Raw genomic sequence first — 57,671 nt, forward strand, 5'->3', positions numbered from 1 at the left:
CCGACATAGACGGTCATGGTTGCGTCGTCAGTCAGCACCGAACGCAACAGATCGGAATTGCCGTCATCAAGCGCCAAAGTATAGGTGGTGAGCGTTTCGCGGATCGCCTCCCGATCGGCGAGTTGCGAGGCGCGCACCGGCTTGCGATCGGGCGATACCGCGACGATCCCGGACTGCGTCATCCAGCCGGGTACGGGCCGCAGCATGTCGTCGGGGGCGCTGGTTTGAGCGACGGCGATGCCTGAAAGGGCAAGGCCAGTGGCCATGGCGATCGCGAAAAACCTGTGCATTTCGATATGCTCCTCTCATGATGTTCCGATTATATTTTCAAGCCGGACCGTGGTCTTTCCCTTCATGCGGTCCGGGCGATGGCTGCGTTCACGAAGCGCCGCACCGAGGCGGCAAACAGTTCCGGGGTTTGGACAGCCATGAAATGTCCGCTTTCCAGCGCTTCGAACTGTCCCTGCGGGATCATGTCCGCCACGGCGCATGCCATCGCAACCGGACGCGACGTATCAAACGTGCCGGCAAGGACGAGCGTTTCGCAGGCAATGGACGGGTAAATGCTGCGGGGGTCGATTTCATTGAGCATGGAGATCAAATGGCCATAGGCGGCGGCATCATTGCAGGTCCAACGGGCACGATATTGTTCGAACCGCGCCGGATCGAGCGCGCGCAGGCATTCTGGATAAAGGCCGACCAGATAGCTGTCGCGAATGGCGCGCAAACCCATGCTGGCGATGCGTTCGCCCATTGCCGCAAGCTGCGCCTTGCGGCCCTCGTCCATCGGTTCCGACCGCGGGCTGGTGATGACCAGGCTGGCGACCCGTTCATGCTGTTGCCGACAAAAGACCGCGGCGATGTCGCCGCCCAGCGCGCAGCCTGCGACGTGGATCGGGCAGGGCAGGGCGAGATGATCGACCAGCGCCGCGAGATCGTCGACCGCCGTAGCAAGGGTGAAATTATTTGATGGTTCGGAATGGCCGAACCCGCGCTGGTCGTATCGCACCACGCGAAATCCTGTTGCCAGATCGGCCGCGACCTCGTCGAAACTTTCGATACAGCCGCCCGCTTCGTGGACGAGCAGAACGACGGGGCCACCATCGCCATCAACGCGATAGCGCAGGCAGCTTCCGTTGACCTCAGCCCAAGGCATCGCCCATTCCTTCCCGGCATATCGCAACCGCGCTGGAATAGACTATTAAACCATAATATTAACTTTTTCAACATGAAGCGCGCCTGCGCGTCGCTTGGTCAGGCCTATCGCCAATCCATGCCTGGTCTTTTCAAACCCGTTCCACCGCCAGAGCAAGGCCGTTGCCCACGCCCACGCACAAAGTTGCCAGCCCCCGCCTGCCGCCGCTCTTTTCAAGCTGATGCACCAGCGTCATGACAATCCGTGCGCCCGACATGCCCAGTGGATGCCCCAGCGCGATCGCGCCGCCATTGGCATTGACGTGCGCCGCGTCATCTTCCAGCCCCAGTTCGCGCAAGGTCGCGAGCGATTGGCTGGCAAAGGCCTCGTTCAGTTCGATGGCGTCGAAATCGCCGATGGAAAGGTCCAGTTTCGCCATGAGCTTGCGTGTGGCGGGCACCGGGCCAATGCCCATGATACGCGGTTCCACCCCGGCAGAGGCCATGCCCAGAATGCGGGCGCGCGGCGTCAGGCCATGGGCTTTGCACGCCGCTTCGCTCGCGACGATCATCGCCGCCGCGCCGTCATTGATCCCTGATGCGTTGCCAGCGGTTACGGTTCCCGCAGGACCAAACAGGCCCTTGAGTTTGCCCAGCGCGTCCAGCGTGGTTTGCGGACGGATATGTTCGTCGGTATCGACGATCGCCGTCTCGCCCCGCCTCGCGCCTGGAACCGTGACGGGAATAATCTCCTCGGCGAAATAGCCACCTGCCTGCGCCGCTGCCGCGCGCTGCTGGCTGCGGAGAGCAAAGGCGTCCTGGTCCTCGCGCGAAATGCGATAATCCTCGGCCACATTTTCGCCGGTGCGCGGCATGGTTTCCGTGCCATAGGCCGCATCCAGTGCAGGGTTGACGAAGCGCCAGCCCATCGTGCTGTCCTCCAGCATCTGTCCGCGTCCAAAAGCGCTGTCTGATTTTCCCATCACATAGGGCGCGCGGGTCATATTCTCTACCCCGCCTGCAATTGTGAGGTCCATCTCGCCCAGGCGGACAGCCCGCGCCGCCTGCCCCACGGCTTCCAGTCCTGAAGCGCACAGGCGGTTCAGCGTCACGCCCGGTACGCTCGTCGGCAGTCCGGCAAGCAGCAGCGACATGCGCGCCACATTGCGATTGTCCTCGCCCGATTGGTTGGCGCAGCCATAAAATATTTCTTCGATCGCTGCGGGATCGAGCGAAGGGTTGCGCGCGACAAGGGCCTTCATCGGTAACGCGCCCAGATCGTCAGCGCGGATATTGGCAAGGCCGCCATTGTAGCGGCCGACAGGGGTGCGCACCGCATCGCAGACAAAGGCATCGGTCATGGCAATCTCCGGTAAAACTGTTTCAGGCAGAAGTCAGCGTAACGCCGGTCAGTTCGCGGAGATGGTCGATGCTCAATCCATCCACCATATCCACCACGCGCGCGCCATCGGGGCCAAGGTCGAACACGGCAAGGTCGGTATAAAGCCGGGAAACGCAGGCCAGTCCGGTCAGCGGATAGGTGCAGGCGTCCACCAGCTTGCTTTCGCCGGTCTTGGTGAGCAACTCCATCATCACATAGGTATTTTTCGCCCCGATCGCGAGATCCATCGCGCCGCCGACGGCCGGGATGGCATCGCTCTGACCCGTGTGCCAGTTGGCGAGATCACCCTTGGTTGAAACCTGGAAAGCGCCCAGCACACAGATGTCGATATGGCCGCCGCGCATCATCGCGAAACTGTCTGCATGATGAAAATAGGCGCCGCCCGCCCGCAATGTCACCGCCTGCTTTCCGGCGTTGATCAGATCCCAGTCTTCTTCGCCGGCAGCGGGTGAAGGCCCCATGCCTAGCAGGCCGTTTTCCGATTGCAGCAATGTCTCGCGCTCATGCGGTAAATAGTTCGCCACTTTCGTCGGCAGGCCGATGCCCAGATTGACATAGGCACCTTGCCTTATGTCGCGGGCGACGCGCCGGGCCATGTCGTCGCGGCTTAGTCTTTGCATTTCATGCGCTCCCTTCAGCCGTTGCCGGGCTGTGTTGGGCCGGCATCGACCTGCACCACGCGCTGGACAAAAATGCCGGGTGTCACCACATGCTCAGGGTCGATTTCGCCCAGTTTTACAAACTCCTGCACCTGGACGATCGTGGTCGTTGCGGCCATCGCCATGATCGGGCCGAAATTACGCGCGGTCTTGCGATAGGTCAGGTTGCCCCAGCGATCGCCCTGCTGCGCCTTTATCAGGGCGAAATCGGCGTGAAGGGGATATTCCAGCACATAGTGTCGACCGCCGATCTCGCGCGTTTCCTTGCCCTGCGCCAGCAGCGTACCATAGCCTGTCGGCGTAAAGATCGCCCCCAGTCCCGCGCCCGCTGCGTCGATGCGCGCGGCAAGATTGCCTTGCGGGACCAACTCCAGTTCCAGCGTTCCAGCGCGATAGGCTGCATCGAAATGATAGGAATCCGATTGGCGCGGAAAGGAGCAGATGATTTTTCGCACCCGGCCTTCGCGGATCAGCGCGGCGATACCCGCCTCGGCATTGCCCGCATTGTTGCTGATGATCGTCAAATCCCGCGCCGCATGATCGATCAGGGCATCGATCAGCGCATCGGGCGTGCCCGCCGTTCCAAAGCCGCCAATCATGATCGACGCACCGTCGCTGATATCAGCAACCGCCGCAGCGACACTGGGTATCTGCTTGTCAATCATCGACTGTCCTTCCGGCGGGGTAGGGATGCGAGCCAATATTGACTGCGCCAATCGATATGAGTCAACCGATATTCGGTTTATCATCCGATTATCGGTTATATATAGGGTGATATGCTGTCGCTCGCTGGCGATCCGCTCGATCTGACCGTCGATCCAGCGATGTTTGATCCTGGCAACGTCTGTCGAATAGATGGATCATGTGCCGTATAATAGGCCCATAGCGGACGGGTCGTAGCGGTCAGCGCTTGGGAAGCCGTCATTCACCAACCGCAACGGGAATTGCACCAGGGCGACGGTTATCTTCGTCCTTCGGCCAGCCTATCATCGCCGTGGCATTTTTGGGGCAGCCAGGAACGTATCAGCCATCGCCGACCTCTTCGTCTTGGATAAATGCTGCAGCGCCTACGGCCGTATTTGTTAGAGAGGTGGCAAGCTACCCAATGCACTTGCGCCCTCTCCTATTCCCCTTCCAATGTAGGATTTCCTCTGATCTATCCTCTTTGATGGACCAGTCTGCCCCGCGCCTCCAGCCGCAAAAAGCCGCCCGCTGTGCCCCACCTGTCGCGTTACCGTCGCGCAAGTGGCGCGTCACGGTGCCTTTCTCGACGCGCCGGTGGGGCTTTGCGGGTATGTGGCATGGGCGTCAGGCTGGCTATTGCCACAAAAAGACGAGGAAAAGGGGGGCCTGCAACGGTGTGAACTTTACCGCTGTGACCCTGCCGATCGCATTTGGACGGCTGGATATTTTATGCGCGCATCGACTCCAGCGCCTTGCCGACGGCCAATATGCCTTCGGGGGCCGCGGCAAAGCCCATATGGGTGCAATCGACTTCGATTGCCTTGTCGCGCTCACCACCGCGACCCTTGGCGCATTCAGGCAGGATCACGCCGTCGCGCTGCGACCACAGCGCAACCGTCGGAACCGGCGGTTTGATTTCGCGGGTGCAGGGGAAGGGGGGCTTGTCGACCGGAAAACCCGATACGAGCTGATAGAGACGCCAGGCATGGTTGGCGCGCGGGTCGCCGGAAAAGGGCGTGCCCAGCGTCACCACGCCGCCGACCTTATGCGTGGCATATTTGGCATATTCGCGCGCATACAGGCCGCCGAGGCTCCATCCGACAAGCGTCACCGGGCCGCCGCCTGCGCGCCGAATGGCATCGACGCGGCGGTCGATCTGGTCGAGGCTGTCAGGCTTCGGGCCATAATTGCGGCCCATTGCCCAATCATGCGCGGCATAGCCCGCCGCCGCCAATATCTGGCGCATGGCATCCATCCGCCGTTCCGAGGCCAGCAAGCCGGGGATCAACAGGACCGAACGGCCATCGCCCTTGATTTGCTGCGCCAGCGAGTCGGCCTGCGCTTGGGTGCGAGCGAGGTCGCGGGGGAGCGACAGATTGCCGAGCAGATGCGACAAAGGCGGCCGCGACGGGGCGGCTGGCCCTGGCGCAAAACGATCTTTCCAAAAACTGCTGACGGCTTGAACATGAGGTGGCACGAAAACAAAAATCCCAAGCCCGATCGGGCAAAGATGACGTTATCGTGACAAACACCGCGTCCGTCCATTGGTTTCGTCCTATGCGACGAACGGTTCGTCGCTGAAAGGCTAGGGTGTGGGTAGGGTCGGGCTGAGTGGGGCAGGGTCCACAGGACGCAAGGGCCGTGGTTCCAGGATCGCGGCGGTTTCGATGAGATCGAGCGCGCGGCGCGCCTCCAGATAGCGGCGGGCGAATTGCAGCCAGCGATCAGCAGCGGCACGACCGGGCATCCGCTCCACTTCGGCCAGCGCCGCGCTGACTCGGCCGCCGTCGAGATAGCGAACAGCGCGCTCCAGCGCAGCCTGGGGTCGGGGGGAAGGTGCCGATGCCCTGCGAATCGTCACCAGTTCGCGGGCTTCATGGGCAATGGCGTCCCACCAGTCGCTTTCTGCCGGCGGCGTGATCAATCGATCGCTGAGGTCCGTGAGGCCGACGCGCAGATCGGCCAGGGTTACAGGCTCGCGCGCGGCATTGATGATGGTGGCGACGGCGCGCGGCTGCGCCTGGCCGAAACGGGAGCGCAACTGCGCCTCGATATAGCCGAGCGGCGCGCCATTATCGAGCGCACGACGCGCGGCGAAGGCGATCAGCAGCCCTTCGGCGCGGGCGGCATTGCCCGAAGCGGCCTGCGCCTCGACCGTGATGCGGGTAAGCCGTTCGTCGAGCGCGACCACACGGGCGTCAAGCATCTGGGCGCTGCTCGCGGTCAGCGCGCCGGGCGTGACGGTCGGGGACGGGGTGCCGACCTGCGGCACGACGGCGACGGGCTGGGCCGGTTGCGGGTTCCAGCGCTTTTGAAGCTGGGGCCAGACCCAGGCGGTCAGCGCGACGCCGATCAGGAAGGCGAGCAGCATCAAGGTCACCAGCGGCATGGTGCTGCGCCGACGGGCAGGGGGCGGGGTTACGGGGATACTCCTATCGCCGTCCGCGTCGTGCATGCTGACCCTTTCGCCTGTCATCGTCCCGTCATTCGCACAAAGAAAGGGCGAGGGCCAGCATGTCGTCATCGACCGGCTTGTGCGGCGCGGAAAGGCTGGCCCAACCGCTACTACAAGCGGCCAGCGCGGTATGGCTGATCGCCACGATATGCAGTTCGCTCCGCTGGTCGAGCGGGATGCGTTCGGCCAGCCGCTCGCCCGCACGCGGCGAATGAACGAGCAGGATGGTGCCGGGGATAGCATCGTGCAGCAGCGCCGGGTCGGGCGGCAGGCTCGCCATCGTATAGACCGCGATCCGGGTGACGCGGAGCGGCCCGGCCTCCATCGGCGCGACCGTGGTGCCCGCCAGATGGAGGACGGCCCGATGATCATCCGCCGCGATCCGGGCGGCAATCGCACTGGCGTCACCCTCGCCACAGGTCACCTCGGCAAAGCCTGCGTCGTGCAAAGCCGCCGCCGTCGCCGTGCCGACAGCATAGGTCGGGAGCGCGCGATATTCGCCCAGTCGCGGTCCGGCCAGCCGCACCGTATTGGCGCTGGTCAGCAACAGCGCGTCGAATCCGTCAGCGGGGGGAGCGGCCCAGTCGAGCGGCAATGGCGCAAACAGCGGATGGCGCAACACCTCGAAACCGAGGCGCGCGGCCTTGTCCGCCGTCCTGCCCACCGCCGGTTCGGGGCGCAGGATCAAAAGCCGCCTCACCCTTCGAACAAGGCCCGTAGCGCCGGGCTGGCCTGCTCCAGCAAGGCGCGGCCGATCGCCTGCGCCACCACATCGTCACCGCGCGCCAGCCATGTTTCCTGGGCCACCGTTTCCTGCCCATCGGGGCTGATGATCTCGGCGCGCAGATATAGCCCGTCACCATCCACCACCGCCAGCGCCGCTATCGGCGAATGGCAGGTGCCACCCAGCGCCTTCAACACCGCGCGTTCGGCGGCGACGGCATCGGTCGTGTCGATGTCGCTGATCACGGCCAGCGCTTCATACAGCGGCGCATTGTCGGCCAGCGCCTCGATCCCCACCGCGCCCTGCGACGGGGCGGGCAACATCGTGTCGATCGGGATGGTCACGCCGACATCGCTCTGGTCGAGCCGATCGAGGCCCGCCGCCGCCAGCAGCGTGGCATGGACTTCCCCCGCCGCCAGCTTGGCGAGCCGGGTGGCGACATTGCCGCGGAACAGGGTGATGGTGGCGTCAGGGCGCAGCCGCATGACCTGCGCGGCGCGGCGCGGCGAACTGGTGCCGACGACCGGGTTGGCGGGCAGCGCGTCGAAACTTTCTACCCCCACCAGCTTGTCCCGCACATCGGCGCGCGGCAGCATCGCCGCGATCTGGAAGATGGCGGGGCGGATCGTTTCGACATCCTTCATGCTGTGGACCGCGAAGTCGATCTCCTGCGCGACCAATGCCCGTTCCAGTTCCTTGGTCCACAGCGCCTTGCCGCCGATATCGGCGAGCGCCCGGTCCTGGATACGGTCGCCGCTGGTCTGGACGGTGACGATCTCGATCGCGTCCGGTGCCCAGCCATGGGCGGTGATAAGCGCATGAGCGGTCATGTGCGCCTGGGCCAGCGCAAGCGGGGAGCCTCTGGTGCCAAGGCGCAACGGTCGATCGGACAAATACATATGCGGCTTGCTCTAATGACCACGGGCTTTAGATGGAAGCGGCAATGACAATCATCCTTGGCCTGGAATCGAGCTGCGATGAAACCGCAGCGGCGCTGGTGACGGCCGACGGGCGGATATTGGCCCATCGCCTGGCCACGCAGGAGGAGGCGCATCGCCCCTATGGCGGCGTCGTACCCGAAATCGCGGCGCGCGCGCATGTCGAGGCGCTCACGCCCCTGATCGCGGCGGCGCTGGCGGATGCGGAAATGACCTTGGCCGATGTCGATGTGATCGCCGCGACCGCCGGGCCGGGCCTGATCGGCGGGGTGATGGTGGGCCTCGTCACCGGCAAGGCGTTGGCTCATGCGGCGGGCAAGCCCCTGATCGCGGTCAATCATCTGGAGGGTCATGCACTCTCGCCGCGCCTCGCTGATCCGACGCTGCAATTCCCCTATATGCTGCTGCTGGTATCGGGCGGCCATTGCCAGATTTTGCTCGTGCGCGGGCCGGGCGATTATGCGCGGCTGGCGACGACCATCGACGATGCGGCGGGCGAGGCGTTTGACAAGACCGCCAAGCTGTTGGGGCTGGGCTATCCCGGCGGGCCGCTGGTCGAAAAGGCGGCGGCGCAGGGCAATGCCAAGGCGGTGCCGCTGCCCCGGCCGCTGGTCGGCACCGCCGAACCGCATTTTTCCTTCGCGGGCCTTAAAAGCGCGGTGATGCGCGCGGTCCAGTCCGGGCACTATTCGACGCAGGATATCGCCGCGAGCTTTCAGCACGCGGTGATCGACTGCCTGATCGACCGCACCCGCCGCGCGCTGGGGGCTGGCGAGCCTGTGACGGCGCTGGTCGTCGCCGGGGGCGTCGCCGCCAATCAGGCGATTCGCGGTGCGCTCGAAGCACTGGCGGCGGAGTATGACCTGCCCTTCGTCGCGCCGCCGCTCTGGCTTTGCACCGACAATGCGGCAATGATCGCCTGGGCCGGAGCAGAGCGCTATGCGGTGGGGCTGGTCGACGATCTGACTTTCCCCGCCCGGCCGCGCTGGCCGCTCGACCCGGCAGCGGAAAAGGCGCGCGGAGCGGGAGTGAAAGCATGAAGGCGGGGGTCATCGGAGCGGGTGCCTGGGGCACGGCGCTGGCGCAATTGCTGGCCGCCGATGGACAGGCGGTGCGGCTATGGGCGCTGGAGGCCGAGGTGGTCGACGCGGTCAATGGGTCGCAGGAAAATCCGCTCTATCTGCCGGGCATCCCGCTCTCGCCATCGATCGCCGCGACCGGCGCGATGGCGGATATGGCGGATTGCGATCTGCTGCTGGTGGTCAGCCCCGCCCAGCATCTGCGCAGCGTCGTGGCGCAGGCACCTGCGGGCGTCCCGCTGCTACTCTGTTCCAAGGGGATAGAGGCGGGCACCAGCCTGCTGATGTCGGAGGTCGCGCAACAGGCGCAGCCCCAATCGCCCATCGCCGTCCTGTCCGGCCCGACCTTTGCGCATGAAGTGGCGCGCGGCTTGCCGACAGCGATCACGCTGGCGTGCGAGGACCGGGCGCTGGGCGAACGGCTGGCGGCGCGGATCGCCCGACCGGCCTTCCGCCCTTATCTGTCCGACGATGTGATCGGCGCGGAGATTGGCGGCGCGGTCAAGAATGTGCTGGCGATCGCCTGCGGCGTGGCCGAGGGCGCGGGGCTCGGTCTCAATGCGCGGGCGGCGCTGATCAGTCGCGGTTTTGCCGAAATGACGCGCTTTGGCCTCGCGCGCGGGGCGCGGGCGGAGACGCTGGGCGGCCTGTCGGGGCTGGGCGATCTTGTCCTGACCTGCTCGTCCACCAATTCGCGCAATTTCTCGCTGGGCAAGGGGCTGGGCGAGGGGCAGGCGGCCGCCGACCTGCTCGCCAACCGCCGCACCGTGGCCGAAGGCGCGTTCACCGCGCCGGTGCTGCGCGCTGCGGCGCTGGCGGCGGGGGTCGAAATGCCGGTGGTGGATGCGGTGTGCGCGTTGCTGGCGGATGCCGTGCCGCTCGCCCAGGTCATCGACGCGCTGCTCGCGCGTCCGTTGCGTCCCGAATAGCCGCCGCGCCGCAGCATCCATTTGTCTACAGATAATCCCACGGGTCCGTCGGCCGCTGCGGTTGCGCAGAGCGATAAGGACGATATCGCCGCCCTGGCCAAGGGCGGGCGGACCAATATTTTCGGCTTCCTGCTGCGGCTCGCCGCGCGCCTGCCCTTCCTGTTCATCGCCGGGCGTGTCTATGGCGCCGAGGCGCTGGGCCGTTTCGCTTATGCGGTGCTGGTGGTGGAATTCGTCGCGCAACTCGCCACGCTGGGGCTGAAACGCGGGCTGGCAGGCGCGCTCAGCCAGACCGAACGGCCGCATAACCATGTCGTGACTGACGCGATGGTGCTGACGCTGACCGCCTCGCTGCTTGGCGCGGCGCTGCTGCTCGTCTTTCCGCAAGCGATGTTCCCCAATAGCGGCATCAATGGCCTCGACCGGCTGCTGGCGCTGATCGTCATTGCGGTTGCCGGGTCGGACGTGGCGCTGGCGGCCTGCGCCTATCGCTTCGATGTCGGCGCAACGGTGCGGGCGCGGGCGATCATCGAACCCTGGACGATCAGCATCGCGGTCTTCGCCTTTTCCTTCTATTCCCGGCGGGACGGCCTGATCATGGCCTATGCCATGGCGATGACCGCGGCGTTGATCGCGTCGCTGATCCCGATGGTGCGTCATTATGGCTTGCCAACGGGCTGGCGGCCGAATTTTCCGCGACTGTGGCGGATGGCCCGGCGCAACCTGCCGCTGGCGGCGGCTGATGGCGTCGAATGGGGGTCGCGGCGGCTGGACATGGCGATATTGGGCCTGTTCGTCAGCCCCGCGGTGATCGGCGTCTATTATGTCGCGCAGCAGGTCGCGTCGCTGCCGCAAAAGCTCAAGACCAGTTTCGACCCGATATTGGGGCCAGTGATCACCCGCAACCTGGCCGAAAACAACCTTGTCGGCATTGCGCGGCAGGTGAGCCAGGTGGGTTTCTGGATCATTGCGGCGCAGGCGGGGATTGCGCTCGCGCTCGCCATTCCGGGCGAAGCGGTGATGGGGCTGGTCGGTCCCAATTTCGTCGCGGGCACCGGGGCGCTGGGCTTCCTGCTGCTCGCCGAAGTCATTGCGGCGACGGCGGTCGTCAGCGAATCGGCGCTGGTCTATATTGCCCGGCATCGCAATCTGATGATCTCGCTGGGCATGATCGGGTGCCAGGCAGCGTTCAGTTTCGCGCTGATCCTGGGCGCGCGCGCGATAGAATTGCCGCCGATGTGGCTGGCAGCGGCACCGGCGCTGGCGCTGTGCCTGTCGCTGGGCATCGGGGCGTTCGTCAAGGCACGGTTGCTCTCGCGCTTGCTGGGTGCGCCGATCAATGCCTGGCGCTGGTCGCTGCTGAGCGCGGCGGCGGTTGCCAGCCTGGTCGGCGCGGGCTTCGTCGCTTTGCCGCCGCGGCTCGAATGGGTCGAACTGGCGGTCGGGGTGTGGGCAATCCTAGGGGCTTATGGCTTCGTTATCTGGCGCTGGGGCTTTGGCTCCGAAGACCGGGCGCTGTTTCGCAAGAAGAAGATGAATTGAACGGACGGAGGGGCAATACCCCTCCGTTTTTCTGTTCGGTCAGGCGAAGAGCTTGTCGCGGATGATGCCGAGATCGGCTTCGGGGCGGGCGCCCCAGTGGGAGATGATTTCGGCCGCGGCGGCGGCACCCAGCGCCAGGCAGTCTTCGACACCGCGCCCGTCGATATGGGCGGCGAGGAAGCCCGCTGCGAACAGGTCGCCCGCGCCGGTGGTGTCGATGATGTCCGTCACCGGGGCGGCGGGCGCTTCGTAACGGATGCCATCGACGATCGCGACCGCGCCCTTTTCACTGCGGGTCGAGACCAGCACCGGCACCTTGCCTGCGAACAGAGCCAGCGCCTTGTCGAAGCCCTCGACGGCGGCGAGCGACTGGATTTCGCCCTCGTTCGAAAAGAGGATGTCGATCTGGCCATTGTCGATCAGGTCGAGGAAATCGGCGCGATGGCGGTCGATCACGAAATTGTCGGACAGGGTGAAGGCGACCTTGCGCCCTGCGCCGCGTGCGGCGTCGATCGCGGCGCGCATCGCGGCGCGTGGCTGTTCGGGGTCCCAGAGATAGCCTTCGAGATAGAGGATGCCGGCCGAGCGGATGAGGTCGAGGTCGAGCGCGGCTTCGGGCAGGAATTGCGAGGCGCCGAGGAAGGTGTTCATCGTCCGCTGCGCATCGGGCGTCACCAGGATCAGGCAGCGCGCGGTCGGGATATCGCCGGTGGCGGCGGGGGTGTCGAAACGGATGCCGAGCGCGCGGACGTCATGCGCGAACACATCGCCGAGTTGATCGTCATTGACCTGGCCGATGAAGCCACAGCTTTTGCCCAGCGCGGCAAGGCCCGCCAGCGTATTGGCGGCCGATCCGCCGCTAATTTCCTTCGCCTGTCCCATGTCGGCATAGAGGCTTTCCGCCATATCGGCGTCGATCAACTGCATGCCGCCCTTGGTCAGCGCATGTTCGGCGAGGAAGGCGTCGTCGCTACGGGCCAGAACGTCGACGATGGCGTTGCCGATCGCAACGACATCCAATGTGGGGGCGGGAGAGGTCACGCAAATTCCTTGGTCGAAAAGAGAAATCAAAATCCCGCCGTCTCTATAGGCGCGGCCCGCGCGGTGCAACCGGCGCTCATGGCGGGAGCGACAGGACGGGACGATTGACGGCGATGGCCGGGGCGCGGATAGTCGGCCCCATGATCCTGACCGCTGCGCTGCGCGCTTTCCCCTCCCTCTTCCACGGTGCGGCGTTGCGGCTGCTGCTCAAGACTCTGACGCTGACGCTGCTGATCTTCGTCGCGCTGGGCGGCGGCATATGGGCGGGCTTTCATGCGCTGCGGCTCCATTATGGCTGGGGAGGGGGCGGTTTGGCCGAAGCGACGGCGACCGCGCTGGCGGTGGTGGCGCTTGGCTGGCTGTTGTTCCGGGCGACGGCGATGGCGGTGATGGGCCTGTTTGCCGACGACATCATCGACGCGGTCGAGCGCCAATCCTATCCCTATGCCGCCGCCACGGCGCGGCCCGTGGGTTGGGGGCGGAGCGGACGCTATGCGCTGGCCTCGCTGGCGCGGGCGCTGGGGTGGAATTTGCTGGCGCTGCCCGCCTATCTGTTCCTGTTGGTGACCGGGGTGGGAACGATCGCCCTGTTCCTGGCGCTCAACGCCTATCTGCTGGGGCGCGACATGGCCGATATGATCGAGCCGCGTCATCCCGCGCTGCCGCCGATCGGACGGGGCAGCCGCTGGCTGATGGGGCTGTTGTCGGCGCTCGCCTTCCTGGTGCCGCTGGTCAACCTGCTTGCACCGATCTGGAGCGCGGCTATGGCGGTGCATATGCTGCATGGCCAAAGGAAATCCGCATGACATCCCTGCGTCCCCTTGTGGCGGCACTGCTGTCGCTGCCGCTTGCCGCCTGTGGTGCGGGCACGGTGGTGCCGCGCACCGGCACGATGCCACCCGTTGGTCCCCCGGCCAGCGCTTTTTCCAAGCAAGGCCCGCTGATGGGATCGGATGCGGGCGCACTGACCCGACTGTTTGGTACCCCCCGGCTCGACATTCGCGAAACTACGGTGCGCAAACTGCAATTCGCCAATGGCCGGTGCGTACTCGACGCCTATCTTTACGCGCCCGCACCGGGGAAAGAGCCGGTGGTAACGCATGTGGACGCGCGGACGCCGACGGGATCGGATGTCGATCCGGCGGCTTGCGCGACCGCGCTGCGGACCAAATAACCGATCGACAGGGTCACAGCCGCGAAGTTCACACCGTTGCAGGCTTTGGTTTTGCGGGCGTTTCGGGCGGAATCGCGACAGGAACGCGCCGCCGCCGCGACACCCCCATACGCGCAGCGTCACATCGCCGCGTCGCCCAGGCGACGGGGACGCGACAGGTGGGGCACAGATGCGCGACGGTGCGGCGAGTATCGGCAGCGGGTGGCGAAGGGCGTGCAGGTCCATCGCTAAGGATAGAACAGAGGAAATCCTACATTGGAAGGGGAATAGGATTTAGAGCCGTGACGGCATGGACGGGCACCAATGGTCTTGATGCAAGCGCAGCGTCCCACAAGCTTGCCTCGATAGAAAGGTGGGGCAAGGGTAGGCGTGCCATGCTGGTTTGCCCCGGAGAGTTGCAGCCCTGTTGCCAGGAAAAGCTGGGCTGCAAATCTCAGATGGAATAACGCTGCACTATCACTTAGCGTGTCAGGTTGACGCAGATATTCATGGCCGTGCCACGATCGGCGTCGTCACCGGACCAAGCGGCCCGACTTCCACCTTCACCACATCGCCGGGCTGAAGGAAGCGCGGGGGCTTCATCGCCATGCCGACGCCCGACGGTGTGCCGGTGATGATGAGGTCGCCGGGCCGCAGCGTCATCGCGCGCGAGACAAAGGCGATGACTTGCGGCACGGTGAAGATGAAGTCCGACGTATCGCCATTCTGCACAACCTCGCCATTGACTTCGGTGACAACCTTCCAGCCGTCTGCCGGATCGCCGGCTTCGTCTCTGGTGACAATCGCGCCGATCGGGCCGCTGGCATCGCTGTTCTTGCCCAGCGCCCATTGCGGCGTTTCAAGCTGTATCGCGCGGCAAGAAAGGTCGTTGAACGAGCAATAGCCATAGACATGATCGTTGGCATCGGCTTCGCTGATGGCAAGACCCGCCTTGCCGATCACTACGCCCAGTTCGGCTTCCCAGTCATATGTCGGAGCCATGGCAGGCGATGGCGCGCCATCGGGGATCAGCGTTTGCGCCCAGCGTGCGAAGACGACCGGAATTTCGGGAATGGGCATGCCGCCTTCTTCGGCATGCAGCCGGTAGTTGAGGCCGACGCAGATCACGCGCCCGGTCGCCGGGATGGCGGGTGCCAGATCGACATCGTCCAGCCATTGTCCTTCCTGCGCGTTCGCGGCGGCCGCGACGGGATCGGACCAGAAGGCCTCGATCGGGGCGATGGGGCGATATTGCCCGTTTGCGGCCTGGGCGATCTTTACGCCGTCGGGGGTCTTCATTCCTACGATACGCATGGTGGCAATCCTTGTTAGGGGCCGGGTTTCCAGAAAAATATCTTGGGTGGTGCTAACCGCGCAGGGCCAGACGCTGGATCTTGCCGGTTACGGTCTTGGGTAGTTCGTCCATCACTTCGATCACGCGCGGCACTTTGTAGGCGGCCAGCTTTTCGCGGCAATATTTCTGAAGTTCGGCCGGATCGAGGGATGCGCCGGGTTTGAGCGAGACGAAGGCCTTCACCGTTTCGCCGCGATAGGCATCCGGCTCACCCACAACCGCCGCTTCGCGCACGGCGTCGAAGGTATAGAGCACGTCCTCCACCTCACGCGGCCACACCTTGAAGCCGCTGGCGATAATCACATCCTTCTTGCGATCGACCAGATAATACCAGCCGTTGGCGTCCATGAAGGCGACATCGCCGGTGCTGAGCCAGCCATCCTTGATGGTCTGCGCCGTTTCTTCGGGTTTGCGCCAGTAGCCGACCATGACCTGCGGACCACAGATGACAAGTTCGCCAACCGACCCGGCGGGCAGGTCCGCGCCATTGTCGTCCACAACCCGCGCCCGTGTTCCCGGCTGCACGACGCCGATGGACAGTGTGCCGCTTTCCTCGTCCACGGGAATTGCCGTCAATCCGGGTGTAAGGTGCGTGGGGGCTGCCGTTTCGGTCATGCCGTAACAGGAATGGATCTTGATCTGGAGCTTGCGTTCGATGTCGGCCATTAACGCGGGCGGAATGGGCGCGCCGCCGGAATAGATGCGGTGAAACGATGCCATATCCTGCGGCGTGATATCCGCCAGATTCGACAAGGCGTTGAACGCGGTGATGGCACCGATCGCGAATGTCGGCCGGTGGCGCCGGATCATGTCCAGCATCAGGCTGGGTTCGACGCGATAGTGCAGCACTTGCGCCGCACGCGCGCAAATTGCCGTCGCGATGTGACAGGCAAATCCGGTGATGTGGAAATAAGGCGCAAGGGCCAGCAGGCTGGAATCCGCGTCGATTTCGCACCAGGAAGCAAGGATCTGCGCGTTATAGGCCAGGCTCGATTGCCGCAGCATGGCCCCTTTGGGTATGCCGGTCGTGCCCGATGTATAGAGGATGAGGCCGATATCGTCTGCCTGCGGTTCGACTTGGGGAACCGCCTGGACCGGCGGCGATGCCAGTATATCTTCCAGCAGGGGCACCGCCACTGCGCCGGAGGGGGGCTGGGGCAGGACGCGGGCATCATCGAGAGACTGGAACGAGCGGGGCGAGGTGGCCAGCAGGGTGCTCGATGTCTCGGCCTGTTCGACCGCCGCCCGGAGTTCCTCGACCTGATGGTCGAGGCAAAGCACGGTCTTGGGCTGGGCATCGCGGATTAATCGCGCCAATTCTCCGGGCGTGTACATCGGGTTGGCTGGAACCGGAATGGCGCGCAATTTCCATGCGGCAAGCGCCATCATGATGAATTGCGGGATGTTCTGCAGGCAGATCATCACCCGGTCGCCCTGTGCGACGCCTTGCGCAACGAGCCAGCTTGCCAGCGCCTGACTCTGTCCGTCGAGTTCGGCATAGCTGATGGTCTGGTCGAAATAATGCAGCGCAGGCCGGTCCCCTGCCTCGGCGACAGCGGCGCGGAAGGCCGCCAGCATATGATCGAACTCCTGCGCCGGAACGGGTGTCGGTCCATATGTGATCGCGGGGTCAAACTGTGTCATGCAGCATCTCTCCCTTTTCATGTTGGCCCTTATTGGTGGTGTCACCGGGCCGTTGTCGTACCTTATGCGTCCGGGTCGACGAAGATGTCGACTTCGAGATCGGCTCCTGGAACGTGACTATAGGAGGAAAAATCCCGTATTCCGACATCCCGCAACACGCCCTCGTCGAGCAGGAAATTGCCGGTATAGGCCGGATCACGGCACAGGATGACATGGGCGGCATCGGCCATGATCTCCGGCTTGCGCGACCGGCGCATCATGTCGTCGCCGCCGAGCGCAAATTCGACCGCGGCCGTGGCGATCGTGGTCTGCGGCCATAGCGCGTTGAAGGCGATCTGGTCCTTGCGGAACTCTTCCGCCATGCCGAAGGTCACCATCGACATGCCATATTTGCTCATCGTGTAGGGCAGGTGCGCGGCAAACCAGTCGGCTCGCATGGTCAGCGGGGGCGAAAGCGTCAGCACATGGGCGCGATCGCTCTTGCGCAGGAACGGTATGCAGGCCCGCGAAACGAGAAATGTGCCACGCATGTTGATCTGCTGGATCAGGTCGAAGCGCTTGATCTCGATATCTTCCGAGGATGACAGGTTGATCGCCGACGCATTGTTGATGCAGATGTCGATTCCGCCGAAATGCTGCGCGGCCTGCGCCACCGCTGCCTCTACCGCGTCGCCATCGCGCACGTCGAGCATGATCGGCAGGGCTTTGCCGCCGGCCGCCTCGATTTCCTGCGCTGCGGTATAGATCGTGCCGGGCAGCTTGGGGTGCGGCTCTGCCGACTTCGCCGCGATAACGATGTTCGCGCCGTCGCGCGCGGCGCGCAATGCGATGGCCAGGCCAATGCCCCGGCTGCCGCCGGTGATAAAGATCGTACGTCCGTTGAGCGACATGCGCTTCCCCCCTTAGAATTCGTTGTCTTGCGCGCCGAAGACAATGTCTGAATCGGCAAGGACCTCTCCGGTCCATGCGGCGATTTTCGGCAATTCGGTTTCGGCAAAGAACCGGGCGCAGCGCAGGCGCGAGGTCACGAAGGCGCGATCGGCTATCTGACCCGCAGCATCCTGGTTCAACACGGCGATCGCCTGTTCCAGCCAGATCCAGCCAATGACCAGATGGCCGACGGCGAACAAAATGGGGGTGCCCCAGGCCAGTGCTTGCGCATTGTCGGCCTTGGCCAGCACTGCAGAGACGGCCGCCTCGACCTGCACCAGCGCTTGTTCGACTTGCCGCGCCAGCGTCGAGAGGTCGCCACCAGCGCCATCGTGCATGGTGCGCCCCGTCGCAATGGAGGCCTTGACCCGCTCCGCAAGCAACGCAAAGGATTCGCCCTGTTCGCGGCGCATCTTACGCCCGATCAGGTCGATGCCCTGAATGCCGGTGGTGCCTTCATGAATTGGATTGAGTCGGTTGTCGCGATAGAGGAGTTCTATCTCGAAATCGCGGGTGTAGCCTGATCCACCGTGAATCTGCAGGGCATGGTGCAGCGAGACCTGCGCCCATTCCGAAGGCCAGCTCTTGACGATGGGGGTCAGGAAAGCGAGCAGCTTGCCGGCTTCCTCGCGCGCTTGGGCTGTAGGTGCCGTCTTTTCATCGTCAATCAGGCGCGCAGCATAGAGCATGAGGCCGAGCGCCCCTTGCGCATAGGCTTTCTGCGTCAGCAGCATGCGCTTGACGTCGGCATGTTCGATAATGGGTATCTGTGCGTCTGCCGGGTTCATGCCGGGATGGCGGCCCTGGGCGCGGTCCCGCGCATAGTCGAGTGCCATATGATAGCCACGTACCGCGAGCATGGTCGCGGCAAGCCCCACCGAAACGCGGGCCTCGTTCATCATGTGGAACATCTGCGGCAGGCCTTGTCCGACATCGCCCAGCAGCCAACCGATCGCGCCCGGTGCGCCGTCGGGACTGTTGCGGCCTTCGCCGAAATTCAGTGCGCAGTTGGGCAGGCCGCGATAGCCCATCTTGTGGTTGAGGCCCGCCACAGCGATGTCGTTCGCCTGTCCATCAGGCAGATATTTGGGGACAACGAACAGCGAAATGCCCTTGCTGCCCGCCGGCAGCGAACCATCCGCGTAGGGCACCTTGGCCAGCACCAGGTGGACGATGTTCTCGCGCGCCTCATGATCGCCGCCGGATATCCACATCTTGCTGCCGGAAATACGGAACCTGCGCCCCAGCGCATCTTCGCCATCGGCCAGGGCGCGCGAACGAATGTCAGCGAGCGAGGAGCCTGCTTGAGGCTCGGACAGGCACATCGTACCGACATGACGTCCGGCTACCTGCGGGATCACGAAGGCTTCGATCTGTGCCGGACTGCCATAATTGGCCAGCAGCGCAGCATTGCCAACGGTCAGCAACAGAAAGGAGGCCGTGGACAGATTGCCGCTCATCAGGGTGCCGAGTGCGGCGACATGGACCATATGCGGCAGTTGGAGGCCGCCAAGCTCGGTATCGAATATCGTGCTGAACAGCCCGGCATCTGCAAGAACGCCGAGTGCTTGCGCCGCTTCGGCAACGATCTCCACCTTGCCATCGGCGCGCAGGCTCGGTTCGCACGTATCGGACAGCCGCAAGTGCGGTGCCAGCACTTCGCGCGCAATTTGTTCGGCCAGATCAACGATCGAAAGCGCGTCGTCGACCGATTGCCCGGCAAATCTGTCACGTTCAAGCAATCCGCCCAGATCGAGCCAGTTGAACAGAAATTCGAAGTCGCGCCTGTCGATGATGTTCACATTTGATATCCAGAATGCCTGCCATGTCGGATGGTCCGCAAGCCTCAACAACAAGGCACGATCACGTCGGCTTGATCGTGCGCGCGCCAGGATAGCGCATGCGCCCGATCTGAATTGCGTCCGTTTTCGTCCCTGCTGGTGGGCAAACTTTCCAACCGCCACCGCCATACAAGCTGTTTTCACAAAATACCATATCGTCATTATGAAATGTATGACGAATTTGAATATCCCTCGTGCGGGCTTGGGATAGGCATCATCGTCATCGTCTTCCCGGTCGTTGATCGAGACGGTGAGGAGAGGGGGGACGATCAGGCTGGTTGGCGCTGGCAGAGGCGAGCGGGGCCATCCAGCATTTCATAGCGGGTGGTTGGTCGCATCCAGGCTTGACATGACGCCCCGACAATCCATAACTGGACAAAAGTACAGCTTAATAATGCTGTGGTCCCACTGCCCCTCGCCTGGCATCGCTTCTACGTGCTCCGGCTAGGGTTGCAGCGCGATAAGGATTGGAAGAGTGATGCAAGCGCAAACGTCCAAATTGCCGGAATTTTCCGTACCGCAAGCTGATCGGCCGCACAGCTTTGGCTACCAACTGATCCACACGACCCCTGACAATCATGATGCCGTCGTGAAATGGTATCAGACCTTATTCTGCGGATCGGTGCGAAGCGATGCGGAGGATATTCCGACAAGCGATCTGCTTGATGCTGGTCAGGAGACAATCTGCATTATTGCCCGGCCGGACCTGACCCCGCCGCCGGTCAAGATGGCGCGCGGTGTGCTGCACATGGCCTGGTTCTATAACAGCCTGGCGGAGCTGGTGTATGTGTGCCGCCATGCCCGCGACAATGGCATCGTTCCTTATGAGGTCATGACCTCGCCGGTGCTGATGCAGATTTATTTTCGCGATCCGGCAGGCAATGTCGTGGAGTTGGGAGTCGATGCCCACGATACGAGCCGACAGGCCCAGGATGCGATGCTTGGAGCCGCCGACCTGCGTATCCCCGGTAAGATCGACGACTGGTATTATGATCTCAACAAGCTGATCGCCATGCTGGAGGCGGGCATCCCCGATCATGAGATATTCAACACGCAACGGTTTCAGGAACTCGCCGCCTCTGGCCGGTTCTGACAAACGGAGGGAACTGAAAATGCAACGCACGATCGTCACCTTTCCGATGAAGCCGGGACCAACCAGGCACATCAGCATAAGCGACATCAAGGAGATGCCGAAACCACGCTATCGTTCACACTGGGCGTTGCTGACCAACAATATGAAGGCCAGCGAAGTCTTTTACGAAACACTGACCGGCGCGGCGCGGATCGTTGAGCCTACTTTCTGCACATCGACCTTTTCATGGGACGAGGAGCATCACCGCTTCTTTTTCGGCCATCGCGACAGCATGGCGAAAATGTATATGGGCGAAGCGGCGGCGAGCCAGCCATCGCCAACGGCCGACGCGCATACCGGCGTAGCGGGCGGGGGCATTCGATTCGCCACGGTAGCCGCTCTCGTGGCCGCTGTAGAGCGGATGCATGTGGCGGGATATGAACCGGAAAAGATCGAAGACAGGGGAAGCCTCGTTTCGGTCGTCTATCGTGATCCTGAAGGCCTGACCGCCGATATCTTCGCGCAAATTCCCGACGCCAAGGAAAAGCCCGCCCATATGCTTGATCGCCAGGCGTTGCTGACGAGGTTCGGCCAAAGTTGAACGATGGCCGTGGGCGCGATTTGCACGGCCGCCGCATCGATAACGCAGCCTATATCAGTTTCCGCGATTTGCGATGATAGCGAGGACGGCCTGCCCCAGCGCGATGCGTACCGCTTCGTCGCGCATCAGTGTGTGTGTAACATGCACCGCCATGCCTTCGGGGCGGGGCAGATCGGCATCCTGATGATCGATGACCAGATCCGTCACGAGTCCGGCATAGACATCGGCGATCGCGGTAGGTGTCGGTTCCTTACCAAGTTCGCGCAGGATTTTGGCGGCGGGCCCCTTTACTGCCTCCCCGCCTATGAAGGGCGAAACAGCGACGATTGGGGTGCCGCGTCTGCGGGCCATGTTCAGGCTGTCCTCGATTCCCGGCACCGCCCGGATCGGTGCGATCGACAGCCACGGATTGGACGGGCAGATGACGATGCCTTCCGCTGCATCAATCGCATCGATCACGCCAGGCGCGGGTCGGGCGTTTTCGACGCCGGAAAAGCGGATCGAGCAGAAGCGCGGTTCGGACTGAAAGCGGACGAAATAGTCCTGAAATGCCAGCTCGCCCTGGTCGGTCAGGACCATGGATGGAACCGGATCGTCGCTCATCGGCAGTACGGCCTGCTGGATACCCAGCCGGGCAGCCATGGTACAGGTGATGGCCGACAAGGGCTGGCTCTCCAGCGCGCGCGTGCGCAGCACATGGGTGGCGAGATCGCGATCGCCCAGCGCGAACCAGTCCTCGCCTCCAAGCCGCCGGAGCGCGTCCATGAACGCCCAGCTTTCGTCGGCCTGTCCCCAACCGCGGACCGCGTCATTGATGCCCGCCATGGTATAGAGGACGCTGTCTATGTCGGGCGAAATGGCGAGGCCAAGATGCGTGAAGTCGTCGCCGGTGTTGACGATGACGCTCAACGTCCGCGGCGGCAAAACCGATGCCAGCGCCAATGCCATGCGCGCCCCACCAACACCTCCCGCCAGTGCAACAATCGACATTGCCGTTCCTTTCGCCTGTGGGACCGCCGTCAATCGGTCTGTCGCGTACTTCTGGCGCGCGCAGGTCGGATAGCCCGCACCCCACCAGCATGACAACCGCCGATCGACGTGGGTGCGGGCATTTACGGCCGACGAGGTGCTTCGTCGGCAACTTGCATCCAGTGACAATAACGTATATCGATATACGTAATTGAGGAGGAGAGGGCCAATGAGTCTCGAACAGACTACCCCGAACGTCGCGCAGGCCAAGGCCGATGGGTTGGCGCAAGTTTCGCTATCGGATCGGTTCGAGAAGCAGAGCGGCCGCATTCTGATTTCCGGGGTGCAGGCGCTCGTCCGCCTGATGATCGTGCAGGCGCAGCGGGATGCGGCCGCAGGGCTTCGTACAGGCGGCTATGTCGCCGGTTATCGCGGATCGCCGCTGGGCACGCTGGATACGGCCTTTGCAAGCGCGCGAAAGATGACCGACGGGCTGGGAATCGTCGTCAAACCTTCCGTCAATGAGGAAATGGCCGCCACCGCCATTGCCGGAACGCAGCAGATTGCACAGACGGCCGGTGCGCGGGTCGATGGCGTCTTCGCGCTGTGGTATGGCAAGGGGCCAGGGTTGGACCGCGCGTCCGATGCGTTGCGCCACACCAATTACCAGGGTTCCTCTCCGCAGGGCGGAGTGGTGCTGGCGGTGGGCGATGACCATCTTGCCAAATCATCATCGATCACCTGCTATTCCGATGAAGTGGTGGCCGGGCTGAATATCCCGCTATTCTATCCCGCTGACCCTGCGGAAGTCGTTGAATATGGCCTGCATGGCTTTGCCATGTCGCGTCATACCGGGTCTTGCGTCGCGCTCAAGATCATCACCGAGGTCGCCGATTCGACCCGTGCCGTCCATACCGACGAATTGTCGATCACGCCGGTGCTGCCGCCGATCGAAGCACCCGCGATCGGTCTTCACAATCGCTGGCCCGAAACGCCGCTGGAACAGGAAATGCGGCAGATTGAGCATCGTTTGCCAGCGGTGGCGGCCTATGTGCGCGCCAACGGGCTGGACCGGATCGTCCTGAAACGGCCAGGGGCCAGGATCGGGCTGATCGGCGCGGGGAAAAGCTGGCTCGATATACTCGAAGCCTTGCGCCTGCTGGGACTGGACGAAGCGGCCATGGCTCAAAATGGGGTCGCGCTCTACAAACCGGCGATGATCTGGCCGTTGGAACCGGAGGGGCTGAAGGCTTTTGCCAAGGGGTTGGACATGATCCTCGTGGTCGAGGAAAAAGGCCCCTTCATCGAGGCGCAGGCCAAGGCGATCCTGTATGGCACGCCCGCCGCCCCTGCCATTTATGGCAAGTCCGGGCCGGATGGGGCGGCGCTTCTGCCCGCGATTGCGGATCTTACGCCCGAACGTATTGCCGCAGCGGTCGGGCCGCTAATTGCTGCTGTGACCGGAAATGGCGCGGTTGGTGACGCGGCGGCCCAGGTTGCGGGTAACGTGAAGTTACAGGCGTTGTTCGCCGTGCCGCCCACCATCCGCAAACCTTTCTTCTGTTCGGGCTGTCCGCATAATCGCTCCACCGTGGTGCCGGAGGGGAGTCGCGCGCTTGCCGGTATCGGCTGCCACGGACTTGCCGCCTATAACCGCCCCTTCACAGGGAGCTTCGCGCAGATGGGAGGCGAGGGCGGGCATTGGGTCGGTCTTGCCCCCTTTACCGATGAAAAGCACGTCTTCGCCAATATGGGCGACGGCACCTATTTTCATTCCGGTATCATGGCGATCCGCCAGTCTGTCGCGGCCGGGGTGAATCTGACCTACAAGCTGCTCTATAACTCTGCCGTAGCGATGACCGGCGGCCAATCAGTGGATGGCGAGCTGTCGGTCGAACAGTTGGTCGATCAGTTGCGGGCCGAGGGGGTGGCCACGATCATCCTCTCCACCGACGAGCCCGACCGCTATCGCAACAGCCCGGTCCGATCGAAGGTCGAACGGATCGACCATCGCGACGATCTGGACGCCTTGCAAAAGGAATTGCGCGACCGGCCCGGCGTGTCGGTGATTGTCTACGAACAGATGTGCGCGACGGAAAAGCGCCGCCTGCGCAAGCGTGGCAAGCTCGCCGATCCGACGACGCGCGTGTTCATCAACGAACTGGTCTGCGAGGGGTGCGGCGATTGTTCCGCCAAATCAAATTGCCTTTCGGTCGAGCCGGTCGAAACCGCGTTCGGAACCAAGCGAAAGATCAACCAGTCCAGTTGCAACAAGGATTATAGCTGCCTGACCGGATTCTGCCCCAGCTTCGTCACGGTCGAGGGTGGCAAGCCACGCGCGGCAAAAGTGGCAGGCGGCATGGCCATCGATGTCGCTGGCCTGCCGGAGCCTGAGGCCCTTGCGCGTCGGCATGAGCGCGTGGTCGTTGCTGGCGTGGGGGGCACCGGCGTGGTGACCATCGGCGCGCTGGTGGCCATGGCGGCCCATGTCGAAGGGCGCGAGGTCGGGGTGCTCGACCAGGTGGGCATGGCGCAAAAGGGTGGAGCGGTGGTCAGTCACCTGCACCTGGCCGACGAAGCGGTGACGGCACTGCGTATACCCGCCGAAACCGCCGATCTCATACTGGTGTGTGACGAGATTGTCGGTAACAGCCGCGATGTGATGGCCGCCATCGCGCCGGGCCGCACCCAAGTGCTGATCAACGCCGATGTCGCGATTACCGGCGATTTTACCCAAAATCGCAATGCCTTGCCCGACGCCAATATGCTCGACGCGCGGCTCAGGCGCAGGGCGGGGGATGAACAGGTCATCAGCCTGCCATTCACGCGCCTGTCCAATCATCTGCTGGGCGACGCGATCGGTTCCAATCTGATGATGCTTGGCTTTGCCTGGCAGAAGGGCTGGATCCGGCTGGCCCCGGCGGCGATCGAATCCGCTATCGCATTGAACGGCGTTGCCGTCGCGATGAACCGTGCCGCCTTCGCTATCGGTCGGCGGCTGGCGGTCGATCCGAATGCCGTGCTGGCCAGCCTGGCGGCGCAGGCGGATGATGTCGACGAGGATGCCGACATCGTAACGCCGCGTGTCGCATTTCTCGCGCAATATCAGGACGAATTTTACGCGGTACGGTATCGCGCAACGGTTGACCGTGTCGCAGCCGCCGAGCAGGCGCTGGGGGGCGATGGCGCACTGACCGACGTTGTCGCGCGAGGCCTGTTCCGACTAATGGCCTATAAGGATGAATATGAGGTTGCTCGGCTTTATACCGAGGGCCGTTTTGCCAAAGCCCTGAAGGACAGCTTCACAGGCGATGTCAAATTGCGTTTCCATCTTGCCCCGCCGCTGTTGGCGCGGCGCGATAAAGCGAGTGGCCATCTTCGCAAAATGACCTTTGGCGGATGGATGCTTCCCGTCTTTCGCCTGTTGGCCAGCGGCAAGCGGCTGCGTGGTACAGCACTCGATCCGTTCGGTTACACCGCAGAGCGCCGCAAGGAGCGGGCGTTGATCGGCGCTTATGAGCGGCTGGTTGATCGTCTGCTTGCCGGATTGCGGGCGGACCGGCTGGGCGAGGCGGCTCGCATCGCTGCACTGGTGCTGGAAGTGCGCGGCTATGGCCATGTCAAGGAAGCGGCAATTGCACATTACGAAATCGCCGTAGAGAAGGCTATGGCCGTATATGAGGCCTTGCCCATGGGCCGTGCGGCGGATCGGTTGGCTGGCTAATTTCGGTGCGGTTGATAATGTGCGCCTATGGCCAAGGATTTCAACCGATCCACCGGATCGAGAGCGAACGGATTTTCTAGCAAGCTGCCATTATGGTATCAGATTGCTAACCGACTGAGGTCGGAGATACTTGGTGGCCATCTGCCACCTGGTGGCCGGATCGAACCGGAGATTCGGCTGGCCGAAGATTATGGCGTCAGCGTTGTCCCGGTGCGGCAAGCGCTGCGCGCACTCGAAGCGGAGGCATTGATCGTTCGCCGCCGGGGAAGCGGAACCTTCGTTTCCAGCAAGCCGTCGGCGCGGGATAAGGGGGCGACCTCGCTGCGAGACCTATATTCGACCGAGTTCAGCAAGCCTGCATTGATATTGGAGCGCAGCGAGGTTGAAATCCCGCCGAATTTTCTCCCCTATTTCAGCGGCGAAACCGTAATCCATGCTATTCGGCGCGTCGCCTTTCGCGACGCTGTGCCTTGGTCATTTGGCACGCTCTATGTCCCCGTGCGTTACGCCGATGCGCTGTCCACCGTCGATCTGCAACGCTATCCCCTATACCGGCTGTTGCAGGAGCGGCATGGGATATATCTTGCGCGCTCGCACTTTGAGGCCATGGCCGTGGCGATCGGCGAGGAAGCGGCACATTATCTGGAAATCGGCCCCTATGAACCGGCCTTGTCGCTGACATGCGTGACGTTCGATGGTGCCGATCGGGCGGTTGGCGCTTTCGACATGACATTCCCCAACGACCCTTTTGTCTTCAAGTTCGATACCGAACATGGTCTGGGGGATGATATCGACCTCAGCACGCCGCTGTCAGCGCGCACCCGCCCGATGGAATGAAGGGGCCGCGGCCTCGCCGGACCTTTGCGATCAGTGCAGCATGGATTTCAACATGGGTCGGTCCCTGGCGATTCGTCCCGTGGTAGCAAATGTGTCGCGCAAGGAAGCGCCAGCTTGTGGGTGGGCAACAGGTTCCGATGAAGCCAAAATGATCTCAAAGCCAACATGTTATCCGCCATTTGCCCATGCCACTGCATCGGTTCCTGCCGGAATCACCATCGGGCAGTCAGTATCGGTCGCGGCACGGAAAACAGCTTCCGCCACATCGCGCGCGGTAGTGACTTCACCTGATCCTGCCGCATGCAATGCCGCTATCGTTTGATCGGCAAAGTCCTGATAGGCCTCAGGGAACCAGCCGCCTTTCGCAATTTGTTCCTGTGCGTTGGCGGCGAAGTTCGTCGATGGGGCCATGCCGGGGACGACGACCCTTGCGCGAATGTTGAACGGTGCGAGTTCCAGCGCAGCCGACTCCGTCAGCGATGTCACCGCAGCCTTGCTCGCACGATAGACGGAGAGCAGCGGCAGGGGTTTATAGGTCGAACTGGAACTCACATTCACGATCGCGCCCGACCGGCGCTCGCGCATGGCGGGCAGCACGGCCTGCATTGTCGCGATCGTGCCGAACAGATTGGCGTCGAAGATGCGTTGCACCACATCCATCGGCGTACCTTCAATAGCGTTCATCCACCCAATGCCGGCATTGTTCACCAGCACGTCGATCTCGCCAGCCTCTTCGAAGGCGGTCGCGACGCTCTTAGCGCTGGTGACGTCCAGCGGCAGGACGCGCAGATGCTTTGAAGCAGGTAAGGTGCTGGCGGCCGGATCCCGCATCGTGGCGACGACGGCCCACCCTTGTTCGAGGAAGTATAAAGCGGTTTCGCGGCCGAAGCCGGTGGAGCAGCCGGTGATCAAAACGGTTTTCATGGCATGGGTCCTTGTGATGTGTGGCGTTACGGCGCTAAGATATGAATGATCCTTCAGTTTTGGAATTCGCATATGAACCGGCCAGCGCCAGACCTGCTAAAGCCCCGTAAAACGCCGCAGCAGACGCGCTCTGCGGTCACGGTCGAGGCCATTCACACCGCAACCATTCAGCTTTTGTTGTCGGATGGAGTCGCGCGGCTCACGACGACGCGCGTGGCGGCGCGGGCCGGTGTTTCGGTCGGCACAATGTACCAATATTATCCGCACAAACAGGCGCTGTTGTTCGCCATCGTCGAGCGGCAACTGGATATGATCGTGACGGCGATGCTGACCGCCGCCGAACGTCTGGCAGGGTGCGATCTGCAGTGCGTTGCGGAAGGGCTTGCCACAGCCTGGCTCGACGCCAAGATGGCTGATATCGTCTCGTCACGCGCAATCTATGGCATCGCGGCTGAGTTCGACCTGTCCGAATTGATGAACCGCGCGAAGATCCTTCTGATAGATGCGATCCGCTCATTGCTGGAAGCTGTTCCCGACGCGGGCTTTACCGATCCCGATACCACGGCCTTCATGCTCGCGGCTTTGCTGGGAGGAACGGTTCGCGTCGTCATGGAAAGCGGGATGGCCGATGACGATTTCGAGCGGCTGCGGCAGGAATTGCCGAGAGCCTGCCTGGGCTACCTGCAACTGGTCGCGAGCAGGCAATAGGGTTCCCCTGAAACCTCTTCATGAGCAGTGTGAGGCCTCCGCGACAGATGCAAAGGCTATCCACCGCTTGCTGTCGAACGTGAGTGACGATACCGTCAGCGCCTTCCAAACGCCACCTTACCGACACGTTGCACGGTCGGCAGCGCTTATATGTCGCCGCCGAACCGAGCAGTCGTATTGTGTGTCGACGAGAAGTCGCAGATCCAGGTGCTCGACCGCGAGCAGCCGGTCCTGCCGATGGTGCCAGGCGTGCCCGATCGGCGCATCCATGCTCAGTTCGCAACGGCACAACCTCGCTGTTCGCGGCACTCGACATCGCCACAGGGGCGATGATCGGGAAGTACGACAAGCGCCATCAGGCAACCGAATTTTTCGATTTCCTCAAGCAGATCGACGCTGCCATGCCCGACGGCCCAGACATACACCTCGTGATGGACAACTACGCGACGCATAAGACGCCAAGGATCAAGGCCTGGCTGGCTCATCGACCGTACTGGCATGTGCACTTTACACCGACATAGGCATCCTGGCTCAACCAGATCGAGCGCTGGTTCGCCGAACTCACGCAAAAGCAATTGCAACGTGGTGTTCATCGATCCACCGCCGAGCTCGAAGCCGACATCATCGCCTTCATCGAGGCGCACAACGAAAACCCGAAGCCCTACCGCTGGGCCAAGTCCGCCGACGAGATCCTCGCCTCTGTCAAACACTTCTACCGGAAAACAATGAGGCGAACTTCAGATTCAGGTGACTAGCGCCAAGCGGTGTTAGCATAGTGTTTGGTCGTAAACCGCACCGCACTCATACACCGGCCCAAACCCGTCAAGCGTTTTTACAACTACAAAAATCACTCCGCCGCCAGCAGGGCCTCGGCGCTCTGAAGGTTGACCGACACCAGGCGGCTGACGCCCTGTTCGACCATGGTGACGCCGAACAAGCGGTGCATCCGCGCCATGCTGACGGCATTATGGGTGACGATCAGATAACGGGTCTGGGTTTGCGCGACCATCGCGTCGAGCAGGTCGCAGAAGCGTTCGACATTGGCATCGTCCAGCGGCGCATCGACTTCGTCCAGCACGCAGATCGGCGCGGGGTTGGTCAGGAACAGGCCGAAGATCAGCGCCACCGCCGTCAATGCCTGTTCGCCGCCCGACAAGAGCGTCAGCGCGGCCAGCTTCTTGCCTGGTGGCTGGGCCATGATTTCCAGCCCCGCCTCCAGCGGATCGTCGCTGTCGATCAGTTCCAGATGCGCCTGCCCGCCGTTGAACAGCGTGGTGAACAGACGACGGAAATGGCCGTCGACCGCCTCGAACGCCGCGAGCAGGCGTTGGCGGCCTTCGCGGTTGAGGCTGCCGATCGACCCGCGCAGCCGGTGGATGGCCTGCGTCAGTTCCTCGCTCTCCGCGCGGCTGGCCGCTTGGCTGGCTTCCAGCTCAGCCAGTTCCTGCGCCGCAACCAGATTGACCGGACCAATCCGTTCGCGCTCGGTGACGAAGCGGTCATGCTCGGCCTGTTCGGTCTGGGCAATGCGGATGTCGGCGCTGGCAAAGCCCAGCTTCTCCGGCAGAAGCGGCGGCGGGCATTCAAACCGTTCGCCCGACAGGCGGTTGGTTTCGATGCGCTTTTCATCGGCGGCCTCCGCGCGGGCGACGGCCGTGGCGCGCGCCTCGCGCGCGGCGGCCAGCACTTCGCCCGCCTGTGCTGCACGATGTTCGGCGGTGCGCAGCGTCGCTTCCGCATCATATTCCGCCCGTCGCGCGGTTTCGGCGGCCTCCGCCAGTGCCACGCCCTGATCGCCCAATGCAGCGATGGCCTGCGCCAAGGCGTCGGGCTGATCCTCGATCGTCATGCGCTCGGTGGCGATCGCCTCGCCGCGCGCGACCATGGCCGCAATGCGCTTGGCCGCTTCGCCAGCCCGCGCGCGCCAGCTTTTGACTTCCGCCTCGGCCGCAGCCTGCCGTTCGCGGTCGCTCGACAGCGCGCGATCGGCCAGCGCCTGATCCGCCTGCAACTGGCTGACGGCGGCGCGCGCCTTCTCGCTCGCCTGCGTCAGCGCCGCGACCAGCGCCCGTGTGTCCGCCCCGTCGGGCATCGCCGTGCGCGCGGCCTGCGCCATATCCTGCTCGGTGCGCGCGGAGTCGCAATCGCGCCGCGCCTCGACCAGCCGCTCCTCTATCCCTTCGCGTCGTCCGGACAGGCGCTCCAGCGCCGTCGTCGCCTCGTCGGCGGCCCGCAACGCGGCGCGTTGCTGCTGTTCCGCATGCGCCAGTCGGGTGCGTCCCGCCGCCAGCGCATCGCTTGCGGCCTGTTCGGATGCCCGCGCGGCCTGCTCTGCGTCCTGTGCCGCATCGACCTCGGCCGCGATGGCGGGTCGGGCGGTCATGATCGCCTCCAGCCGGTTGAGGCGGATCAGCCGCTCGGCCGCCGCCGCGCCGCCTTCGATGGCGACATAGCCGTCCCATCGCCGCATCTGCCCGTCGCGGGTGACGAGACGCTGGCCGACGCGCAACGTCTGCCCCGCATCCTGCTCTGCAAAGCCGATCTGGGCCAGGCGACGCGCCAGTTCGGGCGGGGCGCTGATATGGCTGGCGAGTGACTCACAGCCATCAGGCAGCGTCGGATCATCGGACTGCGCCTGCGCCCCCGCCCAGCGGCGCTTGCCCTCCGTCGCAATGGGGCTTTCCAGATCATCGCCCAAGGCAGCAGCCAAGGCGCGTTCATAACCGGGCGCAGCCTTCACCTGGTCCAGCGCCCGCGCCCGCCCGCCCGAACCACTATCGACGGCACGACGCAATGCTACCGCTTCACTGTCCAGCGCCGCCAGTGCCGCGCGCGCGGATGACAGCGCAGCTTGCGCTAACGCTCGCGCCTCGCTGGCGGACTGGCGCGCGGCGTCCGCCTCGCGGATCGTCACCTCGGCCGCATCCCGATCCAGGCCGGCCTGTTGTTGCCGCGCGACCGCCTCGGCGCGCTGCGCCTCCAACGGTGCCGCATCGGGCAAAGCCGCCGCTTCGGCGGCAAGGCGAGACGCCTCGCGCTCCGCCCGCTCCAACCGGGTGCGCGCGGCCACCAGCGCGGCTTCCGCGACGCGCAGTTCAGCCTGCTCGCCCGCCTGCTTCGCCATCGCCCTGGCCAGATCCAACTCGGCATCGCGTGCGCCACTCTCGGCAGCGGCGATCCGTGCCGCAAAATCGGGCCGCAATGTCTCGGTCTCGGCGATCCGCGCCTTGAGCGTGCCAATCTCTGCGGTCAGCCGTGCAATCGCCTCCGCCGCGTCATTGGCCAGTGTTCCCTCGCGCGCCCGATCCTCTTCCAGCCGTACGCTTTGCTGTACGAGATCCTGCAAGCGTCGCGCGACCGCATCGCGCTGCGTCCGCAATGTCTGGAGCCTGTGCCCCGCTTCGCTCGCATCCTCGCGCGCCTGCTGCGCGGCGGCGCGCCGGTCAGCCAACAGGGCCACGGCTTCCTGCGCCTGGGCGACGGCGGCCACCTGCGCCTGCTGTGCGACATGCACGCCATGATCGGCCTGTTTGGCGTCGGCGCGGGCGGATTCCGCGCTGGCATTGGCCTCGCGCCAGCGTGCGAACAAAAGGCGCGCCTCGGCCACCCGGATCTGGTCGGACAGGCGAATATAGCGTTCCGCTGCCCGCGCCTGCCGCCGCAGGCTGTTGGCGCGCGTGTCCATATCGATCAATATTTCGTCGAGCCGCGCCAGATTGGCTTCGGCAGCCCGCAATTTCTGTTCGGCATCTTTGCGCCGGACATGCAGGCCCGCAATTCCGGCGGCTTCCTCCAGCATCGCGCGCCGCTCCTGCGGCCGGGCGGCGATCACGGCGGCGATCCGCCCTTGGCTGACCAGCGCCGGGCTATGCGGCCCGGTGGCGGCATCGGCGAAGATTAGCGCCACGTCGCGGGCGCGGACATCCTTGCCATTGGCGCGATAGGCGCTACCCGCGCCGCGCTCGATCCGACGGGTGACTTCCAGTTCGCCGTCCGCGCCGACATCGACGGCGCTGAACAATTCGCCCTGTTCCTGTACCGTCAGCAGCGACACTTGCGCGAAATCGCGTTGTGGCCGGGTCGCGGTGCCCGCGAAGATCACATCTTCCATGCCGCCGCCGCGCATCGACCGCGCGCTCGATTCGCCCATCACCCAGCGAATGGCTTCCAGCAGGTTGGATTTGCCGCAGCCATTGGGGCCGACGATGCCCGTCAGGCCCGGTTCGATCCGCAATTCGGTCGCATCGACGAAGCTTTTGAAGCCGGAGAGTTTGAGCCGCTTTATCTGCACGGGATTGGACCGGAGCGATACATCGCCCCGGCTCCCTCAAGCGCGCGCGCCGATGTCAGCCCCCCGGCCGGCAATCAGAGTCCCGCTGCCTTGAGTTTGGGCTGGAGCGAGGCCCAGTTTGCGGCATTATCGACCAGCACGCCGTTGATCAGGAAGCTGGGCGTCCCTGTGATCTGATATTGGCTGTTGGCCCTCTCGACGCCCTTGGCCAGTTTTTCGGCTGCGGCAGTATCCGCCAGACATTGCTTGGCCTGATCGGCAGAAATGCCACGTTGCTGCGCGAACTCGACGAGGCCCAAATCATTTGCCAACTGTCCGAATCGCTGTGCAGGCGGCGCGTTCATCACCGCCTGATAGCGCGCATCGCCCATGGCCTGCGCCTTGTCGAACATCGCCGTCTGATTGGCAAAGAACTGCTCCGACAGCGGATAATAGATATCCTTGCCGCCGCAACGCGCCAGCAAGGCCGTCGAAATGTCGATCGGGTCACGCACATAGGGGCGGAACTCGAAGCTCATCTTGCCGGTGTCGACCAGCGTGTTGATTTCCTCCGACGCTTCGGCGGTGAAATCCTTGCAATGGCTGCAGGTATAGGAGCCGAACTCGACCAGCTTCACCTTCGCATCGGGATTGCCCATCAGATAATAGCCATCGGGTGTTTCGGTCACCGTCTGGGACCAACTCGTCCCCGCAGGCGGTGCGACGGCGGCGACCGGCTCGCCGGTCGGTTTTGCGCCCTCCTCGCTCTTGCCGCACGCGGCGAGGGTCAGGCTGAGGGCGATAAGGGCAAGACCGGAAAAGGCTTTCACGACGGGCAAGGCTCCGATGATGGATGATTGAAAGGCGAGTCTAGATCAGCGCGCGGCTGGCGGCAATGCGGCCTGAAGGATGGTCCAGGTCGATCCTTCGACCCGCGTGCCGTTGACGGTAAAACCGGGCGTGCCGGTGATCTTCACCTTGTTCCACGCATCGTCGGTCATCGCCATCACCTGCTTCATCGCCATCGGGCTGGCGATGCAGGCGTCGAGCTGCGCGGGCTTGTAGCCGCGCTTGCCCATCAGCGTGTACAACCCGGTCTTCTGGCCGATGTCGCGCAGCGCGGCGATCTGGTCGGTCGGCTTGGTCGCGTCGCGATCATAGGTCTCGATCTGCGCCATCCACGCATCCTGATTGGCGAACAGCGCTTCATGATTGCCCATGAAGCGGGCCGGGCCGCCGCAGCGCGCAAGCAGCGCGGCGGTCAGGTCATATTTGTCGCGCACCGCATTGCGCACCTCGACGCTGACCTTGCCGCCCTTCACATAGCCGGTCTTGAGCGGCCCGCTCGCTTGCCCGACAAACTGGGCGCAATGGCTGCACGTGTAGCTCACATATTCGACCAGCTTGGTCGTGGCGGACGGATTGCCCATCAGATGTCCGCCGATCGGTGAAATAACCACGCGACTTACCCAGTTGGTGGCGGGCGCGGCGATCAGGGCGGCAGGCAGGGCGATGAGGGCGAGGGGCAGCAAGCGGGCATAGGTCATGGGAGAGGTTCCTGGCGGACATCGACTGAACATAAGCGTAACGACATCAGCCGATCTTGGGCGGACCGCTGCTGTTGGCAAGCCCCTGTGCCAGCGATTCCAGCACGGTGCGCAATTCGGGATCGCCAATGCCGCGCAGCGAATCGCCCAGCTCGACCGGGATCGGCCGCAAATTGCGCGGTGGCGGGCGGCGTTCGGCGGTTGCTGGCAGAATATCGCCCTGCCGCATCGCCACCTTGGCGACGGCGGCATAGCCAAAGAAGCGATTCACCCGCTCGATCATGTCGGGCAGCATATGCTGCACCATCGGTCCATGGCCGCTCATCACCGTCAGTTGCAATGTGCCGCCGGCCTTCTTACCGACAGGGAAGCGAATCGATTCGGGCGCGGTGATCGCGGCATAATGGCTGCCGACAATCTCGGTCCAGCGGGTGACGATGCTGGACTGAACGAAGCCGAACTTGCGGAAAGCGGCGCGGCCGATGTCGGGCATAAGGTCCGCAATCTGGCGGCTCGCACCGATCCGCGGCCGCTCGACGGGCAAGGCGGCGCGGCTTTTCACTTTCAGCACTGGGGGGCGTTCCGTCATCGCTCGCACCATGGCATAGGGCCGCCATGCGCGTCGAGGGTAGAGAGTCAAAAATCGCGAGCGACCTGCTCGCCCATTATGACGTCCACGCCCGTCGCCTGCCCTGGCGCGCGCCGCCGGGGAGCAATACGACCGATCCCTATCGCGTCTGGTTGTCCGAAGTGATGCTGCAACAGACCACGGTGGCGGCAGTCGGCCCCTATTTCGCCAAGTTCACCGAACGCTGGCCGAGCGTGGAGGCGTTGGCGGCGGCAGCGGATGCCGATCTGATGGCGGCGTGGGCCGGGCTTGGCTATTATGCCCGCGCCCGCAACTTGCTCGCCTGCGCGCGCGCGGTGGCGAGCGAGCATGGCGGGAATTTCCCCGATACGGAGGACGGCCTTCGCGCGCTGCCGGGCGTCGGCACCTATACTGCTGCTGCTGTCGCCGCCATCGCCTTTGGTCGCCGCGCCGTGGTGGTGGACGCCAATGTCGAGCGGGTCGTCGCCCGGCTGTTCGCGATCACCACCCCGCTGCCTGCTGCCCGTTCGGCGATCCGCGAGGCGGCGGATAGAATCACCCCCGATGCCCGCGCCGGGGATTTTGCCCAGGCGATGATGGATCTGGGCGCGACCATCTGCACCTCGCGCAATCCCGCCTGCGGCATCTGCCCCTTGCGCGCCGATTGCGCCGCCGTCCTGACCGCCGATCCGGCAGCCTTTCCGGTCAAGGCCGCAAAAAAGGCCAAGCCGCATCGGCTGGGTCATGCCTTCTGGATCGAGCGGGCGGACGGTCATGTCTGGCTGGCGCGCCGCCCGGACAAGGGAATGCTGGGGGGCATGCGCGGCTTGCCCGGATCGGCGTGGAACGACGCGCCCGATCCGACCCCGCCCTTCGCCGGACCATGGCGAAGGCTGGAACCGCCGGTCGCGCATGTCTTCACCCATTTCTCGCTGGCATTGACGGTCCATGCGATCCAGGTGGATCAGGATCATGTGCCGTCGGGTGCGGGCGAATGGTGGCCGATCGATCGACTGGCGGAAGCAGGATTGCCGACACTGTTCGTGCGCGCGGCCGAAACGGCCATGAAGAAAGAGGATGTCAGCGATGCACGGCACTAATCCGGTGATAGAAAAGCTGCCCGGCTTCGCTGGCGGCACGATCGACCGGGTGGATCATATCCGCACCAACCCGGCCAAGCTGGCGGAAGCCTTTGCTGATCCCGCCGCGCGCCTGCTCGTGCTTGACGGGCTGGAGCCAGTCGAGGTGGACGGCCATCTGTTGCTGGAGCCGCTGGCGGCCGATGCTGATGTCGCGGATCATGTGCTGCTCGGCATCGACCCTGCCGGACAACCGATCTTCGCGCGATTGGTCGCCGATCTTGGCCCCAACCTCATCCCGACCTCGCGCAGTCGCGCCATCGCCGGGCTGGTGCCAGCGGCGGAGGTCGCGCTCTACGGCACGGCGCGCAGCCTGGTTCACTGGCATGCGCGCCATCGCTTCTGCTCGGTTTGCGGCGGGCCGACCCAGCCGGTCAAGGCAGGCTGGTCGCGGCGTTGCGATCTTTGCGCCGCCGACCATTTCCCGCGCACCGACCCGGTCGTCATCATGCTGGCGGAATATCGCGGCCGGGTTTTGGTCGGGCGGCAACATGCCTGGCCGCAGGGGCGCTATTCGGCGCTGGCAGGCTTTGTCGAACCCGGCGAGACGATCGAGGAAGCCGTGGCGCGCGAACTGTTCGAGGAAGCGGGCATCCGTGTCCGCGACGTGCGCTATGTCATGAGCCAGCCCTGGCCCTTCCCCTCCTCCCTGATGATCGCCTGCATCGCGCAGGCAGACGACGATGCGCTGACGCTCGACCCGACCGAGATAGAGGATGCCTTCTGGTGCGATGCCGACGCGGTTCGCGCGGCGATAGCGGAGGAGCCCGGCGCGCCCTTCCTCGCGCCGCCGCAGATGGCAGTCGCCTGGCACCTGCTCGACCGCTGGCTGGCGGGCGTTGCTCCCATGGGCGCAAGCGCGTAAGGCCACAGGCTCCTCTTATCGTTTCGGGAAACCCACGCCTCCATGCTCAGCCTAGAAGAAGCCCAGTCGCGCGCGCAGGATCTGGTCAGCGCCGCGCGTAAGGCAGGGGCGGATGCGGCCGACGCCATCTATGCCTGCAACGCCTCGACCAACGTGTCGGTGCGGCTCGGCCTGCTGGAGGATGTCGAACGGTCGGAGGGCGAGGAGATCGGCCTGCGCGTCTTCATCGGCAGCCGGTCGGCCAGCATTTCCGCGTCGGACATGAACCCGGCGACGCTGGCCACGCTGGTCGATCGCGCCGTCGCCATGGCGCGCGAAGCCCCGGAAGATCCCTATGCGGGTCTCGCGCCCGAAGATCGCCTGATGAAGAAGCGCCCGCCCGCGCTCGACCTGACCGACGAACGGGAACCCGAACCCGCCGCTTTGCGCGAACGCGCGCTGCTGGCGGAAGAGGCAGCGCGATCCGTGCCCGGCATCACCAACAGCGAAGGCGGCGGCGCATCGAATGGCCGCAGTCAGGTGGCACTGGCGACCAGCCATGGTTTTGCCGGTGCCTATGCGGGCACCAACCACTCGACCTGGGCCAGCGTGCTGGCAGGCGCCGGGTCGGACATGCAGCGCGACCATGCCAGCCATAGCGTGCGCCATCTGGAGGATCTCGACAATGCCGAGGCAATCGGTGTGCGCGCAGGCCAGCGCGCCGTCGCTCGCCTCAATCCGGTGAAGGTGGAAAGCGGCGTCATGCCGGTCATCTTCGATCCGCGCATTGGCTCCAGCCTGCTGGGCCATCTGATCGGCGGCATGGTCGGCCCGGCCATTGCGCGCCGGTCGAGCTTCCTGCTTGAATCGCTGGGCGAAGCGCTGTTCGAATCGGGTGTCACCATCATCGACAATCCGCAACTGCCGCGCGGGCTGCGTTCGCGCCCCTTCGATGGCGAAGGCTTGCCGGTTGCGCCGCGCGCGCTGATCGACCGGGGTGTGCTGACCGGCTGGCTGATGGACAGTGCTTCGGCGCGGCAATTGGGCCTGGAACCGACCGGCCATGCGAGCCGGGGCGGCAGCGGCGCGCCGGGCGTCAGCATCACCAATGTCCATATGGAGGCCGGCACGGTGTCGCCGGGCGACCTGATGGCGGATGTCAAGCGCGGCCTCTATGTCACCGAATTGATCGGCATGGGCGTCAATGGCGTGACCGGCGATTACAGCCGGGGCGCGGCAGGCTTCCTGATCGAAAATGGCGCGGTCGCTCATGCGGTGTCGGAAATCACCATCGCCAGCAATTTGAAGGCGATGTTCCGCGCGCTCATCCCCGCCAACGACCTGCATTTTCGCTATGCCATGAACGTGCCGACGCTGCGCGTGGATGGAATGACCGTTGCCGGGGGCTGAGATAGACCTGCGCGCGATCGTGTCGGCGGTAGCCGATGCGGCCGATCATGCGCTGACCCTCTGGGCAGGCGGCGATACCCGTGTGCGCCAGTGGGAAAAGGTGCCGGGCCATCCGGTTTGCGAGGCTGATCTGGAAGTCGATGCGCTGCTGCGCGACCGATTGGGCCTGATCGACCCGGAAGCAGGCTGGTTGTCGGAGGAGACGGCCGACACGGTTCATCGCCTGGGCGTGCCGCGCGTCTGGGTGGTCGATCCGATCGACGGCACGCGCGATTATCTGCGTGGACGCCCCGGTTGGGCGGTGTCGGTCGCGCTGATCGAGGATGGCGCGGTTCGGCTCGGCATATTGGCGGCGCCGGCGCGCAATGAATTGTGGATCGCGCAGGCGGATGGCCCGGCGACACGTAATGGACAGACGCTGCGCGCTGGCAACCGCACCACGCTGCCGGGTGCCCGCGTCCCCGCCGATCAGTTACCGCGCATCGACCGGGATCTGGTGACGGTCGAAAAGCCCAACAGCATCGCGCTGCGCATGGCGATGGTGGCCGCCGACGAGGCCGATCTGGTCGCCACGGTGCGCTGGGGCAATGAATGGGATGTCGCCGCCGCCGCGCTGATCTGCCAACGGGCCGGGGCGAAGGTCACCGACGCCCTGGGTGCGCCCATGCGCTTCAACCGCCCCAAACCGACCGCTTTCGGCCTGCTTTGCGCTGCGCCCGGCATTCATGCCGCCGCCACGGATCGGCTGGCCCCCCGCGCTCGTGAAATATTGGGCGGTGCGCCGGGCTGACGGTCAGGCTTTACAGCTTGCCATAATGCGCTTCGAATCCGGCAATATCGCCCGCTGCCAGATATTTCGCCTGATCGATCCACTGGTCGCGGATCGGACGGCCCTTGAAATTGCCCAGCCTTGCGTCGATCGCAGCGATATCCGTATCAGTCCAGGCGGCGATCTGCGCAAAGCGGGTGATGCCCAACTCATTCAGCAGCGCCTTGAGCTTGGGGCCGACCCCTTTCATGCGCAGCAGGTCGTCCTCGCCCGCTTCCTGTGACACTTCCGGCACGACGGCGGCTACGGGTGCAGGTTCCGCTTCGACCACCCTGACAGGCTCGACAGCAATCGGCTCTACAGCAACGGGTTCGACAATGACCGGCGCGATGACAACCGGCGCAACCGGCTCGACTGCAACCGGATGGGATTCCGCTTCAATTGCGGCCGGCGGCGCAACTTCGCCGCCTTTGCCCTTGCCCGACACCAGGAAGACAAGACCGATGATCACCAGCAAACCGACCAGCAGCCACAGCCCATAGTCCATGAAGAATTCCTGCATCACGCGCCTCCCTGAATATTGTGCCGCTATGTAGGGACGCTTTGTCCTGAACGGCAAGCCTTCACGCCTGTTCGCGCGCAACCTCGCGCCAGCCGATGTCGCGACGGCAGAAGCCGGTCGGAAAATCGATCGCATCGACGGCGGCATAGGCGGCCGCCTGCGCTGCGCCGACACTCTCGCCAGTCGCGGTCACATTGAGTATGCGCCCGCCATTAGCGACCAGCGCGCCATCCCGTTGCGCCGTCCCCGCATGAAACACCATCGCCCCCTGCGCCTGCGCCGCATCAATTCCCTGAATCGCGCCGCCCTTTTCCGGCGTGCCCGGATAGCCATTGGCCGCCATCACGACGGTCAGCGCCGTGCGCTCAGCCAGTTGCACCGGCCCCTGCTCGGCCAACGTCCCCTGCGCGACGCTCAGCAACAGGTCGACCAGATCGCCATCGAAACGCATCATCAGCACCTGGCATTCCGGGTCGCCGAAACGGGCATTATATTCGATCAGCTTTGGCCCCTGGCCGGTCAGCATCAGCCCGGCATAGAGGACGCCCGAATAGGGCATTCCCTCGGCCGCCATCGTCGCCACCGTCGGCGCGATGATCGTGTCGATCACCTGGCGTTCCAGGTCGGGCGTCAACACGCGCGCGGGGCTATAGGCACCCATGCCGCCGGTATTGGGGCCGGTGTCGCCATCGCCCACCCGCTTATGATCCTGCGCCGATCCAAAGGGCAGGATGGCGCTGCCATCGGTCAGCGCGAAGAAGCTGGCCTCCTCGCCGGTCATAAACTCTTCGAGCACCACTTCCTCGCCGGCCGCGCCGAACGCGCCGGAGAACATGGTGTCGAGCGCATCGAGAGCCTCTTGCCGCGTTTCCGCGATGATGACGCCCTTGCCCGCCGCCAGGCCATCGGCCTTGATCACCACCGGCAGCGTGAAATCGTCGAGCGCGGCGATGGCACCGTCCTTGCTGGTGACGCGCTGATAGGCAGCGGTCGGGATATGGGCGCGCTGGCACAGATCCTTGGTGAACCCCTTGGACCCCTCCAATTGTGCTGCCTTCTTGTTGGGGCCGAACACCGGAACGCCCATGGTGCGCAGATTATCGGCCAGCCCGTCCACCAGCGGCGCTTCGGGACCGATCACCACCAGCCCGATCGAATGGCGGGTGCAGAAATCCAGCACGGTGCGATGATCCGTCGCGTCGAGGTCGACCAACGTCGCGTGCTCGGCTATGCCGGGGTTGCCCGGCGCGGCGTAGAGCGTATCGAGCCGGGGCGATTGCGCTAGCTTCCACGCCAGCGCATGTTCGCGGCCACCGCCGCCAAGCAAAAGGATATTCATGTCGCCCATGTCCCCGGATTTCGATGCCTATGACAGTAAGGGCCGCCTGTTAGCGGAGGAACGCGCAGGGGACAACGCGCCGCCGCTCTCGGTCAGTGAATTGTCGGGCATGCTCAAGCGCACGGTCGAGGACCGCTTTGGCCATGTCCGGTTGCGCGGCGAGATTTCCGGTTTCAAGCGCGCGGCGTCAGGGCATCTCTATCTGGCGCTCAAGGACGATAATGCGGTGCTGGACGGCGTGATGTGGAAGGGCGGGGCGCAGCGCCTCGCCTTTTCCCCGCAGGACGGGGTGGAGGTGATCGCCACCGGCAAGCTCACCACTTATCCCGGCCGCTCCAAATATCAGATCGTGATCGAGCGGATGGAACTGGCGGGCGAAGGCGCGCTGATGGCGCTGCTCGAAAAGCTCAAGGCGAAGCTCGCCGCCGAAGGCCTGTTCGCGGCCGACCGCAAGCGCCCTTTGCCCTTCCTGCCCCGCACCATCGGCGTCGTCACCTCGCCCACTGGCGCGGTGATCCGCGACATTCTCCATCGCCTTGCCGACCGCTGCCCCACCAACGTCCTGGTCTGGCCGGTATTGGTGCAGGGGCAGGGGGCCGCCGAGCAGATCGCGCGGGCAGTGCGCGGCTTTTCCGCCATGGACGGCAACGGCCCCGTGCCCCGGCCCGACCTCGTCATCGTCGCGCGCGGCGGCGGGTCGATCGAGGATTTGTGGAGCTTTAACGAGGAAATCGTCGTCCGCGCCGTTGCCGATTGTACCATCCCGATCATCTCGGCAGTCGGGCATGAGACCGACACGACCCTGTGCGATCATGCCGCCGATCGCCGCGCGCCCACGCCGACTGCTGCGGCGGAGATGGCGGTGCCGGTGCGCGCCGACCTGCTCGCCACCCTCGCTGAAATGGGCCTGCGGGCCGGACGCGCGGTTCGTCGCAATGCGGCGCAGGCGAAAGAGCGCCTCGACATGCAGGCGCGGCTGATGCCCACCCCCGACATGCTGCTTGCGCCGCAGCGCCAGCGGCTCGATCAATTGTCCGAAGCCCTGGCCAGCGGCTTGCGCCACCGGATCGCCGCCGCCCGCGCGCAACTGGGGCAGGCGGGCGGTGCCTTGCGACCGGCGCTGCTTCAGCAGCAACTCGCCCGTGCAAGCGAGCGGCTCGACCGGTTGCGACCGCGTCCCGATTATCTGGCGCGGGTCTTGACCGACCGCGCGACCGCCTTCGACCGGGTGTCGCGCCATTTCATCTCGCTCGATCCCGACCGGCCGCTAGCGCGCGGCTATGCCCGCGTGATGGCGGGGGGGCGGCTGGTCCAGTCGGTCGAAGCCGCACAAGCTGCGGGCACGGTGACGCTGCATTTCAAGGATGGAACGGTCGACGCAACAGTCGGGCAGGGCGCTGCCTTGCTTGAGAAGCCGGACCCTGCCGCTATATCCTCGGCACCCCGCCAGTCCCGCAAGCCGCGCAGCGCCGAGGCGCTACCGCAGCAGGATCTTTTCTCCTGACCATCTGAAAGGCCCGACCGATGTTCATGTCCAACCGCGACCGGATCGCCCGGCTTCATTATATGCCCTACAGCTTCCGCGTGTTGCAGGCAGGCGACCATGTGCTGTGCGCGGTCACGGGGCGGAAGATCGCGCTCGAAGATTTGCGCTATTGGAGCATCGCTCGGCAGGAACCCTATGCCAGCGCGGAAGCATCGGTTCAGGCGGAGCGCGCGGCGAAACGCATTCCATGAATCGTCTCGCCTTCATCCTGTTGCCTGCCGTCTTGGGAACCACGATTGCGGCGGCACCGCCCCTATCCGAAGATTTCCGCCTTACCGGCACGATGACGCAAGGTGGCGTGGTGACTGGCAGTGCGCCCGCCAATATAATCTCGCTTCGTCTGGGTGAGGAGGTCGTCCCGGTCGATGCCGATGGCCGCTTCCTGATCGCCTTCGACCGCGACGCCGCGCCCACCACCCGACTGACGGCGCAGCTCGCCAACGGGCGAACGATCGAAAAAAGCCTGACCATCGCGCCCCGCCCCTGGCGGATCGAGCGCATCAATGCACCGATGCGCCCCACCAAAAGCACGGAAGCCTTCCTGGCGCTGCGCAAGCCCGAACTGGCTCAGATCGCTGCCGCCCGTGCGCTCAAAACCGATGCCAAGGGTTGGAGACAAAGCTTCATCTGGCCAGCCATGGGGCGCATTTCCGGCCTGTTCGGCTCGCAGCGGGTGTACCAGGGGCAACCCGGTGCCTATCATGGCGGCGTCGATGTCGCGGGCGTGACCGGCACGCCGGTTGTCGCGCCTGCCGATGGCGTGGTGATTCTGGCTGCGGCGGCCAAACCCTTTACGCTGGAAGGGCATCTGCTGATGATCGACCATGGCCATGGTCTCAACAGCGCCTTCCTGCATCTGTCGCGAATCGATGTAAGGTCCGGCGACACTGTGACCCAAGGGCAACGCATAGGCGCGATCGGCGCGACCGGCCGCGCGACCGGCCCGCATCTCCATTGGGGCATGAAGTGGAACGACGCGCGCATCGACCCGCTGCTGGTCGCGGGGCCGATGCCACAGGGGCGGTAAAGCGTTTTAGCTGACCCGCTTCATCCGCACCGCGCGGCCACCTTCGACTTTGCCCATGAAGCTACCCATGGCGGCGCGCTTGAGTTCGATCTTCTGGCCGACCTTCGGGTCGCGCGCCGTCAAGGCCTCCGTAGTGGCCCAGACCGCGCCATCGTCGAGCTCGATCTGCCACTTTCCATAGCCAAGGCTGCGGACCGAAGCGATAACCGCCTCGATCTGGTCAACGCCGTCGGCCTTCGCTTCACCCCTATCATCGACCTCGTCGCCGCCGAGGAAGGGAAGTTTGGGAAAGGAAAAACCGAACAATGTCTTGCGTGTCTTGGCAAGTTCGCTCTTGTCCAGCACAACGACCTCATCGCGCTGAGCAGCGGCATCAATCGCGCCGACCTGCCGGTCGAAGCAGGCCAGTCGCTCACTATTTTCGGTTATGGTTCGGCACTGCAACAGGTCAGTGAAAATCTCCGGTCGCGGCTGCTGTTGCTTGGGCGCGGCCGCCGCATTTGTGGCGGCTATGCTAAAAAGCACCACCCATAATGTCGTGCCAAAGCGCTTCATGCCGTCTCTCCTAACCATTCGACCCGTCGATTGCTCTACCATGCATTGGTCAGAGACAAGGTCAATATATCGCTGGAACGCCACGAGTGGCCGCTCCTGCGCCACTTTCATTCGATGACGGACGGGCTGTGGACATGAATGCTTCGCGTTCACGCTCCAATGAGACATTATGTTGCTATTCGGCTGTAAAACAGGTCTATCACGGTCTTGTTGCATTTATGATACAGCCGCGTTCAAAAGCGGTGAATGCCCTTTTCCCGCGCTTTACAGCGCCCTGCTCCCCGCGCAGTTTCGCGACCATGCATATGGGGGGATCGCTGTCGGGCACCTTATCCCTCCATAGGTAGAAATAGTGGCAGATCATCTGCCAACCTCCAGAGCAAGGGACTGGACCGTGAAGACATTTTCCAAGAGGGCACTTTTGCGTGCCAGCGCCGCACCGGCGATCCTCGGCGCGTCGCTGATCGCAACCGCCGCATTCGCACAGGAAGCGCCGCAGGCCGCTGAAGTCGAAACCGGCGACACCATCATCGTAACGGGTTCGTTGATCCGTAATCCGAATCTCCAGTCGGCCTCGCCGGTCAATGTGACGACGTCGGATGAAATTGATCTTCGCCAGACTAACGTCGCCGAAGAACTGCTTCGTGAAATCCCCGGTATCGTTCCCAGCATCGGTTCGGCGGTCAACAACGGCAACGGCGGTAACTCCTTCGTCAACCTTCGCGGGCTGGGTTCCAACCGCAACGTTGTCCTGCTGGACGGCGTGCGCATCGTGCCTGCTGAGTTGAACGGCCGTTTCGATCTTAACAACGTTCCGCTGGCGCTTATCGAGCGAGTGGATGTTCTGACCGGCGGTGCATCGACCACCTATGGCGCGGACGCGATTGCCGGTGTCGTCAACTTCATCACCAAGTCCGACTTCTCTGGCCTGGAAGCTACGGCTGCTACCCAGATTTTGGATGAAGGCGACGGCCACACCGTTCGCTTCGATGTGACCACTGGTGCCAATTTTGATGATGGGCGCGGCAATGTCGTGCTTGGTATCGGCTATCAGCAGGCAGACCCTGTCTATCAGGGCGCGCGCAAGATCGGCCAGAACACGATCAGTTCCTTCACCGGCCAAGGCGCTGGATCGGGCACTTCCGTTCCCACACGCTTCAGCGTTCCGGGCAGCGGCACGTTGCAGGTCGCACCGAATGGCCAATCGTTGGTAGGCACCTATGCACCGTTCAACTTCGCGCCGGATAACATCTTCCAGACGCCGTTCGAACGCTATAATATCTATGCTGCAGGTCGCTATGAAGTCAGCGATGCGGTGGAAGTGTATAGCCGTGGCCTGTTCACCAAAAATACCGTCAGCACCATTATTGCACCGTCCGGTTCGTTCGGCATTGGTGTCGAAATTCCGCTGAGCAACCCCTACCTCACTGCGGGCATTCGCAACCAGTTCTGCGCAGCCAACGGAATTTCCGCAGCGTCATGCGATGCCGGTGCCCTGGCAACCGACCCGAATGATCCGAACTTCCAGACCGTCACCACCGCTATGTTCCGTCGTGCGGTTGAAGTGGGACCGCGTATCAGCGAATATACCAACACTGTGTTCGATTATCGTCTCGGCGCACGTGGTGGGATCACCGACACGATCGACTGGGACGTTTTTGGTGCCTATGGTGAGAGCGACCAAGTCCAGACCATCAAGGGCTATACGCTGAACTCGCGTGTTCGTGAGTCGCTGATGGCGACCAATACGGCGACCTGCCTGAGCGGCAATTCCGAGTGCGTTCCCATCAACTGGTTCTCGCCGACGGCCGGTGGCATCTCGCCTGAAGGCGCAGCATTCTTGACCGCGAACAGCACGGTGCAGACCCGCACCACCCTGGCGCAGGCCCGGGCAACTGTTACGGGCGACTTTGGCGTAACATCGCCTTGGGCCGCACAACCGATAAGCTTCGCTGTTGGCGGTGAATATCGCAAATATACCGCTCGTCAGGCCGCTGATGAACTGGCTCGTTCGGGTGATCTGGGCGGTGCTGGTGGTGCTTCGCCGAACATCGATGGTGGCTACGACGTCTATGAGGCCATTGGTGAACTGGTATTGCCGATCGTCAGCGACAAGCCCTTCTTCGATGAATTGTCGCTGCAGGCCGGTGTGCGTTACTCCAGCTACAATGTGGATGCCGTTGGCAATCCAGGCTACAATACCACCACCTGGAAGGTGCAGGGCACTTGGGCCCCGACTGCCGGCTTGAGTTTCCGTGGCGGCTATTCCCGTGCAGTTCGTGCGCCGAACATCGCTGAACTGTTCTCGCCATTGAACACGGGCCTTACCAGCCTGACCAACGATCCCTGTGCGTCTATCAACGACGAAGGCGTGCGCATTGCGCCAGAACCGACCGGAACGTTGCGCGACGTTTGTATCGCACAGGGCGCAACGCCTGGTAATGTCGGCTCGATCAACGTGCCGATCGCGAGCCAGGCGAACGCGACGTCCGGTGGTAACCTTGCTCTTGGACCGGAAAAGTCGAACAGCTATACCATCGGTGCCGTGTTTACGCCGCAGTTTATCCCCGGCTTCTCGGTCTCGGTGGACTATTACAACATCAAGGTCAGTGGTGCGATCACCACGCCTTCGCCTGACGATGCGATCAACTCCTGCTTCGGTGCCGGTAATCTCAGCGTCAGCAATCCGGCGTGCACGATCATCCGTCGTGATCCCAACACGGGCGGCCTGAACGGCGATCCGAACACCACGCCTGGCCTGTTCACTGGTCTGTCGAATCTGGGCCGTCTGGCTACTGACGGTATCGACGTGATCCTGAACTATCGCCGCGACATCGGCTTCGCCACTTTGGCGCTGGCCGCAAACGGTAACTGGACCAACAAGTCGACCTTCCAGTCGACCCCGACCGACGTGAACCGTGATTGTGCTGGCATGTTCAGCGTCAATTGCACTTCGCTCCAGCCGGAATTCCAGTGGACGGTGCGTTCGACCCTGGCGTTCGAGAATTTCGACGTGTCGCTGCTGTGGCGCCATATTGACGGCTTCACGTCAGAAAATCCTGACTTGTTCGTTGGCACGCCGGTCGGTTATACCAAGTCGGAAGATTTCAACACTATTCCGTCTTATGACTATTTCGACTTTACGTCGCGCTTCAATGTTTCCGACAATGTCACGTTGACGCTGACGGTGCAGAATATGTTCAATAAGAAGCCGCCTCTGGTGGGTTCGGATGCCGGTGGTACCGCGTGGAACAGCGGTAATACCTTCCCTTCGACCTATGATGCGCTGGGACGTCGCTATGGTGCGGCGGTCAAGCTGCGCTTCTGATCGATTAGCGAAAATGACACTGGGAAAGGGCCGGCAATATGTCGGCCCTTTTTCGTTGGATGGCTTGATTCAATCGAAAAGTGAGCGAGGCAGGCGATAAGATAAGCCGATATTGTCGGCAATTCGATCAGCCCATGTCAAAACCTTGTCAATTTCGTCAGCGTGGAGGGACATGCCATGCCTAGCTGCATCAGCACGTTGTCCATTGGAAAACGACGCTCCTGTCTTGCTGTCGCGCGCAAAGACGGGGCCTGCGACGATCGCGCTGGCCATGGCTTTATCGACCTGCAGACCAAAATGTTGAGCAAGATGAAATAGTCCGACCTCTGGGGAGGCTAGAAATGTTTCACTGTCCACGGTCGCCATCCGCTCACCAAATTGTTGGGTCAATCGCTGGAACAGCATATGTTGGGCCAGCCAACCGACAGCGGCCACTTGAATGTCGGTCAGGCCGAGATAGTCATCAGGCGCAATCCCAAGATTGACGACACCATTCTGCAAAAGTTTTTGAAGCAGATCGCGGACCCATAGGCGTCCCCACATGCCTTTCCGTGTAATTGAAGCAAGAAAATCGGGAAGCGGTGCATGGATAAGCAGCGCGCGCGCGTCGGGCCTAAGCGCCATAATGGCCGGGATCAACGGATTCGCGATATTTGACGGTTTGATAATGACCGCTTCGCCCGGCCCGAAAGGGCGCGCCAACAAGGTCATGGCTTCGTCCAACAGGCGGGCGACTTGTGCGCCAGTCGCGCCCCGATGGTGCCAGCCCGAAATATCGTTGAACAGCATCGGTTCTTTAAGCCCCATTGCAACACCAGGAATGTCGAATGCAGCCACCAGCAGGGTCGAGCAGCAGAAAGCGGAATGAAAAATGAAGTGCAGTGGAGCAGGCGCGGCGGCATGATCCTTCACGTCGGTGCGGTTGACTTCTCGCGGTTGAAGATCAGCGCCAAGATATTCGTCGGTCAAAAACGGAATCTGACGGTGCCTTTCCCTCGCTACGCGCACCATGTGAAAGCTATTGCGGTTGGCGTCATAGCGGTGCGTTAGCCATTCTGGGTCGGTGATAATGTCGCCATTGGAAGGAACGGGAATAGTCATGCAGTGGTGTTTCGCATGACCTTTGGGGAGGCACAAGCTGCCAGGATAAACCCTTACTGGCTATCGCATTTCGTTGTGCTATCGCGTGTGAAGGGCAAGCCGGGGGGCTTTATGGACATTGCAGTAAGTCGGTTATTACAGCAGGCAGCGCAGGCTCGGCAAAGTGGTTGGGTCGCTCAGGGGGAACAATTACTTGCACAGGTGCTGAGGCTTGCACCAAAGGAACCTCAGGCGCTTAATCTGGCAGGTTTGCTTGCGCTCGACAAAGGCGAGTTCAAGTCCGCGCGTGATTATTTTCTTGCGGCCACGGCGGCCGACCCCGGTGAGGCAGCATTGTGGATGAACCTGGCTGCAGCCGAAAGAGGCCTGAACCATCGGGATGCGGAACGCTCGGCGCTGCAAGCGGCAATCGACATCGATCAGCGCAACTTGATGGCGCAGATCCGTATGGCGCAGCTTCTCCAGCGTCTGGGTGAGGGGCAAGGTGCCGTAGAAAGTTGGGGGAAGGCGTTGGCACTATCGGCCGGAACGCTCGACCTGCCCCCTGCTTTGGCCGATATGCTGGCGAAAGGGCGTGATTATGTTTGTGAACATCAGGCAGATTTCGCCAAGCGCATCGAAACTGGCGTCGCTGATCTCCTGGACCAAGCCGACCCTACAGCCCGACGCCGTTTCCAAGCCTGTCTAGATCGGGAATTTGGCCGTCGTACGATCTACCAGAACCAATGCTCCGGTCTTCATTACCCATTCCTGCCGGCTGAGGAATATTTCGACCGACATCATTTTCCATGGATGGAGGCGCTCGAAGCGCAGACGGACATTATTCGCGCTGAATTTCTAGCAATGCTCGCGGGTGTGGACGGTGCCGTCCGGCCCTATGTGCGCCAGGAACCAGGAACACCGCAAAATAAGTGGACGATGTTGCATGATTCTCTTGACTGGGGTGCCGCCTTTTTATGGGAATATGGAGTCCGAAACGAAGCGGTTTGCGCTGCCTGCCCGCAGACCGTTGCAGCGCTGGAAGCGCTCCCGCGCGCTGATATTGCAGGGCGTGCACCCTCGGCCTTTTTCTCCCTGCTTAGACCTAAAAGCCGTATACCGGCACATACTGGCGTTACCAACAGCCGGGCAATTATCCATTTGCCGTTGATCGTGCCACCGGATTGCTACTTTCGTGTGGGCGGGGAAACCCGCAATTGGCAGGAAGGCGTCGCCTTCGCTTTCGACGACACGATCGAACATGAAGCGTGGAACGAATCCGATCATTTGCGCGTGGTACTGATATTCGACGTGTGGAACCCGCATTTGTCACTTGCGGAGCAACAGTTATTGAAGCAATTCTATGCTGCGGTCGATGCCAGAAAAATGACTGATACCATGCTGGACATCTGATCGATGATCATGGCGTTGATCCGGCTGGATCGAGGGGAGGCGATCATCTTTCACGGGAGATATTCATGCGTGGTTTGAAGTCAGTTGTCGTAATCAGTCTGCTAACAATCGCGAGTTCGGCGTTGGCGCAAGAGCAGCCCAAGCTGGATCGTAACGATCCTAATGCTGTGCGGTGCAAGCGGCTCGATGTTATCGGATCTCTGGCCCGCAAAGAACGGGTTTGTAAGACCAATGCGCAATGGCGCGCCAGTGCCGAGCAGCAAAATCGCGATGCCGACGATCTGATCTCTCGCAATCGCGTAGGTATGAATCCGAGCGGTTAATTGGAAACGGGGCGTTACGGTCGGTCCGCAACGCCCTCGCTCTTTAGCTGACCGTCAGCACCAGCGCCCCATCGCCATCCTCGACCCGTACCGTCGATCCGTCGGGCACTTGGCCGCGCAGGATCATGTCGGCGAGGGGGTCTTGCAGATAGCGTTGCACCGCCCGCTTCAACGGCCGCGCGCCATAGACTGGATCATAGCCGACGCGGCCGAGCCAGGCGCGGGCACCGTCGGTCAGGTCGAGGGTGATCTTGCGGTCCTTGAGCAGCTTGCCGACCCGCGCGACCTGGATGTCCACGATCGGGGCCATATGCGCGGCCCCCAGACGGTGGAACAGGATGACCTCGTCCAGCCGGTTGAGGAATTCCGGGCGGAAATGGCCGCGCACGACCTCCATCACCTGATCCTCGACCTTTTCGACCGGCTCGTCGTCGGCGAGGCCTGCAATATATTGGCTGCCCAGGTTCGATGTCAGCACGATGATCGTGTTGGTGAAATCGACCGTGCGGCCCTGCCCATCGGTCAGGCGGCCGTCGTCCAGCACCTGGAGCAGGATGTTGAACACGTCGCCATGGGCTTTCTCGACCTCGTCGAACAGGACGACCTGATAGGGGCGACGGCGCACGGCTTCGGTCAGGACGCCGCCTTCCTCATAGCCGACATAGCCGGGAGGCGCGCCAATCAGCCGGGCGACGCTGTGCTTTTCCATGAACTCGCTCATGTCGATGCGGACCATGGCGTTGTCGTCATCGAACAGGAAACCGGCCAGCGCCTTGGTCAGCTCGGTTTTGCCGACGCCCGTCGGCCCCAAGAAGAGGAAGCTGCCGAGCGGCCGGTTGGGATCTTGTAGTCCCGCGCGGGCGCGGCGCACGGCGGTCGATACGGCACGGACCGCATGGGCCTGACCGATGACGCGCTTGCCCAGCGTGTCTTCCATGGCGAGCAGTTTCTCACGCTCGCCGGTCAGCATCCGTTCGACCGGGATGCCGGTCCAGCGGGCCACGACGCCAGCGATGTCCTCGGCGGTGACTTCCTCGCGCAGCATCGCGCCGTCCGACGCGGTGGCTGCTTCGGCCAGCCGCTTTTCCAGCGCCGGGATGGTGCCGTAGGACAGCTCGCTCATCTTCGCGAGATCGCCTGCGCGCTGCGCCTGTTCCAGTTCGAGCCGGGCGGCGTCGAGCTGTTCCTTGATCTTGGCCTCGCCTGCGATCTTGTCCTTCTCCGCCTGCCAGCGGCTGGTCAGTTCGCTCGACTGCTGCTCCAGATTGGCAAGGTCGGCCTCCAGCGCGGACAGCCGGTCCTTGGATGGCTGGTCGGTTTCCTTCTTGAGCGCTTCCCGCTCGATCTTGAGCTGGATGATGCGGCGGTCGAGATTTTCGATCTCTTCCGGCTTGGACTCCACCTCCATGCGCAGGCGCGAGGCGGCTTCGTCCATAAGGTCGATGGCTTTGTCGGGCAGGAAGCGGTCGGTGATGTAGCGATTGGAGAGCGTCGCCGCCGACACGATCGCGCCATCGGTGATCCGTACGCCATGGTGCAGCTCATATTTTTCCTTGAGGCCGCGCAGGATCGAGATGGTGTCCTCGACCGTCGGTTCGCCGACGAATACGGGCTGGAACCGCCGCTGGAGCGCGGGGTCCTTCTCGACATATTTGCGATATTCATCGAGCGTGGTGGCGCCGATGCAATGGAGTTCGCCGCGTGCGAGGGCGGGCTTCAAGAGATTGCCCGCGTCCATCGCGCCTTCGGATTTGCCCGCGCCGATCAACTGATGCATCTCGTCGATGAAGAGGACGACATGGCCCTCGGCCGCCTTCACTTCGTCCAGCACGCCCTTTAGCCGTTCCTCGAACTCGCCGCGATATTTGGCCCCCGCGATCAGCGCGCCCATGTCGAGCGCCATCAAGGTGCGGTCCTTGAGCGTGTCGGGCACGTCGCCATTGGCGATGCGCAGCGCCAGCCCTTCGGCAATGGCGGTCTTGCCGACGCCGGGTTCGCCGATCAGGACGGGATTATTCTTGGTCCGGCGGGCGAGAATTTGGACGGTGCGGCGGATTTCCTCATCGCGGCCGATGACCGGATCGAGCTTGCCGTCGCGCGCGGCTTGCGTGAGGTCGCGGGCGAATTTCTTGAGCGCGTCATAGCGATCCTCCGCGCCCGCCGTGTCGGCGGTGCGGCCCTGGCGCAGGCTGTTGATCGCGGCGTTGAGCGCTTCGGGCTTCACGCCAGCGGTGCCCAGAGCCTTGCCCGCCGCCGTGGTGATGGCCAGCGTCAGGGCGAGGAGCAGTCGCTCGACGGTGACGAAGCTGTCGCCCGCCTTGGCCGCGACCTGTTCGGCCGAGTCCAGCACGCGCACTATGTCATTGTCGAGACCCGGCGTCTGCTGCGCGCCGCTGCCCGACACGGCGGGGATTTTGGCCAGCGCGGCGTCGGTTTCGCGCAGCGCCGTGGGCGCGTCGCCGCCAGCCGCTTTGATCAGGCCGGACGCCATGCCCTGCTCATCCTCCAGCAGCGCCTTCAACAGATGATCCGGGCTGATCCGCTGATGGTTCATGCGGATCGCGACGGTTTGCGCCGATTGCAGGAAGCCTTTGGCGCGGTCGGTGAATTTTTCGAGGTTCATAACAGGCCCTTCGTAATGCTGCCCCTCATGTGGTGTTGCCCAAAAACCACACAAGGGGCGATACGCAATTTCCGCAGGCGCGTGACTTATTTGGGCATCGGGGCCTTGGGCTGCTCAGCGGCGAAGGCGTCACCGAAGAAATCCTGCGCATACCAGCGCGGGGCTTCCGGCGCGTCGGCGATCTGCCGGGCGATGGCATAGTTGACGCGGGCGAATTTGGCGGCGGCATCCCAGTTGAAGGGTAGGTCGATCTGGTCGGATGGCTGGTGATAATGGGTTTTGAGGAAATGTTCGAACGCCGCTTTGCCCGGCCCGGCAAAGCCGGTCATCAGAAACACGGCGGGCACGCCTTCCTGCACGAAGCGATAATGGTCCGAGCGGGTGAACAGGCCTTCGGCAGGCAGCGGGTCGGGCGAGAGGGTGACGCCGACCGATTGCGCCGCGCGATCGACGATCGGGCCGAGCGTCGAATGTTCCGCGCCGAACGCCACGACATCTTGAAAATCATAGGTCAGGATCGGCATGTCGAGATTGACGACGCCGACCAGCTTGCCGCCTTCCGGCAGGACCGGATGCTTGGCGAGATATTGCGAGCCGAGCAGGCCGTCCTCTTCGGCCGTGACGGCGGCGAACAGGATCGAGCGTTTGGGCCGCGCGCCGCCTTCGGTAAAGGCCTTCGCCACCGCCAGCATGGTCGCGGTGCCCGACGCATTGTCCATCGCGCCATTATAGATTTTGTCCTCGCCCTTCGCGCTTTCCTTGACGCCATTATGGTCGAGATGGGCCATCAGCAGCACATATTCATGGGCCAGCGCCGGGTCGGAGCCGGGGAGCACCGCCAGCACATTGGCCGAGGGGGCCGTGCTGACGGAACTGGCGCGCTCCAGCGTGACGAGTGGCTTGAGCGCGAAGCCCTTGGGGCGGCCACCCTTCTTGCCCGCCTGCTTCAGGATGGCGGCGAGATTGCCGCGCGACCCGGCGAAAAGCGCCTCTGCGGCCGGGCCATGGACCGTCGCCGTGGCGCGGATGCCGGGGGTGCGGACATAGGGCTGGCCTTGGGTGTCGATCCAACTGACGACGGGATCGTTGCTGCGCTCGCGCAGCTTGTCCCAAGGCATCCGGGCGAGCAAGCTGGGGCTGGGCAGGGTGATGAGGCCGATGGCCCCGGCCTTCTGCGCCGCCAGCGCCTTTTCAGCGGCAAGATGCGCGCCGACTTCGCTCGGCATGCCGATAGGCGAGCCGGAAAGGGCGACCGCGAATTTGCCCTTGAGGTCCAGCCCGGCATAATCGTCGATCTTCTCGCGGTCGGATTGCAGGCCATAGCCCACGAACACGGCCCCGGCGGCGATGCTCTGTTTGGCTTCGCGACCAAAGCCGCCGATCGCGACATCGGTGCCATTGGCGAACCGCTGGCCGCCGATGGTGAGCGCGGCGGGCGCGGTCTTGTCGAGATCGGCCAATGCCAGCGTGACCGGCTGATACCAGCTATCCTTGACCGCTGGGGTAAGGCCGAGCGCCGCAAAGCGGGCGGCGACGAAGCGGGCGGCGATGTCATAGCCGCGCGTGCCCGCGTCGCGTCCTTCGAGCAGGTCGTCGGCGAGGAATGTCACGTCGGCGCGGATCGCGTCGGGCGAGAAGGTCGGTTCCTGCGCGATTGCGGGCGCGGCGAGGGCGAGCAGGGAGACGAGGACGGGAAGGCGAAAGCGCATGGGCACCTCATTTAAGGTCGATGATGGAGTGGAACCTATCGTCGCCGTTCGCGCTGTCCAGCCGTATGCGTATTGCGCTGCTAAAACGCCCCGCTATTCTAGCGCCATCCTGCGGGCCGCTTCACCCCCGCTGCTTTAGTCAGAAGGCTCCTTCATGATCCTGTCTTCCCTGCCGCGCCGCCTGCCCCTGCTGATCGGTTTGTCCATGCTGGCGATGACGCCCGTGACCCAGGCGGTGGCGCAAGGCACGGCCACTGTCGCCGCGCCCGCGCCGCTTTCCAGCCTCGTGGCGGCGGTCGATATTCCCTATGAAGAATTCACGCTGAAGAACGGCCTGCGCGTCATCGTCCATACTGATCGCAAGGCGCCGGTGGTGGCGGTGTCGGTCTGGTATCATGTCGGGTCGCGCTTCGAGCCTGCGGGCAAGACCGGCTTTGCGCATCTGTTCGAGCATCTGATGTTCTATGGGTCGGAAAATGCCGACGGGCCGTTCTTCGGACGGCTGGAGGATATCGGCGCGACCGACTGGAACGGGACGACCTGGTTCGATCGCACCAATTATTTCGAGACGGTGCCGACCGGCGCGCTCGACCGCGCGCTGTTCCTCGAATCCGACCGGATGGGCCATTTGCTGGGCGCGGTGACGCAGGCGAAGCTGGATACCCAGCGCGGCGTCGTTCAGAATGAAAAGCGGATGGGCGAGAATGAGCCTTATGGCCTGGTCGAATATGCGCAACTCGCTGCGCTGCTGCCCGAAGGTCATCCCTATCGCCACTCCACCATCGGGTCGATGGCGGACCTGAATGCCGCAACGCTGGCTGACGTGCAGATGTGGTTCAAGACCCATTATGGTCCCAACAACGCCGTGCTGGTGCTGGCGGGCGACATCGACATGGCGACGGCGAAGAAGAAGGTGGAGCGCTGGTTCGGCAACATCCCCGCCGGGCCGCCGCCCCAGGATGTGGACGCGACCGTCCCGACGCTCGACAAGGATGTCGAGAAGCTGATGAAGGATAATGTCGCGGCGACGCGGCTCTATCGCAACTGGGTGGTGCCCGGCGTCAACGGCGCGGACCTGCCCGCTATCGACCTGGCGCTATCGGTGTTCGGCGGGCTGGGATCGTCGCGGCTCTATACGACGCTGGTGCGGGATGAGAAGGTGGCGGTGGGCGTCAAGGCCAATGTCCAGCCGTTCGAAAAGCTGAGCATCGCCGAGATCACGGTGGACGTGAAGCCGGGTGTGGACGCGGCGACGGTGGGCAAGCGGCTCGACCAACTGCTGGCCGATTATCTGACCAACGGGCCGAGCGCCGACGAAGTGCAGCGCGCCGCCACGCAGCGGGTGGCCGGGACGATTTCGGGGCTGGAAAAGGTGGGCGGCTTTTCCGGCAAGGCCGTGACGCTGGCCGAGGGGGCGGTCTATTCGAACGATCCCGCGACCTACAAGAAGGATCTGGCCGCCTATGCCGCAGCGACTCCGGCACAGGTGACGGAAGCGGCGCGCAAATGGCTCGGACGGCCGGTGTTCCGACTGACCGTGGCACCGGGCGAGCGGACGGCGGAGGATAATGCGCTGGCGGGCAATGCGACGATGAAGCCCGCTTATTTCCGCGACCCCGATGCGCCTGCGCCCACGGCCGCAACGCCACCCAAACCGACCAAGATCGCCGAACCGCCGATCGAGCCGGTCGCGGACCTCGACTTTCCGCCGGTCGAACATGCGAAGCTCAGCAACGGCATTCCGGTCGTCTTCGCGCGCCGCGCCACCGTGCCAACGGTGCGGGTGTCGGTGGCGTTCGATGCGGGTAATGCGGCTGACGACCGGACGAAGCTGGGCACGGCGGCGCTGACCACCGCGCTGCTGGACGAAGGGACCAAGAGCCGCAGTTCGCTGGACATTGCGCAGGAGCAGGAGCGGCTGGGCGCGGCGGTGAGCGCGGGCAACAGCATGGACCGCACGACCGTTGGCTTGTTCGCGCTCAAGCCCAATCTGGATGCGTCGCTGGGGCTGCTGGCCGACATCGTGCGCAACCCGGCCTTTGATCCCAATGAGGTGGAGCGGCTGCGCGGGCAGATGTTGACCCGGATCGCGTCCGAGAAGACCCAGCCGATGGCGATCGCCCAGCGGATGCTGCCGCCCTTGCTCTATGGCACGGCGCATCCCTATGGCATCCCCTTCACCGGCTCCGGCACGGAAAGCGGGGTCAAGGCGGTGACGCGGGCCGATCTGGTCGCTTTCCATGAGGGCTGGCTGCGGCCCGACAATACCAAGATCTTCGTCACCGGGGACACCAACCTCGCCGAATTACTGCCCTTGCTGGAAAAGCGCTTTGGCGACTGGAAGGCCCCGGCGGCGGCGAAGGGGACCAAGCTGTTCCGCATGGACCGAATGGCGCGGCCGGCGCGGATCATCCTGATCGACAAGCCGCAAAGCCCCCAGTCGATGATCCTGGCCGGGGTACTGACGTCCAAGAAGGGCACCGACAATCCGGTGACGCTCCAGTCCGCCAACGAGGTGCTGGGCGGCAGCACGACGTCGCGGCTGACCATGGACCTGCGCGAGACCAAGGGTTGGGCCTATGGCGCGGGGACGGCGTTGCCGGGGGTGAAGGACACCATCCCCCTGCTGGTCTATGCGCCGGTGCAGAGCGACAAGACGGGCGAGTCGATCATCGCGGCGCGGCAGGACATCAAGGATTTCCTGACGACCAAGGGGACGACCCAGGCGGAGCGCGACCAGACGATCAACGGCCAGATATTGTCGCTGCCGGGCAGTTTCGAGACGTCTTCGGAACTGATGGGCGCGATGATGCGCAACGATCTTATCGGGCGGGCGGATGATTTCTACGAGACGCTGCCCAAACTCTATCGGGCGATGACCGCGGCCGATTTCGACAAGGCGGCGCGCGAGGCGATCAACGCCGACGGGCTGATCTGGGTCGTGGTGGGCGATGCGAAACTGGTGCGGCCGCAGCTTGACGCGGTGGGCTTGCCGGTCGAAACCGGCACCCTGGCTGACTGAGAAAAAACCTAAAGGAGTGAACGAGATGGCAACTGTCGATGGCGCTTATGATTGCGTGGCCAAGACGCCGATGGGCGATCAGAATGGCGTCTTTACCGTCATCAGCAATGGGGAGCGGTTCAATGGCACCTTTGCCGGGATGATGGGATCGCTGGACGTGGTCGATGGCAAGGTCGCGGGCGACGTGCTGACCTGGAAGATGGAAATGACCATGCCGATGCCGATGACGCTG

Annotated in this window: 48 protein-coding genes and 1 pseudogene (2 of these 49 cut by a window edge); 23 read left to right on the top strand and 26 right to left on the bottom strand. The window is 63.6% G+C overall.

Annotated elements, in window-relative coordinates; genetic code table 11:
- The 9 genes from V2I08_RS04530 to hemC form a co-directional block, all read right to left on the bottom strand.
- Positions 1–290 carry the 5' end (the start) of a nuclear transport factor 2 family protein gene (locus tag V2I08_RS04530; protein ID WP_349634017.1) on the bottom strand. It extends 304 nt beyond the left edge of the window, so only the first 290 of its 594 coding nucleotides appear in the window; it begins with the start codon at positions 288–290; the stop codon falls past the left edge of the window.
- 62 nt (positions 291–352) lie between these two features.
- Positions 353–1,156, bottom strand: coding sequence for an alpha/beta hydrolase (locus V2I08_RS04535; RefSeq protein ID WP_349634018.1), 804 nt, complete (start codon positions 1,154–1,156; stop codon positions 353–355).
- A gap of 130 nt (positions 1,157–1,286) precedes the next feature.
- On the bottom strand, positions 1,287–2,495 hold the full coding sequence (gene pcaF / locus V2I08_RS04540; RefSeq protein WP_349634019.1) for a 3-oxoadipyl-CoA thiolase: 1,209 nt from the start codon (positions 2,493–2,495) through the stop codon (positions 1,287–1,289).
- Positions 2,496–2,517: 22 nt separating this feature from the next.
- A complete protein-coding gene (locus tag V2I08_RS04545) occupies positions 2,518–3,156 on the bottom strand; it encodes a 3-oxoacid CoA-transferase subunit B (RefSeq protein WP_349634020.1) in 639 nt (212 codons plus the stop codon).
- A 14-nt stretch (positions 3,157–3,170) separates the two neighbouring features.
- A complete protein-coding gene (locus tag V2I08_RS04550) occupies positions 3,171–3,860 on the bottom strand; it encodes a 3-oxoacid CoA-transferase subunit A (protein WP_349634021.1) in 690 nt (229 codons plus the stop codon).
- A 746-nt stretch (positions 3,861–4,606) separates the two neighbouring features.
- A complete protein-coding gene (locus V2I08_RS04555) occupies positions 4,607–5,356 on the bottom strand; it encodes an alpha/beta hydrolase (protein WP_349634022.1) in 750 nt (249 codons plus the stop codon).
- A gap of 108 nt (positions 5,357–5,464) precedes the next feature.
- Positions 5,465–6,355 (bottom strand): hypothetical protein, encoded by an 891-nt coding sequence (locus tag V2I08_RS04560; protein WP_349634023.1) that lies wholly within the window; start codon positions 6,353–6,355, stop codon positions 5,465–5,467.
- A gap of 7 nt (positions 6,356–6,362) precedes the next feature.
- Positions 6,363–7,034, bottom strand: coding sequence for a uroporphyrinogen-III synthase (locus tag V2I08_RS04565; RefSeq protein WP_349634024.1), 672 nt, complete (start codon positions 7,032–7,034; stop codon positions 6,363–6,365).
- Entirely contained in the window at positions 7,031–7,957 is a 927-nt protein-coding gene (gene hemC, locus V2I08_RS04570; RefSeq protein WP_349634025.1) for a hydroxymethylbilane synthase, read from the bottom strand. The genes V2I08_RS04565 and hemC overlap by 4 nt, the downstream gene beginning before the upstream one ends.
- 44 nt (positions 7,958–8,001) lie before the next feature.
- On the opposite strand from hemC, the gene tsaD reads away from it, so the two are divergent.
- The 3 genes from tsaD to V2I08_RS04585 are packed head-to-tail and all read left to right on the top strand — an operon-like array spanning position 8,002 to position 11,546.
- Positions 8,002–9,036, top strand: a complete 1,035-nt coding sequence (gene tsaD, locus V2I08_RS04575) for a tRNA (adenosine(37)-N6)-threonylcarbamoyltransferase complex transferase subunit TsaD (protein WP_349634026.1) — start codon at positions 8,002–8,004, stop codon at positions 9,034–9,036.
- Positions 9,033–10,004, top strand: a complete 972-nt coding sequence (locus V2I08_RS04580) for an NAD(P)H-dependent glycerol-3-phosphate dehydrogenase (RefSeq protein ID WP_349634027.1) — start codon at positions 9,033–9,035, stop codon at positions 10,002–10,004. Before tsaD ends, V2I08_RS04580 begins: the two co-directional genes overlap by 4 nt.
- A 21-nt stretch (positions 10,005–10,025) precedes the next feature.
- Positions 10,026–11,546 (top strand): lipopolysaccharide biosynthesis protein, encoded by a 1,521-nt coding sequence (locus tag V2I08_RS04585; RefSeq protein ID WP_349634028.1) that lies wholly within the window; start codon positions 10,026–10,028, stop codon positions 11,544–11,546.
- Positions 11,547–11,585: 39 nt separating this feature from the next.
- Here the strand turns inward: V2I08_RS04585 and V2I08_RS04590 are convergent, their stop codons facing one another.
- Complete coding sequence (locus V2I08_RS04590; RefSeq protein WP_349634029.1) at positions 11,586–12,587, bottom strand: adenosine kinase; 1,002 nt, start codon at positions 12,585–12,587, stop codon at positions 11,586–11,588.
- A 140-nt stretch (positions 12,588–12,727) separates the two neighbouring features.
- Here V2I08_RS04590 and V2I08_RS04595 point away from each other — a divergent pair, with 140 nt between their 5' ends.
- Together V2I08_RS04595 and V2I08_RS04600 are read left to right on the top strand one after the other, a co-directional pair.
- A complete protein-coding gene (locus V2I08_RS04595) occupies positions 12,728–13,393 on the top strand; it encodes an EI24 domain-containing protein (RefSeq protein WP_349634030.1) in 666 nt (221 codons plus the stop codon).
- Positions 13,390–13,761 carry a hypothetical protein gene (locus V2I08_RS04600; protein WP_310227413.1) on the top strand — a complete coding sequence of 124 codons (372 nt, stop codon included), beginning with the start codon at positions 13,390–13,392 and terminating at the stop codon, positions 13,759–13,761. Before V2I08_RS04595 ends, V2I08_RS04600 begins: the two co-directional genes overlap by 4 nt.
- Before the next feature lie 486 nt (positions 13,762–14,247).
- On the opposite strand, the gene V2I08_RS04605 is transcribed toward V2I08_RS04600, so the two are convergent.
- The 4 genes from V2I08_RS04605 to V2I08_RS04620 form a co-directional block, all read right to left on the bottom strand.
- A complete protein-coding gene (locus tag V2I08_RS04605) occupies positions 14,248–15,054 on the bottom strand; it encodes a fumarylacetoacetate hydrolase family protein (RefSeq protein WP_349634031.1) in 807 nt (268 codons plus the stop codon).
- Positions 15,055–15,106: 52 nt separating this feature from the next.
- Positions 15,107–16,738 (bottom strand): AMP-binding protein, encoded by a 1,632-nt coding sequence (locus V2I08_RS04610; protein WP_349634032.1) that lies wholly within the window; start codon positions 16,736–16,738, stop codon positions 15,107–15,109.
- Positions 16,739–16,800: 62 nt separating this feature from the next.
- Entirely contained in the window at positions 16,801–17,628 is an 828-nt protein-coding gene (locus V2I08_RS04615; protein WP_349634033.1) for an NAD(P)-dependent oxidoreductase, read from the bottom strand.
- A gap of 12 nt (positions 17,629–17,640) precedes the next feature.
- Positions 17,641–19,470 (bottom strand): acyl-CoA dehydrogenase, encoded by a 1,830-nt coding sequence (locus V2I08_RS04620; protein WP_349634034.1) that lies wholly within the window; start codon positions 19,468–19,470, stop codon positions 17,641–17,643.
- Positions 19,471–19,987: 517 nt separating this feature from the next.
- Between V2I08_RS04620 and V2I08_RS04625 the strand changes: the two genes are divergently transcribed.
- Together V2I08_RS04625 and V2I08_RS04630 are read left to right on the top strand one after the other, a co-directional pair.
- Positions 19,988–20,602, top strand: coding sequence for a VOC family protein (locus V2I08_RS04625; RefSeq protein WP_349634123.1), 615 nt, complete (start codon positions 19,988–19,990; stop codon positions 20,600–20,602).
- Positions 20,603–20,621: 19 nt separating this feature from the next.
- Positions 20,622–21,182, top strand: a complete 561-nt coding sequence (locus V2I08_RS04630) for a hypothetical protein (protein WP_349634035.1) — start codon at positions 20,622–20,624, stop codon at positions 21,180–21,182.
- Between the two features lie 54 nt (positions 21,183–21,236).
- On the opposite strand, the gene cofD is transcribed toward V2I08_RS04630, so the two are convergent.
- Positions 21,237–22,172, bottom strand: a complete 936-nt coding sequence (gene cofD, locus V2I08_RS04635; RefSeq protein WP_349634036.1) for a 2-phospho-L-lactate transferase — start codon at positions 22,170–22,172, stop codon at positions 21,237–21,239.
- A 208-nt stretch (positions 22,173–22,380) separates the two neighbouring features.
- Here cofD and V2I08_RS04640 point away from each other — a divergent pair, with 208 nt between their 5' ends.
- Together V2I08_RS04640 and V2I08_RS04645 are read left to right on the top strand one after the other, a co-directional pair.
- Positions 22,381–25,875: an indolepyruvate ferredoxin oxidoreductase family protein gene (locus V2I08_RS04640; protein WP_349634037.1), complete on the top strand. Its 3,495-nt coding sequence runs from the start codon at positions 22,381–22,383 to the stop codon at positions 25,873–25,875.
- A 27-nt stretch (positions 25,876–25,902) separates the two neighbouring features.
- A complete protein-coding gene (locus V2I08_RS04645) occupies positions 25,903–26,712 on the top strand; it encodes a GntR family transcriptional regulator (protein ID WP_349634038.1) in 810 nt (269 codons plus the stop codon).
- A gap of 168 nt (positions 26,713–26,880) precedes the next feature.
- On the opposite strand, the gene V2I08_RS04650 is transcribed toward V2I08_RS04645, so the two are convergent.
- Positions 26,881–27,708: an SDR family oxidoreductase gene (locus V2I08_RS04650; protein ID WP_349634039.1), complete on the bottom strand. Its 828-nt coding sequence runs from the start codon at positions 27,706–27,708 to the stop codon at positions 26,881–26,883.
- Between V2I08_RS04650 and V2I08_RS04655 the strand changes: the two genes are divergently transcribed.
- Positions 27,709–28,344: a TetR/AcrR family transcriptional regulator gene (locus V2I08_RS04655; protein WP_349634040.1), complete on the top strand. Its 636-nt coding sequence runs from the start codon at positions 27,709–27,711 to the stop codon at positions 28,342–28,344.
- A 147-nt stretch (positions 28,345–28,491) separates the two neighbouring features.
- Positions 28,492–29,099, top strand: a pseudogene (locus tag V2I08_RS04660) (IS630 family transposase); the annotation flags it as partial.
- A 92-nt stretch (positions 29,100–29,191) separates the two neighbouring features.
- Here V2I08_RS04660 and V2I08_RS04665 read toward each other — a convergent pair.
- From V2I08_RS04665 to V2I08_RS04680, 4 genes are all read right to left on the bottom strand, one after another.
- On the bottom strand, positions 29,192–32,635 hold the full coding sequence (locus tag V2I08_RS04665; protein ID WP_349634041.1) for an AAA family ATPase: 3,444 nt from the start codon (positions 32,633–32,635) through the stop codon (positions 29,192–29,194).
- A 74-nt stretch (positions 32,636–32,709) separates the two neighbouring features.
- A complete protein-coding gene (locus V2I08_RS04670) occupies positions 32,710–33,444 on the bottom strand; it encodes a thioredoxin domain-containing protein (RefSeq protein WP_349634042.1) in 735 nt (244 codons plus the stop codon).
- Positions 33,445–33,489: 45 nt separating this feature from the next.
- Complete coding sequence (locus V2I08_RS04675) at positions 33,490–34,161, bottom strand: thioredoxin domain-containing protein (RefSeq protein ID WP_349634043.1); 672 nt, start codon at positions 34,159–34,161, stop codon at positions 33,490–33,492.
- A gap of 46 nt (positions 34,162–34,207) precedes the next feature.
- Positions 34,208–34,750: a DUF721 domain-containing protein gene (locus V2I08_RS04680; protein ID WP_349634044.1), complete on the bottom strand. Its 543-nt coding sequence runs from the start codon at positions 34,748–34,750 to the stop codon at positions 34,208–34,210.
- Between the two features lie 26 nt (positions 34,751–34,776).
- Between V2I08_RS04680 and mutY the strand changes: the two genes are divergently transcribed.
- From mutY to V2I08_RS04700, 4 genes are read left to right on the top strand one after another with little or no spacing between them, the layout of a single operon-like run.
- The gene (gene mutY, locus V2I08_RS04685; RefSeq protein WP_349634045.1) at positions 34,777–35,850 is read left to right on the top strand and encodes an A/G-specific adenine glycosylase; all 1,074 of its coding nucleotides are present in this window, start codon (positions 34,777–34,779) and stop codon (positions 35,848–35,850) included.
- The gene (gene nudC, locus V2I08_RS04690) at positions 35,837–36,754 is read left to right on the top strand and encodes an NAD(+) diphosphatase (RefSeq protein ID WP_349634046.1); all 918 of its coding nucleotides are present in this window, start codon (positions 35,837–35,839) and stop codon (positions 36,752–36,754) included. The genes mutY and nudC overlap by 14 nt, the downstream gene beginning before the upstream one ends.
- Before the next feature lie 42 nt (positions 36,755–36,796).
- Positions 36,797–38,143, top strand: a complete 1,347-nt coding sequence (locus tag V2I08_RS04695; protein WP_349634047.1) for a TldD/PmbA family protein — start codon at positions 36,797–36,799, stop codon at positions 38,141–38,143.
- Positions 38,130–38,933, top strand: coding sequence for a 3'(2'),5'-bisphosphate nucleotidase CysQ (locus V2I08_RS04700; RefSeq protein WP_349634048.1), 804 nt, complete (start codon positions 38,130–38,132; stop codon positions 38,931–38,933). The genes V2I08_RS04695 and V2I08_RS04700 overlap by 14 nt, the downstream gene beginning before the upstream one ends.
- Before the next feature lie 10 nt (positions 38,934–38,943).
- Here the strand turns inward: V2I08_RS04700 and V2I08_RS04705 are convergent, their stop codons facing one another.
- Positions 38,944–39,474: a hypothetical protein gene (locus V2I08_RS04705; RefSeq protein ID WP_310223977.1), complete on the bottom strand. Its 531-nt coding sequence runs from the start codon at positions 39,472–39,474 to the stop codon at positions 38,944–38,946.
- Between the two features lie 61 nt (positions 39,475–39,535).
- Positions 39,536–40,813: a phosphoribosylamine--glycine ligase gene (gene purD / locus V2I08_RS04710; RefSeq protein ID WP_349634049.1), complete on the bottom strand. Its 1,278-nt coding sequence runs from the start codon at positions 40,811–40,813 to the stop codon at positions 39,536–39,538.
- 7 nt (positions 40,814–40,820) lie between these two features.
- Here purD and xseA point away from each other — a divergent pair, with 7 nt between their 5' ends.
- From xseA to V2I08_RS04725, 3 genes are read left to right on the top strand one after another with little or no spacing between them, the layout of a single operon-like run.
- Complete coding sequence (gene xseA, locus V2I08_RS04715) at positions 40,821–42,317, top strand: exodeoxyribonuclease VII large subunit (protein WP_349634124.1); 1,497 nt, start codon at positions 40,821–40,823, stop codon at positions 42,315–42,317.
- Between the two features lie 20 nt (positions 42,318–42,337).
- Positions 42,338–42,550 (top strand): DUF2093 domain-containing protein, encoded by a 213-nt coding sequence (locus V2I08_RS04720; RefSeq protein WP_349634050.1) that lies wholly within the window; start codon positions 42,338–42,340, stop codon positions 42,548–42,550.
- Positions 42,547–43,386 carry a M23 family metallopeptidase gene (locus V2I08_RS04725; protein WP_349634051.1) on the top strand — a complete coding sequence of 280 codons (840 nt, stop codon included), beginning with the start codon at positions 42,547–42,549 and terminating at the stop codon, positions 43,384–43,386. Before V2I08_RS04720 ends, V2I08_RS04725 begins: the two co-directional genes overlap by 4 nt.
- Before the next feature lie 6 nt (positions 43,387–43,392).
- Here the strand turns inward: V2I08_RS04725 and V2I08_RS04730 are convergent, their stop codons facing one another.
- Positions 43,393–43,941, bottom strand: coding sequence for a hypothetical protein (locus V2I08_RS04730; RefSeq protein ID WP_349634052.1), 549 nt, complete (start codon positions 43,939–43,941; stop codon positions 43,393–43,395).
- Between the two features lie 394 nt (positions 43,942–44,335).
- Between V2I08_RS04730 and V2I08_RS04735 the strand changes: the two genes are divergently transcribed.
- The gene (locus V2I08_RS04735) at positions 44,336–47,269 is read left to right on the top strand and encodes a TonB-dependent receptor domain-containing protein (protein ID WP_349634053.1); all 2,934 of its coding nucleotides are present in this window, start codon (positions 44,336–44,338) and stop codon (positions 47,267–47,269) included.
- Positions 47,270–47,338: 69 nt separating this feature from the next.
- On the opposite strand, the gene V2I08_RS04740 is transcribed toward V2I08_RS04735, so the two are convergent.
- Positions 47,339–48,370: a hypothetical protein gene (locus tag V2I08_RS04740; RefSeq protein ID WP_349634054.1), complete on the bottom strand. Its 1,032-nt coding sequence runs from the start codon at positions 48,368–48,370 to the stop codon at positions 47,339–47,341.
- 111 nt (positions 48,371–48,481) lie between these two features.
- On the opposite strand from V2I08_RS04740, the gene V2I08_RS04745 reads away from it, so the two are divergent.
- Positions 48,482–49,762, top strand: a complete 1,281-nt coding sequence (locus V2I08_RS04745; protein WP_349634125.1) for an aspartyl/asparaginyl beta-hydroxylase domain-containing protein — start codon at positions 48,482–48,484, stop codon at positions 49,760–49,762.
- 65 nt (positions 49,763–49,827) lie between these two features.
- Complete coding sequence (locus tag V2I08_RS04750; RefSeq protein ID WP_349634055.1) at positions 49,828–50,085, top strand: hypothetical protein; 258 nt, start codon at positions 49,828–49,830, stop codon at positions 50,083–50,085.
- Between the two features lie 43 nt (positions 50,086–50,128).
- Here V2I08_RS04750 and clpB read toward each other — a convergent pair whose 3' ends face one another.
- Both clpB and V2I08_RS04760 read right to left on the bottom strand, forming a co-directional pair.
- The gene (clpB, locus tag V2I08_RS04755) at positions 50,129–52,708 is read right to left on the bottom strand and encodes an ATP-dependent chaperone ClpB (protein WP_349634056.1); all 2,580 of its coding nucleotides are present in this window, start codon (positions 52,706–52,708) and stop codon (positions 50,129–50,131) included.
- Positions 52,709–52,794: 86 nt separating this feature from the next.
- Complete coding sequence (locus tag V2I08_RS04760; RefSeq protein ID WP_349634057.1) at positions 52,795–54,417, bottom strand: M28 family metallopeptidase; 1,623 nt, start codon at positions 54,415–54,417, stop codon at positions 52,795–52,797.
- Positions 54,418–54,571: 154 nt separating this feature from the next.
- Here V2I08_RS04760 and V2I08_RS04765 point away from each other — a divergent pair, with 154 nt between their 5' ends.
- Together V2I08_RS04765 and V2I08_RS04770 are read left to right on the top strand one after the other, a co-directional pair.
- Positions 54,572–57,439, top strand: a complete 2,868-nt coding sequence (locus V2I08_RS04765; protein WP_349634058.1) for a pitrilysin family protein — start codon at positions 54,572–54,574, stop codon at positions 57,437–57,439.
- A gap of 25 nt (positions 57,440–57,464) precedes the next feature.
- Positions 57,465–57,671 carry the 5' portion of a hypothetical protein gene (locus V2I08_RS04770; protein WP_349634059.1) on the top strand. 96 nt of this gene lie beyond the right edge of the window, so 207 of the gene's 303 nt are visible here — the first part of the coding sequence; the start codon lies at positions 57,465–57,467; its stop codon lies off the right edge, out of view.

The sequence above is a fragment of the Sphingobium sp. MK2 genome (assembly GCF_040170545.1).
In the GTDB taxonomy this organism is placed as follows: domain Bacteria; phylum Pseudomonadota; class Alphaproteobacteria; order Sphingomonadales; family Sphingomonadaceae; genus Sphingobium.

Excerpts from the sequence above, each read along its gene's own strand:
- V2I08_RS04535 (WP_349634018.1), bottom strand. The coding sequence starts at position 1,156 with ATGCCTTGGGCTGAGGTCAACGGAAGCTGCCTGCGCTATCGCGTTGAT.
- pcaF (WP_349634019.1), bottom strand. The coding sequence starts at position 2,495 with ATGACCGATGCCTTTGTCTGCGATGCGGTGCGCACCCCTGTCGGCCGC.
- V2I08_RS04545 (WP_349634020.1), bottom strand. The coding sequence starts at position 3,156 with ATGCAAAGACTAAGCCGCGACGACATGGCCCGGCGCGTCGCCCGCGAC.
- V2I08_RS04550 (WP_349634021.1), bottom strand. The coding sequence starts at position 3,860 with ATGATTGACAAGCAGATACCCAGTGTCGCTGCGGCGGTTGCTGATATC.
- V2I08_RS04560 (WP_349634023.1), bottom strand. The coding sequence starts at position 6,355 with ATGACAGGCGAAAGGGTCAGCATGCACGACGCGGACGGCGATAGGAGT.
- hemC (WP_349634025.1), bottom strand. The coding sequence starts at position 7,957 with ATGTATTTGTCCGATCGACCGTTGCGCCTTGGCACCAGAGGCTCCCCG.
- tsaD (WP_349634026.1), top strand. The coding sequence starts at position 8,002 with ATGACAATCATCCTTGGCCTGGAATCGAGCTGCGATGAAACCGCAGCG.
- V2I08_RS04580 (WP_349634027.1), top strand. The coding sequence starts at position 9,033 with ATGAAGGCGGGGGTCATCGGAGCGGGTGCCTGGGGCACGGCGCTGGCG.
- V2I08_RS04595 (WP_349634030.1), top strand. The coding sequence starts at position 12,728 with ATGATCCTGACCGCTGCGCTGCGCGCTTTCCCCTCCCTCTTCCACGGT.
- V2I08_RS04600 (WP_310227413.1), top strand. The coding sequence starts at position 13,390 with ATGACATCCCTGCGTCCCCTTGTGGCGGCACTGCTGTCGCTGCCGCTT.
- V2I08_RS04605 (WP_349634031.1), bottom strand. The coding sequence starts at position 15,054 with ATGCGTATCGTAGGAATGAAGACCCCCGACGGCGTAAAGATCGCCCAG.
- V2I08_RS04610 (WP_349634032.1), bottom strand. The coding sequence starts at position 16,738 with ATGACACAGTTTGACCCCGCGATCACATATGGACCGACACCCGTTCCG.
- V2I08_RS04615 (WP_349634033.1), bottom strand. The coding sequence starts at position 17,628 with ATGTCGCTCAACGGACGTACGATCTTTATCACCGGCGGCAGCCGGGGC.
- V2I08_RS04625 (WP_349634123.1), top strand. The coding sequence starts at position 19,988 with ATGCAAGCGCAAACGTCCAAATTGCCGGAATTTTCCGTACCGCAAGCT.
- V2I08_RS04630 (WP_349634035.1), top strand. The coding sequence starts at position 20,622 with ATGCAACGCACGATCGTCACCTTTCCGATGAAGCCGGGACCAACCAGG.
- cofD (WP_349634036.1), bottom strand. The coding sequence starts at position 22,172 with ATGTCGATTGTTGCACTGGCGGGAGGTGTTGGTGGGGCGCGCATGGCA.
- V2I08_RS04640 (WP_349634037.1), top strand. The coding sequence starts at position 22,381 with ATGAGTCTCGAACAGACTACCCCGAACGTCGCGCAGGCCAAGGCCGAT.
- V2I08_RS04645 (WP_349634038.1), top strand. The coding sequence starts at position 25,903 with ATGGCCAAGGATTTCAACCGATCCACCGGATCGAGAGCGAACGGATTT.
- V2I08_RS04650 (WP_349634039.1), bottom strand. The coding sequence starts at position 27,708 with ATGCGAATTCCAAAACTGAAGGATCATTCATATCTTAGCGCCGTAACG.
- V2I08_RS04655 (WP_349634040.1), top strand. The coding sequence starts at position 27,709 with ATGAACCGGCCAGCGCCAGACCTGCTAAAGCCCCGTAAAACGCCGCAG.
- V2I08_RS04675 (WP_349634043.1), bottom strand. The coding sequence starts at position 34,161 with ATGACCTATGCCCGCTTGCTGCCCCTCGCCCTCATCGCCCTGCCTGCC.
- V2I08_RS04680 (WP_349634044.1), bottom strand. The coding sequence starts at position 34,750 with ATGACGGAACGCCCCCCAGTGCTGAAAGTGAAAAGCCGCGCCGCCTTG.
- mutY (WP_349634045.1), top strand. The coding sequence starts at position 34,777 with ATGCGCGTCGAGGGTAGAGAGTCAAAAATCGCGAGCGACCTGCTCGCC.
- nudC (WP_349634046.1), top strand. The coding sequence starts at position 35,837 with ATGCACGGCACTAATCCGGTGATAGAAAAGCTGCCCGGCTTCGCTGGC.
- V2I08_RS04695 (WP_349634047.1), top strand. The coding sequence starts at position 36,797 with ATGCTCAGCCTAGAAGAAGCCCAGTCGCGCGCGCAGGATCTGGTCAGC.
- V2I08_RS04705 (WP_310223977.1), bottom strand. The coding sequence starts at position 39,474 with ATGCAGGAATTCTTCATGGACTATGGGCTGTGGCTGCTGGTCGGTTTG.
- purD (WP_349634049.1), bottom strand. The coding sequence starts at position 40,813 with ATGAATATCCTTTTGCTTGGCGGCGGTGGCCGCGAACATGCGCTGGCG.
- xseA (WP_349634124.1), top strand. The coding sequence starts at position 40,821 with ATGTCCCCGGATTTCGATGCCTATGACAGTAAGGGCCGCCTGTTAGCG.
- V2I08_RS04720 (WP_349634050.1), top strand. The coding sequence starts at position 42,338 with ATGTTCATGTCCAACCGCGACCGGATCGCCCGGCTTCATTATATGCCC.
- V2I08_RS04725 (WP_349634051.1), top strand. The coding sequence starts at position 42,547 with ATGAATCGTCTCGCCTTCATCCTGTTGCCTGCCGTCTTGGGAACCACG.
- V2I08_RS04730 (WP_349634052.1), bottom strand. The coding sequence starts at position 43,941 with ATGAAGCGCTTTGGCACGACATTATGGGTGGTGCTTTTTAGCATAGCC.
- V2I08_RS04740 (WP_349634054.1), bottom strand. The coding sequence starts at position 48,370 with ATGACTATTCCCGTTCCTTCCAATGGCGACATTATCACCGACCCAGAA.
- V2I08_RS04745 (WP_349634125.1), top strand. The coding sequence starts at position 48,482 with ATGGACATTGCAGTAAGTCGGTTATTACAGCAGGCAGCGCAGGCTCGG.
- V2I08_RS04750 (WP_349634055.1), top strand. The coding sequence starts at position 49,828 with ATGCGTGGTTTGAAGTCAGTTGTCGTAATCAGTCTGCTAACAATCGCG.
- clpB (WP_349634056.1), bottom strand. The coding sequence starts at position 52,708 with ATGAACCTCGAAAAATTCACCGACCGCGCCAAAGGCTTCCTGCAATCG.
- V2I08_RS04760 (WP_349634057.1), bottom strand. The coding sequence starts at position 54,417 with ATGCGCTTTCGCCTTCCCGTCCTCGTCTCCCTGCTCGCCCTCGCCGCG.
- V2I08_RS04765 (WP_349634058.1), top strand. The coding sequence starts at position 54,572 with ATGATCCTGTCTTCCCTGCCGCGCCGCCTGCCCCTGCTGATCGGTTTG.